Source organism: Aquabacter sp. DMC10, from assembly GCF_056314145.1.
Window position 1 is genome coordinate 1 of the sequence record NZ_JBQUYX010000007.1, and the last position, 57,671, is coordinate 57,671.

Sequence of the window (57,671 nt, forward strand, 5' to 3'; positions counted from 1 at the left end):
CGTCCCGTCGGACACCCGCCCCCGACACCACCCGTCAGGCCGCTCCGGACGCGCCCCTCCTTGGTGCCAGGTGGGACAACCATAACAGAGGCTGAAGGTAATAGGAATATGGTCTAGGATATTTTTCTTAAAAACGGAGTTCGACGGACCGGTCTCTGTCGCTGCGACCGCACGAGCGCGATAGGCCCGCAGGCAGTTTGCCAGGGGCGGGCAAGCCCCGGCGTCCGCCCCTGGCGTTTTCCCCAAATCCACCCCCGCATGCGGACGTGGATCTGGGCGGGTGCCGCCAATGGGGCCGAGCCCGCAGCGTCCTTGCCTGACATGGGCCGTACATGGGCCGTTGGGCGAGGACCCTCCATGGCGGTTCACTTTCCCCCATTTATTATACTAAACAGATAGACATTATGTAAAAATGATTGGTATGCTTTTTGCGACAATTCCAGAACGGAATCTGGAGAGCCGAAATGTTGGCATCGCAAGCTTCGGGAGGGTCCCGGTCCGCCGGTTCCGTCCTTCTGAACGGCAGCGCACCGGCCCAGGCCCTGCTGCTGACGGAAAATGCCGCTCTCACCAATGGCCCGCCGCTGCTCTTGCAGCGTCTCAGCCTCAAGGAGCGGGAGGAGGTTCTCAAAGAGGGGCAGCGCCGGGTGGTCTATCGCGGCAAGATGCTGTTCTCGCAGGGCACGCCCCATGACGGCATCTTCCTGATCGAGAGCGGGCGCATCCGCGTCTTCTATATCGCGCCTTCCGGCCGCGAGATCACGCTGGCCTATTGGCATGCGGGCAATTTCGTTGGCGGGCCGGAGCTGTTCGGGCAGGGCACCCATGTGTGGTCGGGCGTTGCCGCCGCCAATTCCGTGGTGCTGCATTTGAGCGGCAAGGCCTTGCGCGGCCTCATCACCCGCATTCCCGCTCTGTCCTTCGGGCTCATCGAGGGGCTGACCTTCAAGGGCAAGTGCTATTCCGCGCTCGCTCAGATGCTGGGCACACGCTCGGTGACGGAGCGCCTCGCGCATCTGCTGCTTCACCTGTGCGATGCCTATGGGGTGGAGGAGGGCGGCAAGGTGGTGATCGGCACCGCGCTGACCCATGCGGACCTTGCTCATATGGTGGGCGCCACGCGCCAATGGGTGACCATTTCCCTGAAGCGCCTCCAGGCCCAGGGCGTGCTCAGCGCCGAAAAATCCAAGATCGTCGTGCACGAAATCGAGGCGCTGCAAGCGCTGCGGGGCGGAAGCTGACCTGACGGCTCCGCGCGCACGGCCTGCCGCATTCAGTGGCAGGCCCCGCTTTTAGGCAACTAATCCACCATCGGGCGCCGTCTTCCTTTGAACCACTCGAAGGAGGGGACGGATGATGAAGGCAAGGCTGGAACAGCCGAGCCCGCGGGCTCCCCGCGCATGCCGCAACGCCGGCGCCCTTCCCGACGAGGTGACATGACATGATCGAACGTGCCCGTTCACCCCTTTCCCGCATGCCGTTGGCGCTGGCCGCCGGCCTCGCCGCCGGGGTCACCTTGGCGGCCGGCACCGCGCTTCCGGCTGCCGCCCAGACCGCGGTGACCATCGGCATCGGCACCCAGGACACCACCACCAATACGGTGACCACCGGCGTCGTCATCCGCGAGCTGAAGCTGCTCGAGAAGTACCTGCCCAAGGATGGCAAATACGCCAATATCAGCTTCAAGATGGACTGGCAGAACTTCACCTCCGGCCCGCCGGTCACCAACGGCATGATGGCCGACAAGCTCCAGTTCGGCGGCATGGGCGATTATCCGCTGGTGGTGAATGGCTACACCTTCCAGTCCAATCCCCAGTCCAAGAGCCAGCTCATCGCGGTTGCCGCCTACAATATCTACGGCTCCGGCAACGGCCTCGTGGTGCACAAGGATTCGCCCTATTACGAACTGTCCGACCTGAAGGGGAAGGTGGTGAGCGTGCCGTTCGGCTCCGCCGCCCACGGCATGATTCTGAAAGCCATGCAGGACAAGGGATGGCCGGCCGATTACTTCCAATTGGTCAGCCAGAGCCCGGAAGTGGGCTCCACCAACCTCCAGGAAAAGAAGATCGACGGCCACGCCGATTTCGTGCCCTTCGCCGAGCTGCTGCCCTTCCGCGGCTTTGCCCGCAAGATCTTCGACGGCGTGGAAACCAACGCCCCCACCTGGCACGGCGTGGTGGTGCGCACCGATTTCGCGGAAAAGTATCCCGAAGTGGTGGTGGCCTATATCAAGGCCGTCATCGAGGCCAATGACTGGGTCCGCAAGGATCCCAAGGGGGCGGCCGAGAAGATCGCCAAGTGGACCGGCATCGACAAGGAAGTGGTCTATATCTTCCTCGGCCCAGGCGGCATCATGACCATGGACCCCACCATCAAGCCGCAATTGGTGGAGGATGCCGCGCAGGACGCCGCCGTGCTCCAGAAGCTCGGCCGCATGAAGGAGTTCGACGTCAAGGCCTGGGTGAACGACACCTATGTGCGCAAGGCCTATGCGGAGCTCGGGCTCGACTATGAGAAGCAGTTGAAGAGTCTCGACAATTACGAGGTCTCCGGCACCGACGAGTTCTGCAAGGTGGCCATCTCCGATCCCCGCAAGGCGGGCGAGATCTGGGTCGAGGGCGAGGGCATCAAGCCCTATTCCAGCGCGGCCTGCACGCTGGGGGCTCTGGCCGAGCTGAAGGGCCAGGGCAAGAAGATCGCGGTGGCCTATCTGTTCGACACCGCCCGCGGCATCAAGCTGTTCGCCAACGAGGCCTTCTACGCCACCGCCACCAAGGACGGAAAGACGGTCATCGAGCCCTTCCTCCTGAAGAAGGACGCGGAAGCCGCCGCCGCCACCTCCGGCGGCAAGGTGCTGGGCTTCGACGAGGCCCTCAAGAGCGCCACGTCCGGCCGCGGGTGAGACCCATGCTGCACACTGCCCCCACGGCCGTGGCGCCGGTGCCGTCGAAGGACGGCGCCGGTCTCGCGGGCCCGGCCGCTCCCCTTGCCACCGTGGTGGCGCCCTCGCGCTTCCAGCGGGCCGAGCCCGCGAGCGAGGCCATCAAGCTGCGCCCGCCCCGCCCGGTGCGCGTCGCCCCGCCCCTGGACACGAGCTTCGGCGCCCGTGCCCGACGCTGGCTGCGCATGAACCGCGAGGGCATCCGCGCCACGCTGCTCGGCCTTCTGTCCATCGCGCTGTTCATTGGGCTCTGGCATGTGCTGACCGTCAACCGCATGATCGTCTATGTGCGGTTCGTGAACGTGCCCTCGCCCGAGCAGGTGTGGGAGAGCGCAGAGACCGCCTTCCGCAGCACGCGCTTCCTCGATCATATCCTCATCTCCTGTCGCCGCATCCTCATCGGCTTTGCCATCGCCACGGTCACGGCGGTGCCGCTCGGGTTGCTGATGGGGCGCTACAAGATCCTGAAAGAGTTCGTCTTTCCGGTCACCGAGGTGCTGCGGCCCATTCCCGCCATCGCCTGGGTGCCCATGGCCATCATGCTGTGGCCGTCCAATGAGGAAAGCATCGTCTTCATCACCTTCCTGGGCTCCTTCTTCCCCATCCTCATCAATACCCTGCACGGCATGGCAACGGTGGACGAGGTGCTGGTGCGCGCCGCCCGCTGCCTTGGCGCGCGGGAGACGGCGACCTTCCGGGAGGTCTATTTCCCCTCCGCCTTGCCGCAGATCTTCACCGGCCTCACGGTGGGCATGGGGGTGGCCTGGGTGTCGCTGATCGCCGCCGAGATGATCTCCGGCCAGTTCGGCATCGGCTATTTCACCTGGGAGGCCTATTCCCTGGTGCAATATGCGGACATCGCGCTGGGCATGATCTGCATCGGGGTGCTCGGCCTTGGCTCCTCGCTGGCCATTCGCGCGGTGGGGCGGCTGGTGACGCCCTGGGCCGCGCGCCGGTGAGCGCCCTTTCCCTTCGAGCGGCCGGCGCACGCGGCGGCCTTTTCAGACCAAGCTTCCAGAGGATGCCGTCATGAGCGCCACCGCACAGAAGGGCCTGATCGAGGTCTCCGACTTCTGCCTCAGCTATGACACGCTGGAGGGCTCCGTCATCGCGGTGGAGGAGGCGGACCTGGTGGTGCGGCCGGGCGAGTTCGTCTCCATCATCGGCCCGTCGGGCTGCGGCAAGTCCACCTTGCTGAACGCGGTGGCCGGCTTCCTGAAGCCCACGCGCGGTTCCGTCACCGTGGATGGCGAGGCGGTGAAGGGGCCGGGTGCCGACCGGGGCATGGTGTTCCAGCAATATTCGCTGTTTCCCTGGAAGACCGTGCGGGAAAACGTGGAATTCGGCCTGAAGATGCGCGGCATGGGCCATTCCGAGCGCCAGCGGGCGGCCCGCACGCTTCTGGGCCTCGCCGGCCTCACCCAGTTCGAGGACCAGTATCCCGATCGCCTCTCGGGCGGCATGAAGCAGCGGGTGGGCATCGTGCGCGCGCTCGCCACCGGCCCGCGCGTGCTGCTGCTGGACGAGCCGTTCGGCGCGCTGGATGCGCAGACCCGGCAGATCATGCAGCAGATCCTGACCAATCTCTGGCAGCGGCTGGAAATCTCGGTCCTGTTCGTGACCCACGACATCGACGAGGCCATCTTCCTGTCTGACCGCATCTATGTGATGACCGCCCGCCCCGGCGCCATCAAGGCGGAGGTCACCGTGCCCCTGCCGCGCCCGCGCGATGCGTCCGTGATGGTGGCGCAGGACTTCCTGGCGCTCAGGGCGGAATTGGCCGCGCTCATCCGCGAGGAGAGCCTGAAAGCCATGGGCGGGGAACTCAACGAGGACGCGCTCAAGGGCTTCGCCATCGACCTGCATGGCGGCACGCTGCCCGACATGCTGTGAGAGGTGTCTGAAGGCATCAAAGCATGCCGCCGTGGCCTTCGGGCGCGGCGGCATTCGCGTCTGATCGCCCCTGGAGGGGCAGGGGCGAGGCGCCCCGTGGGCGTGTGGGCGGACGTCCATCCAAGCCAATGGATGTCACGTATTTCGGAAGAAAGTATTTTAGAAATTAGTTGTCGCGGCTTTCATCAAGTGCCTGCGTGACGTGATCGCAGCCTTTAGCATCCAGATGAAACAAACCTTGGATGCGCTCATGGCCTATGTCGTCACCGACAATTGCATTCGCTGCAAATTCATGGATTGCGTGGCGGTCTGCCCCGTCGATTGCTTCTATGAGGGCGAGAACATGCTCGTCATCAATTCCGACGAGTGTATCGATTGCGGGGTGTGCGAGCCGGAATGCCCGGCCGAGGCCATCATCGCGGACACCGATCCCGCTGCCGAGAAGTGGCTGGCGGTGAATGCCCGCTATGCGGCGGTGTGGCCGAACATCTCGGAAAAGAAGGAGCCGCCGGAGGATGCCCAGGCCTGGATGGGCCGCGCGGACAAGTTCGAGACCGTGTTTTCCGAAGCGCCCGGCGCCGGCGACTGATCCCCTTCCAAACGGACCCCCGACCCATGAGCAACATCGCCCAGGAGACCGTGCTCGACGTCCGCCACTGGACCGACCGCCTCTTCAGCTTCACCACCACCCGCGACAGCGCCTTCCGCTTCAAGCCGGGGCAATTCACCATGATCGGCCTGGAGGTGGGCGCGAAGCCCTTGCTGCGGGCCTATTCGCTGGCCAGCGCCACCCATGAGGAGCATCTGGAATTCTTCTCCATCAAGGTGCCGGACGGCCCGCTCACCTCGCGCCTCCAGGGGGTGAAGGTGGGCGATCCCATCCTGGTGGGCCGCCGGCCCACGGGGACCCTGCTCCTGGATAATCTCAAGCCCGGCAAGCGGCTCTATCTGCTCTCCACCGGCACCGGCCTCGCGCCTTTCGTCTCCATCATCAAGGACCCGGAGACCTATGAGCGCTTCGAGACCGTCATCCTCGTCCATGGCTGCCGCGAGGTGGCGGAACTGGCCTATGGGGAGGCGGTGGTGGACGCCGTGCGCAACCACGAATTCCTGGGCGAGCTGGCGGCCGAGAAGCTGCTTTATTATCCCACCGTCACCCGCGAGCCGTTCCGCAATCGCGGCCGCCTCACGGATCTGATGGAGAACGGCACCCTGTTCGCCGATCTCGGCCTGCCGGACCTCGACGTGGAACACGACCGGGCCATGCTGTGCGGCAGCCCACACATGCTCGCCGACACCCGCGCGCTGCTGGAGGCCCGGTCCTTCGAGGAAGGGGCAGGGCATACGCCCAACCATTTCGTGGTGGAGAAGGCCTTCGCCGAGCGGTGAAAAGCCCGAGGTCAGGGCGCCATGCCGGCCACCGCCAGCACCGCATGGAGGAGCACATTGGCGCCGGCCGCGCAGTCCGCCGGCGTCGCGTCTTCCAATTCGTTGTGGCTCACCCCGTCCTTGCAGGGCACGAAGATCATGGCGGTGGGCACCATTGTGGCGAGATGGAAGGCATCATGCCCGGCGCCCGAGATCACCGGCATGTGGGAGAGGCCAAGCCCCTCGGCCGCCGTGCGCACCGCGTCCACCATGGCTGGCGCGAAATGGGTGGGGTCCTTGCGCCAGATGGTGTCCAGTTGGATCTCCACCTTCCGCCGCGCCGCGATTTCCTTGACCTTCGCCATCAGGCCCTGATGCAGTTTTTCCAGGATTTCGGCGTCGGGGGTGCGGAATTCGGCGGGGAAGGTGAGGTCGCCGGCAATCACATTCCGCGAGGGGGTGTCCACCACCACGTCGCCGATGGTGCCCACCGCGTTCGGGCCCAGCTCCAAGGCCAGCGCTTCAATGGCCAGAACGATCTCGGAAAAGGCAGCGAGCGCGTCTTTCCGCAGACGCATGGGGGTGGAGCCGGCATGGCTGGCGAAGCCGACAATGCGGCCCTCATACCAGACGATGCCTTGGCCGTGCTCCACCACGCCGATGGTCTTGCCTTCCGCCTCCAGAATGGGCCCCTGCTCGATATGCACTTCAAGGAAACCGGAGAGCTTCTGCGCGCCCACGGGCTCGGCACCGCGATAGCCGATGGCATCCAGCGCCTCGCCCACGCTCACCCCCTGCGCGTCGGTGCGGGCGAGCAGCTCCTCCACCGGCATGTCGCCGGCATAGCCGCCCGAGCCCAGCATGGCCGGGGCAAAGCGGGAGCCTTCCTCATTGGTCCAGTTGCACACGCACAAGGGTGTGTCGGTGACGATGCCGGCATCGTTCAGCGTGCGCACCACTTCCAGCGCCGCCAGCGCCCCCAGCACGCCGTCGAACTTGCCGCCGGTGGGCTGGGTGTCCAGGTGCGAGCCGATGCCCAGGGGCGCCTTGGTCGCATCGCGGCCGGGTCGCACGGCGAACATGTTGCCGAGGCCGTCCACGGTCACCGTGCAGCCGGCCTCTTCCAGGGCCGCGCGATACCAGTCACGCACCTGCCGGTCTTCCTCGGAAAGGGTGAGGCGCCGCACGCCGCCCTTGGGCGTGCCGCCGAAGCGGGCGGTGTCGATGATGTCCCGCCACAGGCGGTCGGCATTGATGGACAGATTCGGCAGGGAAGCACTCATGCGGGGACCATAGCCTTTTCTTCCGCCAGCACGCAGCGGACCATGCGGCCCGGCCCCAACTCCACCTTGGGCGGCAGGGCCTCCCGGCAGCGGGGCTGCACGAAGGCGCAGCGGGGCGCGAAGGAGCAGGCGGCGGGTTTCACGTCCAGCGAGGGCGGGGTGCCGGGGATGGTTTCCAGCCGCGCGCCGCGCTTGGCCCCATGGACGGTGGAGGCGAGGAGGCCGCGCGGATAGGGGTGCTGCGGCGTCCGCACGATCTGCGAGAGGCTGCCCGTCTCCACGATCTGGCCGGCATACATCACCGCAACCTTGTCGCAGATCTCGATGGCCACCCCGATGTCGTGGGTGACGAAGATCACCGACATGCCCAGCTCCCGCTGCAATTCGCGCAGCAGGAGGAGGATCTGGATTTGAACGGTGGCATCGAGCGCGGTGGTGGGCTCGTCCGCCAGCAGGATCTTGGGGCGGCAGGCGAGCGCCAGGGCGATCATGGCGCGCTGGCGCATGCCGCCGGACATTTCGTGGGGATAGGCGTCCAGCCGGCGCTTGGCGGAGGGAATGCGCACCAGCTCCAGCATTTCCAAAGCGCGGGCAAGGCCGGCCGCGCGGCTGACGCCCTCGTGGCGCATGACGGATTCCGCGATCTGGTGGCCGATCGTATAGACCGGATCGAGGGCCAGCGCCGGCTCCTGGAAGATCATGGACACCGTGCGGCCCCGGAAGGCGGAGAGGCGCGCCTCGTCCATGGCGAGCACGTCCTCGCCCGCCACCTGCACCTGCCCGGTGATGGTGGTCTTCTTCTTCGGCAACAGGCGCATGAGGGCGCGCATGGTCACGCTCTTGCCGGAGCCGGATTCGCCCAGGAGGCCCAGCACCTCGCCCTCCTTCAGGGAGAGGGAGACGCCGTTCACCGCATGCACGGTGCGTTCGCCGGAAAAGCGGATGGTGAGGTCGCGCACATCCACCAGGGGAGCGGTGCTGTCCGGAATGGCATTCATGCGGGCAACTCCGGCATCTCGTCGTGGAAGTCGGTCTCGCGCTGGAAGGCGCAGCCCAGGCGAATGAGCAGCGCCTCGGCGAAGGGCTTGCCCACCACCTGCATGCCGATGGGCAGGCCGGTGGATGAGAAGCCGCAGGGCAGGCTCACCGCCGGCAGGCCGAGATAATTGACCGGCCGGGTGAAGCGGGTGATGCGCTGGATCATGGCTTCCGCGCCCACCGATCCGCCCACGTCCGTCTCCGCGATGGTGGGGGCGGGGGTGGGGGTGGCCGGTGCGATCCAGGCATCGACGCCCGCCACCGCCTCCAGATGGGCGGCCAGCGCCGGCCCGCGCCAGCGCAGCGCCTCCAGGTAGGTGACGGCGGGCACGGCAAAGCCGTTCTCCAGCCGGGCGCGCGCCTGCGCCCCATAATCCTGCGGCCGCTCCCGCACCCATTGGGCATGGAAGGCGGCGGCCTCCGCATTCAGCACCAGTTGCGAGGCGGCGGACAGCCGCATCTGGTCGGGCAGGGTGATCTCGACGATGCGCGCGCCGGCGCGCTTCAAGGTGGCGATGGTGTCCTCCAGCACCCGCGCCACATCGGCGTCGAGGTCGTCCACATAGAAGGAGGCGGGCACGCCGATGGTGAGGCCGCGCAGCGAACCGTCGATCTCGGCGAGATAATCGGGCACGGGCGCGGTGGAGGTGGTGGGGTCCAGCGGATCGGCGCCCGCCATCAAGGCGAGCAGCCGGGCGCAATCCTCCACGGTGCGGGCCATGGGGCCGACCGTGTCGAGGGATTGGGAGAGCGGCATGGCGCCCGCGCGACTGACAAGGCCGGTGGTGGTCTTGATGCCCGACACCCCGCAGAAATGGGCGGGCATGCGGATGGAGCCGCCGGTATCGGAGCCGAGCGCCGCATAGGTGAGGCGCGCCGCCACCGCCGCGCCGGAGCCGGAGGACGAGCCGCCTGTCACATGGTCGGTGTTCCACGGGTTCCGAGCCGGGCCGAAATGCACGTTATGGCCGGTGGGGCCATAGGCGAATTCCACCATGTGCAGGGTGCCGAGCCGCACCGAGCCCGCATCCTTCAGGCGCTGCAAGGCGGTGGAGGTGGTGGGGGCGACAAAGTCCCGCCTTATGGCGGAGCCGCAGGTCACCACATGGCCGGTGTCGTAATACATGTCCTTGTGGGCGAGCGGCACGCCGTGGAGCGGCCCGGCCGCAACGCCCTTGGCCAGCGCCGCATCCGCCGCGTCGGCGGCGGCGAGCGCGCCCTCCGGCTCGATGGAGATGAAGGCGTTGAGCACCGGCTGGAGGCGCTCGATGCGGTCAAGGCACGCCTGCGTCACCTCGCGGGAGGACACCTCCTTGGCGGCGATGGCCTCGGCCACGGCGGAGAGCGTCATCAGCGCCGGGTCGGTGTCCTGCATGGGGGCGAGCGAGCGGGTGAGGGAGGGGTTCACTTTCCATCCTCCGCGCGGGCGGTGTTCTGCACCACCTGGAAGGTTGCGGGCTCCAAATCCAGCGGCAAGGTGCCGGCGATCGCCGAGAAGCCCTTGAAGGCCGGGGTCAGCGCGGTGGCGATGCGCGCGGCGGTGGCCTCGGTGATCTCAAGGCCGGCGGTGCGGGCGGTGGCGGCGGCGTCCTCAGCCAGAAGTCCGTCTGTCATGCGACCTCTCCCAAGGCGGGGGCGCGGCTGTGGCCGGAGCCGGGAATGACCATGTGGCAGGCGGCCATGTGCTCGCCCCCCGCCACCGGCGAAAGCGCCGGGCAGACCGCGCTGCACACGCTTTCCGCCGAGGCGCAGCGTGTATGGAACCGGCAGCCAGAGGGCGGGTCAATGGGATTGGGCGGATCGCCGGTGATGGGCGGCACCATGGTGCGCGCATCCGGGTCCATGGCCGGCATGGCGGCGAGCAGCGCCTGCGTATAGGGATGGGCAGGGCCGTCCCACACCTCGTCCACGGGCCCAAGCTCCACCACCTGGCCGAGATACATGACCAGCACCCGGTCCGAGATGTAGCGGACCACATTCAGGTCATGGCTGATGAAGAGATAGGTGAGGCCGAACTCGCGCTTCAGATCGGTGAGCAGGTTCAAGACCTGCGCCTCCACCGACTTGTCCAGCGCCGAGACCGCCTCGTCCAGGATCACGAGGCGTGGCTTCAGGGCAAGGGCGCGGGCGATATTCACCCGCTGGCGCTGGCCGCCGGAGACCTCGTGGGGATAGCGGTTGGCGAAGACCTCCGGCCGCAGGCCCACCTTGCCCATCAATTCGCGGGCAAGGGCGCGGGCCTCCTTGTCGGCGACGCCGTGCACCTTGGGGCCAAAGGCGATGGACTCCTCGATGGTCAGGCGCGGATTGAGCGAGGCATAGCTGTCCTGGAACACCATTTGCAGCCCGCGCCGGAAGTCGCGCATGGAGATCTGCTCGCCCACCAACTGGCCGTCGAACAGGATGTCGCCGCTGGTGCGGGGCATCAGGTGCATGATGAGGCGGGCGGTGGTGGACTTGCCGCACCCGCTCTCGCCCACGATGCCAACGGTCTCGCCCTTGGCGATGGAGAAGGACACCCCATCCACCGCCCGCACCGTCTTCTTGGGCTCAAACAGCCCGCCGCCGATGGGGAAGAGCTTGGCAAGGTCCGTGACGGTCAAGAGCGGCTGGGCGGCGCCGCCGAGATCGGGAATGGGCTCGATGGTGCTCAATTGCGGATGTCCATGGCGCTGCGCAGCCCGTCGCTGAGCATGTTGAAGCAGATGGAGACGGCGAAGATCATCACGCCCGGCAGCGCCGCGACGCCCGGATTGACATAGATGGCGGTGCGCAGCGTGTTGAGCATCAGGCCCCATTCCGGCTCCGGCGGCTTGGTGCCGAGGCCGAGGAAGGACAGGCCCGAGGCCAGGATCATGGAGACCGAGATCAGCCCCGTCGCATAGACGAAGATGGGTCCGAGCACGTTGCCCAGCATGTGCACGCGCATGATGGTCAGCGCATTGGCCCCCGAGGCGCGCGCCGCGTCCACGAAGTCGAGGCTGCGCACGGAGGTGGTCACGCTCTCCGCCACGCGGGTGATCTGCGGGATGAAGACCACGGTGAGCGAGACGATGGAATTGACGATGCCCGCCCCCAGCACGCCGGAAATGGCGATGGCCAGCAGCACCGAGGGGAAGGCATAGAACACGTCGATGGTGCGCATGATGACGGTGTTCACCTTGCCGCCCGCATAGCCGGCCACAAGCCCGAGCCCGGTGCCGATGCAGAAGGCCAGCAGCACCGGCAGGATGCCGATGAGCAGCGACAGGCGCCCGCCATAGATGAGGCGGGAGAGCATGTCGCGGCCGAGCTCATCGGTGCCGAGCAGGTAATTGGGCGTGCCGATGGGCTTCAGGCGCCGGATCATTGAGCCCTGATAGGGATCGGCGAGGCCCAGATAGGGGGCGAAGAGGGCGGCCAGCAGGATGGCCAGCAGGATGGCGGCGCACACCATGCTCACTTTGTCCCGCGTCAGGCGGCGGGCGACGGTCGCCCAATAGCCCCGCGCATTCTGGACCGGGGCGGCCTCGGCGGCGTCGGAAACGGCGCTCATGGCCTCAGCTCCGCTTGATGCGCGGATCGATGGACGCCTGGGCGATATCGACCACGAGGTTGAGGAAGACGAAGAACAGCGCCAGCACCAAGATGGTGCCCTGGAGCAAGGGCAGGTCGCGCTGGAAGATCGCGGAGTTCAAAAGGAAGCCGGTGCCCGGCCAGGAGAACACCGTCTCGATCAGGATCGAGCCGCCCAGCAGATAGCCGAGCTGGAGCCCCATCACCGCGATGGCGGTGGGGGCGGCATTCTTCACCACATGGCGGAACACCATGGTCTCCTTCAGCCCCTTGGAGCGCAGGGCCTCCACGAAGTCCTGGGAGAGGATGTCGCCGGTGAGCGCGCGCACCGTGCGCGTGACGATGCCCATGGGGATGACCGACATGGTCACCGCCGGCAGGATGAGGTGGCGGATATGCGCCCAGTCCCATTCCCAGCCGGCCGAGCCGCCGGGACCGGCCCCCACCGCCGGCAGCCAGTTCAGCCACACCGAGAAGATGATGACCAGCACCATGCCCAGCCAGTAATGGGGCACGGAGACGCCGGCCACCGCGATGGAGGTGGCGGCCTTGTCGATCCAGGTGTTGCGGAAATAGCCGGCGATGAGGCCGAAGAAGACGCCCAGCACGAAGCCGATGACGGAGGCGGTGCAGGCCAGGATGAAGGTGTTGGAGACGGCGCGCATCACCTCGCTGAACACCGGGCGGCCGGTGGCGATGGAGGTGCCGAGATTGCCGTGCACGGCCTTCCAGAGCCAGATGCCGAACTGGACGGGCAGCGGCTGGTCGAAGCCGTAGGCGGCGCGCAATTGCGCGGCCAGTTCCGCCGAGGCGTCGGGGGGCAGCACCGCCACCAGCGGGTCGCCGGGCGTCAGATGCACCAGCAGGAAGCACACCAGCGCGACGGAGATGACGATGGGGATCACATAGATGATCCGCCTCAGGATATAGACCAGCACGACGCGATCCTGCCTCTGGAGCCGGATCCGACGGCACGGGATCGTCTTAACATCCCGTGCCGTCGGTGAATCCGTCTCTTTTACGAGAGTGAGAGGGCGCGGGGCCGGGGACGGCTCCGCGACATCAAGGGGGGCGGAGGGCGGCCGCGCACGGCCGCCCTGGATCAGGTCACTTCTCGAAATAGACCGGGGAGAAGTCCACGAACCAGCTCTTGGGCTGCACGAAGCCCTTCAGCTTCGGGCTGAGCGCGCGCGGCCCCACGTCATGGGCCACATAGAGGAAGGCCGCATCGTCCACGGAGGCGGCATGCAGCTCGGCGAGCGCGGCGTCACGGCCGGCCGGGTCGAAGGTGGAACGGGCCTTCTTCACCAGTTCGTCGAACTTGGGATTGTTGATATAGCCCCAGTTGTTGGAGACCGGCGGGGCCATGGAGGACTGCAGGAAGCGCACCATGGCGAAGAAGGGGTCCATGGCCGCATAGGTCACGTTGATGGCGTTTGAGCCATTGGCGGACGGGTCCTTGGCGCCCTTGCGCCAGTTGGTGAACAGCGTGTTCCACTCGATCACGTCCAGCTGCACGTCGAAATAGCATTCGGCGAGCGCCTGCTGGAGATATTCGTTCATGGGCAAGGGCAGCATCTGGCCGGAGCCGGAGGCCGAGGTCTGGATCTTCACGGGCAGCTTCTTGCTGGGGCCGAAGCCGGCCTCCTGCATCAGCTTCTGGCCCGCCTTCACGTCATATTTGATCTGGAAGGTGGGGTTGCCGCGCCAGGGATGGCCGGGCTCGAAGGTGCCGGTTGCGGGCGCCATCAGGCCGCCCAGCAGGCCGTCCTTCATGCCCTCGCGGTCGATGCACAGGTTCGCCGCCTTGCGCACCCGGATGTCGTTCCAGGGCGAGCCTTCCACGCGGGAGAATTGCCAGGGCCACACATGGGGCTGCTCGTTGGCTTCGATCTTGAAGCCGCGGGACTTCAACTGGGGCAGCGCGTCCGGGGCGGGGGCCTCGATCCAGTCCACCTGGCCTGCGAGAAGGGCGGCGGTGCGGGCATTGGCCTCCGGCATGGGCAGCAGGAGCATCTTGTCGATCTTGGGCACGCGCGCCTTGTCCCAATAGGCGTCGTTCTTGGCCAACTCCAGGCGCTCGCGGGGCACGAAATTGGTCATCTTCCAAGGGCCGGTGCCCGAGGCATTCTTGGCGAACGCCGTCCAGGCGGCGGCGGACTTGGCCTTGGCGTCCGCGCCCTCGGCCGCGTCATAGAGCTTCTGCCACTGGGCCGGGCTCGCCATGAACAGATTGGTGAGGTTGTAGGGCAGGAAGGCGTCCGGCTCGGAGGTGGTCAGTTCCACCGTCAGATCGTCAATCTTCTTGGCCGAGCGCAAGGTGGGCATGCGGGAAGCGGTGACGCCCACCTGGCTGGCGTCGAACTGGGGGGCTTCCTTGTTGAGCACCTTGTCCACGTTCCACACCACGGCGTCCGCATTGAAGGGCGAGCCGTCATGGAAGGTCACGCCGGGGCGCAGCTTGAAGGTCCATTTGGTCTTGTCGGCATCATCAACCACCCATTCGGTGGCAAGGCCGGGGATCAGCACGGACGGCTTGGTGGCCGAGGACAGGTCCCAGTTGATGAGGGCGTCATACATGGTCAGGCCGGTAAACCGGTTGCCCTCGAAGCCCTGGTCGGGCTGGCCGAGCGTGCGCGGAATGTCCGCCGCCGTCATGCCGATGCGCAGCGTCGTCTGGGCGGCGGCCAGATGGGGAGCCGCAAACGTGCCGCAGGTGGCAAGCAGCAGGGCGGCAAGGGTGAGGCGGCCCCGGCCGGCGCGAGGGCTTTTCTCAAGAAGCAGCATCGTCGGATGTCCCTTTCGGTCAGACCGGTATGCTCAAGCAACTGCCATGCCATGGCGCTCCGGCGGGCCTTTGTGAGCCTGCCCAAAGGGAAGGTCCGGCACGAAACGTCGACAGTTCGTCCTTAAAAATTTCATTTGCACAAAAATAAGTCTGCTGCCGCTTTAGGCATGCATCGCGATGGCCTTTTCGCCCCGCTTCCGTTCCTATGGGCGCGTGGCCCGGGCGGGCGGCAGAACGGGGGACACCAGGTGAAGCTCCTGATTTTGAATGCGAACACGTCGCAGGATGTGACCGCGCGCATGGTGGCGGCGGCCGGCTCCCTGTGCCCAGCGAATGTTCATCTCACCGGCGCCACCGCCGCTTTCGGCGCGCCTTACGTGTCAAACCGCCCGGCCGCGACGGTGGCGGGCCATGCGGCCCTGGAGGCGGTGCGGACCGCCGTGGCGGCCGAGGCAGCGGCGGGGCGGCCGCCCTTCGACGCCTGCCTCTATGCCTGCTTCGGCGAGCCCGGCATCGAGGCGGTGCGCGCCGACAACAGCTTTCCGGTGGCCGGCATGGCGGAGGCCTCCATCCTCACCGCCCTGCAATTGGGCGAGCGCTTCTCGATCATCACGGTGGGCGCGGCCTGGCCGGGCATGCTGCGCGACCTCATGCGGCGCACGGGACTTGAGGCCCGCTGTGCCGGCTTCGGCCTGATCGCGGGCGATGCTCTGAGCCTTGCGCGCGGGGAAGGGGAGGGCGTCGCCCTGGTCAAGGTCGCGGTGGAGGAGGTGCTGGGCACGCAGGCGCCGGACGTGGTGATCGTGGGCGGGGCCTCGCTGTCCGGCTACGCCCGGGCGCTGGCCGGGCAGTTTCCCGTGCCGGTACTGGATTCGCTGGCCACCTCTCTTGAACAGGCCCTGGCCCTTGCACGGCTGCAAGCGCGGTGTGGCGCCGGCTCATGATGACGCGCAGCTTGGCTTCGCGAGGGCGCGCCCCCATATGACGAGGCGTCGGAGAGCGCGGGAAACCACGGGTTACCCTCGCCGCCGACCTCGTGTATAAGCCGCTACCCCGGCCGCAAAGACAAGAAGCTTAAGGCCCGAGCAGTGTCGGACCGCTTCCGGCCGGAGGAGACATTATGGAGAGCGTTATGACGACCCGTCCCGTTTCCGATCGCACCCCCGGCGCCGAGATGGTCTCTCGCCGCGCCGAAGGCTGGCGTCCGGATTCGTGGCGATTTTATCCGGTCGTCCAGGTGCCCTCGTATCCAGACCCCGCGCTCCTGAGCGAGGTGGAGGCCAAGATCGCCTCCTACCCGCCGCTGGTGTTCGCCGGCGAGGCGCGCCGCCTGAAGGCGCACCTGGCCAAGGTGGCGAAGGGCGAGGCGTTCCTGCTCCAGGGCGGCGACTGCGCCGAGAGCTTCGACGAGCACTCCGCCGACAACATCCGCGATTTCTTCCGCGTCTTCCTGCAGATGGCTGTTGTCCTTACCTTCTCTGGCGGTTCGCCGGTGGTGAAGGTGGGCCGCATCGCCGGCCAGTTCGCCAAGCCCCGCTCGGCGGACACGGAGACCGTCAATGGCGTGGAGCTGCCGAGCTATCGCGGCGACATCGTCAATGACATCGCCTTCACGCCGGAGGCCCGCATCCCCGATCCGCGCCGCCAGCTGGAGGCCTACCGCCAGTCGGCGGCGACCCTCAACCTGCTGCGCGCGTTTGCGTCGGGCGGCTATGCCAACCTCTCCAACGCCCACCAGTGGATGCTGGGCTTCGTGAAGGACAGCCCGCAGTCCCATCGCTACCAGGAACTGGCGAACCGCATCACCGAGGCGCTCGACTTCATGCGCGCCTGCGGGATCGACCCCCAGTCCCACCCGGAGATGCGGACCACGGACTTCTTCACCAGCCACGAGGCGCTGCTGCTGGGCTATGAGCAGGCCCTCACCCGGGTGGATTCCACCTCGGGCGACTGGTACGCCACCTCCGGCCACCTCCTGTGGATCGGCGATCGCACCCGCCAGCCGGACCATGCGCACGTGGAATATTTCCGCGGCATCCGCAATCCCATCGGCATCAAGTGCGGCCCCTCGCTGACGCCGGACGGTCTCATCCGCCTGCTGGACGTGCTCCAGCCCGACAATGAGGCTGGCCGCATCACCCTCATCTGCCGCTTCGGCGCCGAGAAGGTGGGCGACCACCTGCCGGCTCTGGTGCGCGCGGTGGAGAAGGAAGGCCGCACCGTGGTGTGGTCGTGCGACCCCATGCACGGCAACACCATCAAGGCCGGCTCCGGCTACAAGACCCGCCCGTTCGAGCGGATCCAGTCGGAGATCAAGACCTTCTTCGATGTGCACGCAGCCGAGGGCACCTATGCGGGCGGCGTGCATCTGGAAATGACCGGCAAGAACGTCACCGAATGCACCGGCGGCGCGCGGGCCATTTCCGACGAAGACCTGCGGGACCGCTACCACACCTATTGCGATCCCCGCCTCAATGCGGAGCAGGCCATCGAGCTGGCTTTCCTGGTGGCGGAACTGCTGAAGCGCGAGCGCCTCTCGCGCGGGCGGCCGGAAGTGGCGGCGGCGGAGTGATCCGCCGGCCATCGTCTGTCACAGCCTGAACAGGAAACGCCCCGGCCTCGGCCGGGGCGTTTTCGTTTGGGGGTCAGCGCACGGCGCTGGTCTGGTCCGCGCCAGCGGGCGCCAGGCCCCGCGCCGGACCGTGGACGCCATGGAAGGCGCCGGGTTCCAGCTCCGCCACCAGCAGCCGGGCCGGGTCCACGGGGCCAGGCATCACCACGCTGCCGGGAGGCACCGGCTTGAAGCCGAACCGCCGGTAATAGGGCTCGTCGCCCACCAGCAGCACCAGCTTGTGGCCGGCGGTGCGGGCGGCATCCATGGAGACGGTCATCAGCCGGCCGCCAATGCCCACGGTGCGGAAGGGCGGCTCCACGGTGAGCGGGCCGAGCAACAAGGCCGGCGTTTCGCCAATGGCGATGGGGGTCAACCGCACCGAACCCACCATCATGGTCCCCACATAGGCGGTGAAGGACAGTTTCAGATCGTGGGGCGCCTGTTCCCGCAGCCGGAAGGCGGTGCGGGCGAACCGGCCGGGGCCGAAGGTGCGCCGGTGCAGCTTGTCGATGGCATCGGCGGCGGAGGGGGATTCGTGCGTGATGGTAAGCGGAAGTTCAGTCATGGGAGCAGCCGGACGAGAGCGAGCATCCCGCCCCGGCGCAAAGCCGGTCAGGCGGGCAAGCGAAAGGGGGCGTGCGCCGCAGGGCGCGCCACGTCCGTTCGTCGTCGCAGGCTGACCGGATGCATAAGGGGTCCTTGGCCGGCCTCAAGCGCCGGAGAGCGGGCCGATAGCATGTCGGCGGCGGCAGGTCCAGCGGGAGAGAGAAGGGAAGGGTGTGAGAGGGGAAGGTCGGGGCGGGGGGGGCGCGCACCGGGAAGGGCGCCTCAAGACGCGTGGCCTCAGGGCGGGATGCGTCCAGCCCCCACGCCCACGCCCACGCCCTCGCCCGCGCGGCGGGGGCGGGTCCGGCGGACCCCCGAGGGGAACCGGCCGGACCGGCCGGCCGGCGCGGTCCTGGACGGCGACCGCGCCGCGGGCGCGTCAGATGAAGAAGTCCTGCTCCTTCGGCGTGAGATAATGGCCGTGCATCTCTTGGCTGCCCATTAGGGCATTGGCCAGGGCGAGGACATCGCTCTCCAGCGACCCATAGGTGGCGTGGTCGGCCTCGGTGGGGGCGTGCCCCAACAGCGCCTGGTAGACCGTGTCGGCGGTCAGGTCCTCGACGGACGCGGCGCCGTGGCCCACGGCTATGGCTTCGGGCGACAGCATGAAGGAGAGCGCGACCTCCCCCTGGCTCTTGCCGCCCTGATAGTCCGCCAGATGGGCCATCAGCCCGCCTTCATCGCCCTGCCGCCCGAGCACCTGGGTGTAGAGGGCGCCGATCCAGCTGAGATCGGAATTGGGGGTCAGATCGATGGTCCCGTCATCGAACTGCACATGCTCGATGTTCTTGAGAATGGCGACCGCCAGGAGCGCCCCGTCGTTGGGCAGGTTCGGCAAGATGATCGGCTTCACCTCCCAGTGCACGCCCTCCTGCTCGATGGAGAAGTCCGCCCGGTTGCCCGAGAGCACCACCGTGTCGTCGCCCGCATGCCCGTCGATGACATCCTGCCCGCCATTGCTGACCAGCCTGTCGTCGAGCGGCCCGCCCTCCAGATGGTCGTCGCCCGAGGTGCCCGTGACATTGCCGGTCTGAAGGTCGGCATCCACCACAAAGTCGAGCCCGGTGGCGGTGGGCAGGTGCGTGACCATTTCCGGGGACGTGACGAAGTGGGCGACCACATCCGCCAGGGGCACGCCGTCGGCCAGCTGGGCCTTGTGATAGGCCAGGCCGTCGGCATCCGGCTCGCGGCCGAACAGGGTGCGGTAGAGCTGCTCCACCGTCAGGTCGCCCGCGGCCGCTCCCGTGCCCTTGGCGATGGCCTCGGGGGAGGTCAGGAAGGCGAGGGCGATGTCGCCGATGGAGAGGCCCCGGTCCACCAAGCCGGCATAATATTGCAGCCCGTCCAGGTCCGCTTGGCGGCCCAGAACGTTGGCATAGAGGGCGGCGATCTCCTTGATGCCCTCGGACACGGTGAGATCCACCTTGCCGTCCGCGAAGATGAGGCTTTCCACATTGACGAGGGTATCCACGTCGGTGGGATCGGTGAGCGAACGCACCAGGGTGACGGCGCGGTCCTGGAGGATCTCATAGTCCGCCCGGTTGCCGTCGAAGCGGGCGGTGTCGGTGCCGAGGCCGCCGTGCAGCAGGTCCCGGCCGGGGCCGCCGAAGACGGTGTCGTCACCCGCCTCGCCGAAGATGCGGTCATCGCCGCCGGCGGAGCCGACGGTGTCATTGCCGCCGCCGCCGTGCAATTCGTCATTGTCGGCGCCCAGCATGATGGTCTGGGGCGCATCGTCCGCATAGACCACCTGGGCGCCCGATCCGCCGCCGAGCGTCACCGGCCCCACCACGGCGGCGAAGGCGACGTTCTCGAAGTTGATCTGGGTGCCCGGCGGCAGGGCGCTGGCATCCACCACCAGGGCGATGGGAGCCGTCCCCGCCGGCGCGGAGACGACGATGGGCGTCCCGCCGGTGTCAGACCCGGTGAGCACCAGGGTCTGGACCAGCAACGGGGTGTTCGACGGCAGATCCTCAAGGAAGTCCGTGCCGCCTGCGGTCAGCTGGGCCTGCTCGTTGGAGCCGTCCGGCGTGTGCTTCTGGATCTGGGCGATCAGCTCCAGGAGGCTCAGCTCGGAAGCCTGCGCCGTGGGCGTGCCGGTGGCGGTCAGGCCGACGCCGGTGGGAAGCGTCGCGGACAGGAGGGTGTCCGCATTGTCCTTCACCAAGGGGATGTCGGCCGGGGCGGGGGTGCCGCCATTGTCGGTCACCGCCGGAACGGTGACGGTCTGCGTGACGGTGCCGTCGGTCTCCGTCACGGTCTTGGTGGTGACGATGGCCTCGCCAATGGCGACCGTGGAGCCCAAGGGGGTGGAGACCTGGAAGGGCAGGGCGCTGGTGACGGTGCCGCCGGCGCCGTCGGAGACGGTCAGGTTCACGCGGGCCTCACCGTCCACGATGGGGGTGAAGGTGGCCGCAGCCAGCCGGGCCTGGAGGTCCGCCGCCGTGCCGGACAGCTGGATGCCCGCCGTGCCCGCGTCCCCGTCCACGAGGCCGGACAGCGTGCCGTTCACGGTCGACAAGGTCACGGTGAAGAGCGTGCTGTCCTGGTCGGTGAGGGCGAAGGCGGGCAGGGCCAGGGGCTGGCCGGCAATGGCGGCCACGGCCGTGGTCGGCAGGCCCGTCAGGACGGGGGCGTCATTGGTATCCGTGAGGGAGATGGTGAGGGTCAGCGTGCTGTCGGGCAGGCTGCCCGCGTCCTCGTCGTCCACCGTGGCCGTCAGGGTGAGGGTGGGCTTGGTCTCGAAGTCCAGCTTGGAGGCATCGTTCACGGTGACGATGCCGGTCTTGATGTCGATGGCGAAGGCGCCGTCGGCGCTGATGGCCTTGCCATCCACCGTCTTACTGGCGTCCGCGAAGCCGAAGGTCAGGCCGTCCTGGTCGCCGGAGACCTTGAGTTTGGCCACTTCGGTGCCCGCCGGGCTGTTTTCCGCCAGGGAGGCCGTCGCCGGGCCGGTGAGGACCGGGTCCACATCCGCGACGGCGATCTGGACCGGCACCGTGGTGGAGGAGGTCGTCGTGCCGTCGAAGGCCGCCAGGGTGAAGGCCCCGAGGGTCCCGGTGGTGTTGGCGGGCGGGGTCCAGGTCACCACCGAGGTGGGGGTGATGAGGGTTTGCCCGGCCACGGCGGCGGCGCCGTCCACGGTGAGCGTGCCCTCGCCCAGCGCCATCACCTTGTAGGAGACCGTGTCGCCGTCCACGTCCGACACGGCCGCGACCTTCTGAAGGTCGATATAGGTGAGGGTGGCCGTCGTGCCTTCAACGGGCGCGGACGGCGCGAAGCCCTTCTTGCCATAGATGATAAAGGCCGCGCCCGAGCCGTCGCTATTGGCATTGGGGGCGCCGACGATCAGGTCGGCAATGCCATCCCCGTTCAGGTCGCCCGCCGCAGAGACGGCGTAGCCGGCCCCGCTCAGATTTCCCGTCCCTTCCAGGGCCACCCCCTGGTCCGGCGTGAGGGCGGACAGATCCAGGGTGCCGCGCTCGCCCTTGGTTCCGAACACCACATAAGTGGTGCCGGACTCGGTGCCATTGCCGTCCGAGCCGGTGGCGCCCACCAGCAGATCGCCGATGCCATCCCCGTTCACGTCGCCGGCGCTGGAGACGGAATAGCCCGCGCCATCGCCATTGGCCGCGCCAACGATCTTGAAGCCGGTCGCCGCGGTGAGGGAGGACAGCGTGACATCCTCATGCCCGCTCTTGGTCCCGTAGATCACATAGGCCGCACCCTTGCCGCCTTCGGCCTTGTTGCTGCTCACGATGATGTCGGCGATGCCGTCGCCGTTCACGTCGCCGGCGGCCGAGACCGCGGTGCCGATCGTTGCTCGCGCCGGCACCGATGATCTTGAAGCCCTTCGTTCCCATCTCCGTGGTCATGTTGAACTTGGCGAGCCCGTCCGCATTGCCGTAGACGACAAACGCCGTGCCTGAATTGGGGCCGTTCAGATCGGAGCCGGGCGCGCCGATGACCATGTCGTCAATGCCGTCGCCGTTCACGTCGCCGATGCCGGACACGGAGGTGCCCACGGCATCATATTGCCGGGCCCCGAGGCCGAAGCCCTCGCTGTCGGTCAGCTTGGACAGATCGATGGCGCTGAGGCCGCCCGTCTTCCCGTAGACCACATAGGCGGCGCCCGAAGCGGTTGCGGTGAGTCCGATCAGCGTCCCGCCGATGATGACGTCGTTCACCCCGTCCTTGTTGATGTCGCCGGCGGAGGCAACGGAATAGCCGGCGCGGCCCAGCGCAATGCCTGCGGAAATCTTGAAACCGTCGGTGGCGGATAGGGTGGAAAGGTCGATGTTGCCGGAGCCGCCCGCCTTGCCATAGACCACATAGGCTGCGCCCGGGGCGGCCGCATTCGCATTCGCATTGGCCGGCTTGTCCACATTGGGGGCGCCAATGATGAGATCGTCGATGCCGTCGCCATTCAGATCGCCGGCGCTTGATACGGAAAATCCGGCCTGGTCCTTGGCGGTGGCGCCGGAAATCTTGAAACCGTCGGCGGGGGTGAGGTTGGCAACCGAGAAGCTGCTCAGCCCGCCCTTCTTGCCATAGATCACATAGGCGGCGCCGGGGCCAGGGCTTGCGGAGCCATCCGGCGCGCCCACGATGATGTCATCAATGCCATCGCCATTCACGTCTCCGGCGCCGGAGACGGAGGTCCCGAACCCCTCCTTGGCCGTGGCGCCGGTGAGCGAGGTCACGTCCGCCGCAGGCAACCGGCCGAGGTCGGTGATCTTGAGCACCGCCCCCGTGGCCGTGATGACCGGCGCCTCGTTCACATTCTCAAGGTTGACGGTGAGGCTGAGGGTGCTGTCGGCCGTTGTGTCCGCATCCTCGTCATCCACCGTGACGGTGAGATTGAGGGTGGGATTGGTCTCGAGGTCGAGCTTGGCAGCGTCGTTCACGGTGACGATGCCGGTCTTGAGGTCGATGGCGAAGGCGCCATCGGCGCTGATGGCCTTGCCGCCCGCCGTCTTGCTGGCGTCCGCGAAGCCAAAGGTCAGGCCGTCCTGGTCGCCCGACACTTTCATGCGCGCCACCTCGGTGCCCACCAGGCTGTTCTCCGCCAGGGTGACGGAAGACGGGCCGGTGAGCGTGGGGTCCACGTCCTTGAGGGTGACCGAGAAGGCCACGGTTTTCTCCGACTGGGCCACGCCATCGAAAGCCGCCACGCGCACGGCGGTCAGCGCGTCCTGGGGCGAGACCGTGTTGGCGGGGGGCGTCCAGACCAGGCTGGCGTTCAGGCTGAACACGTCGCCCACCTTGGCCGCCAGGCCGTCAATGGTCAGCGTGCCGGAGGGGATCTCGGTGATCTTATAGGTCAGCGCATCGCCGTCCGGGTCCGTGGCGGTGGCCAGCAAGGTGCTCGTATCGAGCGTGATGGCGGTGCCTTCCTCGCCCTGCTGCTTGCCCGGTCCGGTCGGGTCCGGGAAAGCCGGGGCATCGTTCACCGCCTTGATCGTCAGGCTCTGCTGCGCGCTGGAGCTGACATTGGCAGGGTCGGTGGCCGTGAAGGTGACCGTCCGCGCGGCCGTGGTGGGCGCGTCCGCAAGATTGGTATAGGTCACCGACGACAGCGCCGCGCGCCACTGATCGAGCGTCGCCGCGCCCTTTGCGGAGGTCAGGGTGAGGGCGCCGCTGGTGCCGTCGAAGGAGCCGGAAATATCGCCGGTCGCCTGGGAGCCGGTGAAGGCGAGGCTGTCTTCGCCGGCCACGAAGCCGGCCGTGATCGCCACCTTGGCGGAGGCGAGGGTGGTGTCGTCCGTGTCGGACAAGGTGAGGCCCGCACCCAGGGTCGTGGCCACATTCTCCGTCGCCGTGACGGCATTGGTGGACACGGCCACAGTCGGCGCCACGTCGATGATGATCTCGGCCGCCTTGGACAGGGAGCCCGTCGCGCCCGGCACGGGCACCGTCAGATCGGCCGCATTGCCCTTGGCATCCTCGATGAGGCTGCCATTCAGGGACAGGGCATCCGCGCCGGTGACCTCGAGGATCGCAGCCTTGTCGCCGGGTTGCACGACATAGGTAAAGGTGAGGACCTTGCCGCCGGACCCAGACACATAGGTGGCGGACCGGTCCGTCGTGCCTGTTTCCAGCTTGAGTTTGGGCGTCCCGGCAGTGGTGTCCACCGCCACTTCGGTATCGAACGTGACGGTGATCGTGATCGTCTCGCCCGCTCCGTGAACGCCGGCTTGCGTGGTGGTGCCGAGCTCGGTGATCTTGGGGACTGACGGAGCGGTGCCGTAGATCACATAGGCGGCGCCGGCATTGGTCCTGGATGCGGGGTCGGCTGCCTTGGCCGCGATGATGATGTCGGCGGCGCCGTCGTTGTTCAGGTCTCCGGCATAAGCGACGGCGTTGCCTGCATGGTCGTTCGATACCGCGCCGCCGATAATGAAGCCCTGGCTGCTCAATAAACTAGGAAGATCAATATCGATCAATCCGGATTTTTTGCCAAATATAATGTAAGACTTTCCGTTATCGCTCTTCCCACCGGAAGATGCACTTCTGGCTCCGACAATGATGTCGTCGATCCCATCCCCATTCACATCGCCCGCGCCGGAGACGCTGACGCCGGTCTGATCGCCTGTCGCCGCGCCGGAAATCCTGAAGCCCTGACTGCTGGTCAGGGAATTCAGATCAATGCCGGACAGTCCATTCTTGTTGCCAAAGATCACGTAAGCTGCGCCGGCATAATTTCTTCCCGAGGGGGCGGCGCCAGAGGCCCCGATGATGATGTCGGCAACACCATCCCCATTCACATCCCCTGCGCTGGAGACGCTGGCGCCAGCAGAATCCGAAGCGGCGGCGCCGGAGATCTTGATGCCCTGACTGGCCGTGAGGCTGCCCAGCTCAATATTGGCGCTTCCGCCGGCCTTGCCATAGATGATGTAGGCGGCACCGGCATTCGATCGTCCAGCCGGGTCCGCACTGCTGGCACCAATGACGATGTCATCAACACCGTCGCCGTTCACGTCGCCAATCTTCGAGACACTCGTGCCCACGCTGTCCCCGGCAGTTGCTCCGTTGATGGCGAAACCTTGCGCCGCCGTCAGAGTTCCCAGGTCGACATTGTCCAGCCCGCCGAGCTTGCCATAGATCACATAGGCGGCACCTGCGTTCGTCTTGGAGCCGGGAGAGTCCCGAAAGGCGCCGACCAGGACGTCGTCGATGCCGTCGTCATTCAGGTCGCCGGCGCTTGAAACGGAATAGCCAGAGTAGCCACCATTAAATGAGCCGTCGATCTTGAAGCCCATGGTTTTGGTAAGTGTACTCAAGTCAATATTGCTGAGCCCGCCGGACTTGCCGTAGATCACATATGTGCTTCCGGCAAAAGTGGCGGAGGGACTGGCAGAATTGGCTCCAACGATGATGTCGTCGATGCCGTCCCCGTTGACGTCTCCGCCGCTGGCGACGCTGATGCCCAAATTGTCGCCCACCTTGGCCCCGTCGATACGGAAACCCTGGGTGGCTGTCAGGGAGCTGAGGTCGATATTGGCGAGGCCGCCGGCCTTGCCATAGAGCACATAGGCGCTTCCCGCCGTGCCTTTGGATGAGGGACTTGCCTGATAGGCTCCAACGATCATGTCGTCGATGCCGTCCCCATTCACATCTCCGGCGCTGGAGATCCCGGAGCCCAGAGCATCGGCGCTCACGGCGCCGATGATCGTGAAGCCGTCTTTGCTGGTAAGGGTGGACAGATCGAAAATGGGCGCAGCGGTGTCGGTGGTCATGGTCGGTTTCCGAGCCTTAAAGCGGGCCCCGGCGGGCGTTCGCCGCTGCAGGGCAAGGTTTGTGTTTTCGGATGGCGCACCGGACGGAGGTCTGAGACGGCGGACCGGGTCGTGATGAGGCCGGCGCGACGCCCGGCAGGTCTTTCGGCGCTCGCCTGCGGCCGGCCGGCGCGCGGGCGCCGGTTTTCCCGGGGCGGCGCGATGGACGTTAAAGCTGTCGGGAGACGATCGGCCTGACGGCCTCGGACGCGTGCGGGAAGTGCGCGCTCGCGCACCGCAACCGGCGCCGGAAAAGGATCATCGTCATGCGGTAGGCCCCCACCTATCGGAAGGTTGTATCCTAGGAGGCGTGGCGCCTAAGGTAAAGCTTCGCGCTGCGTCGCATCACGCTGTGCCGCGCTGCCGCAGCGGCTCCGCCGGCGGTCGGCGGGCGATTCTTTCATCCCTTGCAAGGGGCTGGAGGGGGCCTGGTGGCTGGTGTCCACGCACCGGCTGGCAGGTCAACACCCTGTGAGCGCGCGCTCCGGCCCCGCTCCCGCTTTGCCAGCACCCGTTCGGTTTTCGCCGGCGCCGCGAGTCGGCCTGCGGGGGCTGACGCCGGCCGGCCCACCGCCGGGTGCGCCCAAACGAAAGCGGCCGGCCCCTGGGGGCCGGCCGCCGGTGCTGGGAAGCCCGGCCCCCTCGGGGGCCGGGGGCATCAGATGAAGAAGTCCATGTCCTTCTGCTGAAGGACGTGGGCCTGCATTTCCGTGCTGTCCATGAGGGCCGCGGCGAGGCTCGCCGGGTCGTTTTCCACGGCGCCGTAGGCGGCATGGTCGGCCTCGGTGGCGGCGTGCCCGAGGAGCGCCTGGTAGACCATGTCGGCGGTCAGGTCCTTGGCGGAGGTGGCGCCGTGACCGGCCGCGACCGCCTCGGGGGAGATCATGAAGGAGAGCGCGACCGCGCCCTTGCTCATGCCGCCCTGATAGTCCGCCAGATGGGCCATCAACCCGCCTTCATCGCCCTGGCGGCCCAGAACCTGGGTGTAGAGGGCGCCGATCCAGCCCAGGTCCGAGTGGGGCGTCAGGTCGATGGTCATGTCAGCGAACTGCACGTGCTCCACATTGACGAGGACCGCGGACGGTTCGGCGGCGGGCGCGGTGGCCGCCTTGATGGTCCAGTGCACCCCCTCCTGGGTGATGGCATACTCCGCGCGGTTGCCCGCGAAGACGGCGGTGTCGTCGCCGGTGCGCCCGTCGATGACGTCCGCACCGCCATTGCTGATGAGCGTGTCATCCAGCGCGCCGCCCTGGAGCGTTTCCGCCGCGGCCGTGCCGGTGACAAGGCCAGCCGTCACGTCGCCCACGGTGAAGTCGAGAGCATCGGCGGTGGGCAGGTGGGCCTGCATTTCCGGCGCATGGACGAAGTGGGCCGCCACTTCCGCCAGCGTGACGCCCGCGGCGAGCTGGGCCTTGTGATAGGCCAGGCCGTCCGCGTCCGGCTCGCGGCCGAACAGGGTGCGGTAGAGTTGCTCCACCGACAGATCGCCCGCAGCCGCTCCCGTTCCCTTGGCGATGGCCTCGGGAGAGGTGAGGAAGGCGATGGCGATGTCGCCGGCGGACACACCCCGTTCCACCAGACCGGCATAGTGCTGGATGCCGGCCAGGTCCGCCTGACGGCCCAGCACCTTGCTGTAGAGGGCCGCGATCCAGCTCACGGCGTCGGGCACGGTGAGGTCCACCTTGCCGTCCGCGAAGGAGAGGCTTTCCACATTCACCAGGGTATCCACGTCGGTGGGATCGGCGAGCGAGCGCACCACCGTGACGCCACGGTCCTGGAGGATCTCATAGTCCGCCCGGTTGCCGTCGAAGCGGGCGGTGTCGGTGCCGAGGCCGCCATGCAGCAGGTCCCGGCCGGGGCCGCCGAAGACGATGTCGTCGCCGGCCTCGCCGAAGATGCGGTCGTCGCCGCCGGCGGAGCCGACGATGTCGTTGCCGCCACCGGCATGGAGCTCGTCATTGCCGGCGCCCAGCACGATGGTCTGGGCCGCGTCGTCCGCATAGACCACCTGGGCGCCCGATCCGCCGCCGAGCGTCACCGGCCCCACCACAGCGGCGAAGGCGACGTTCTCGAAGTTGATTGGGGTGCCCGCGGGCAGGGCGCTGGCGTCCACCACCAGGGCGACGGGCGCCGTGCCAGCCGGCGCGGAGAGGACGATGGAGGCGCCGGCGGGGAAGGTGTCGATCCCGGTCAGGACCACCGTCTGGAGCACCAGTACGGCATCGGTGGGCAGGCTTTTCAGGAAGCCCGCGCCGCCGTTGGCGAGCTGAGACTGCTCGGCGGACCCGTCCGGGGTGTGCTGATTGATCTGGGCGATCAGCTCCTGGAGGCTCTGCTCGGTGGTCTGCGGGGTGGCCGCACCGGTGGCGGTGAGGCCGACGCCGGTGGGGAGCGTGGCGGACAAGAGGATGTCCGCATTGTCCTTCACCAGCGGGATGTCGGCCGGCACGTGGGTGCCGCCGGTGTCGGCCACCACCGGGACGGTGACGGTCTGCTTGAGGGTGCCGTCGGCCTGGGTCTCCGTCTTGGTGGTGACGATGGCATCACCAATGGCGACGGTGGAGCCCGACGGGGTGGAGACCAGGAAGGGCAGGGTGCCGGTGGCGATGCCGCCGGCACCGTCGGAGACGGTCAGGTCCACGCGGGCCTCGCCGTCAACCGTGGGAGTGAAGGTGGACAGGGCCAGCATGGCCTGGATGTCCGCCGCGGTGCCGAACAGCTGGATGCCCGCCGTGCCCGCGTCTGCGTCCAGGAGGCCGCCCAGCGTCCCGTTCACCGCCGACAAGGTCACGGTGAAGAGGGTGCTGTCCGGGTCCGTGACGGTGAAGGCGGGCAAGGTCAGCGCCTGGCCGGTGGTGACGGCGATGGCGGTGGCCGGGAGGCCGGAAAGCACCGGCGCCTCGTTCACGTTGGTCAGGTTGATGGCGAGATCGAGGGTGCTGTCGGGCAGGGTGTCCGCATCCTCGTCATCCACCGTGACGGTGAGCTTGAAGGAGGGGTTGGCCTCGAAGTCGAGCTTGGAGGCGTCGTGGACGGTGACGATGCCGGTCTTCATGTCGATGGCGAAGGCGCCATCGGCACTGATGACCTTGCCGTCCTCCGTCTTGGCGGCGTCCGCGAAGCCGAAGGTGAGGCCGTCCTGGTCGCCGGAGATGGCGAGCTTGGCGACCTCGGTGCCCACCCCACTGTTCTCCGCCAGGGTGAAGACGGCGGGACCGGTGAGCACCGGCTTCTCATCGGCGATGGCGACCTGGACCGGCACCGTGGTGGCGGAGGTCAGGGTGCCGTCGAAGGCCGCGAGGGTGAAGGCCCCGACGGTGCCGGTGGTGTTGGCCGGCGGGGTCCAGGTCACCACCGAGGAGGCGGTGATGAGGGTTTCCCCGGCCACGGCGTCGACGCCGTCCACGGTGAGGGTGCCGGCGTTCAGCGCCATCACCTTGTAGGTCACCGTGTCGCCGTCGGGGTCGCTGACCGCGGCGGCCTTCAGAAGGCTTTCGTAGGACAGGACGACCGCCTTGCCTTCAAAGCCATCGAGGGGGCTCGCGAGGTCCTTGATGACCGGCGCCTCGTTCACGTCGGTCAGGTTGATGGTGAGGTCGAGGGTGCTGTCGGGCAGGGTGTCCGCATCCTCGTCGTCCACCGTGACGGTGAGCTTGAAGGAGGGGTTGGCCTCGAAGTCGAGCTTGGAGGCGTCGTGGACGGTGACGATGCCGGTCTTCATGTCGATGGCGAAGGCGCCATCGGCACTGATGACCTTGCCGGTGAAGACGGGAGCGGCTGCCGCGGCCGCGACCGCGGCCGCGGCTTCCCCGCCACCTGCCAGCTGTTCCTTCACCCCGCCGACAAAGCCGTAGGTGAGGCCGTCCGTGTCACGCGTCACCGCCATCTCAGCGACGACCGTGCCGGCCGCGCTGTTCTCCGCCAGGGAGAAGGTGGTGGGACCGACGAGGCGCGGGTCCAGATCGACCACGGTGAAGCGCACCGGGATGGACGCGTCCGAGGCGAGCTTGCCGTCGAAGGCGGCCAGCGCGAAGGCCTCCATGGAGCCGGTGGTGTTGTCGGCGGGGGTCCAGACCACCGCCGACTTCTCGGTGATGATGGTCTCCCCCGCCACCGCGACGACACCGTCCACCACCAGCGTGCCGGCGCCGAGGCTGGCCACCTTGAAGGACAGCACATCCTTGTCGGGGTCGGAGACCGAGGCGAACTTCAGGAGGTCCGCATAGGTCAGGCTGATCGGCTGCCCTTCGACGCCGGTCCAGGTGGCCTCCCGGGCCTCGATGACCGGCTTCTCGTTCACGTCGGTCAGGTTGATGGCGACTTTGAGGATGCTGTCGACCGTGGTGTCGGCATCCTCATCGTCCACCGTGACATTGAGGTTGAAGACGGGGTGGGTCTCGAAGTCGAGCTTGGAGGCATCGTTGACGGTGATGACGCCGGTCTTGGTGTCGATGGCAAAGACGCCATCGGGAGTGAAGGCCTTGCCGCCTTCGACCTTGCCCGCAAAGAGGAAGCCGAAGGTGAGACCGTCCTTGTCGTCGGACACATCCATGCGCGCGACCACCGTGCCTTCAACGCTGTTCTCCGCCAGGGAGACAGCGGTGGGGCCGGTGAGAACCGGGTTCACATCCGCCACATTCACAAGCACGGGCACCGCGACATCGGAGGTGAGCTTGCCGTCGAAGGCGGCCAGCGTGAAGGCATCCAGCTTGCCCGTGGTGTTGGCGGGCGGGGTCCAGGTCACCACCGAGGAGGCGGTGATGAGGGTTTCGCCGGCCACGGCTTCGACGCCGTCCACGGTGAGGGTGCCGGCGCTCAGCGCCATCACCTTGTAGGACACCGTGTCGCCATCGGGGTCGCTGACCGCGGCGGCCTTCAGGAGGCTGTCGTAAGTCAGAGCGATGGCCTTGCCTTCAAAGCCATCGAGGGGGATCGCGAGGTCCTTGATGACCGGCGCTTCGTTCACGTCGGTCAGGTTGATGACGAGGGCGAGGGTGCTGTCGGCCGTTGTGTCCGCATCCTCGTCATCCACCGTGACGGCGAGCTTGAGAGTGGGATTGGTCTCGAAGTCGAGCTTGGAGGCGTCGTTCACGGTGACGATGCCGGTCTTGATGTCGATGGCGAAGGCGCCATCGGCGCTGATGGCCTTGCCGTCCACGATCTTGGTGGCGTCCGCGAAGCCGAAGGTCAGGCCGTCCTGGTCGCCGGACACCGCCATGCGGGCGACTTCCGTGCCCGCGGCGCTGTTTTCCGCCAGGGTGAAGGTGGTGGCGCCGGTGAGAACCGGGTCCACATCGGCCACATCCACCTTCACGACGACCTTGGCGGTGGAGGCGAGGTCGCCGTCATAGGCGGCGAGCGAGAAGGCCTCGATGACGCCGGAGGCGTTGGCGGCCGGGGTCCAGACCACCACCGAGTCCGGGGTGATGAGGGTCGTGCCCGCCACGGCGACGTCGCCGTTGACGGTGAGGGTGCCGGAGCCGAGAGCGGCCACCTGGAAGTTCACGGGGTCCAGGTCCTGGTCGGAGAGGCTGGCAAGCTTCAGCAGGTCGGCGAAGGTCAGGGCAACCTCATGGCCTTCCTGGCCCTTGAACATCACGTCATGACCCGTGATGACCGGGGCATCGTTCACATCATTGAGCTTGATGGTGAGGCTGAGGGTGCTGTCGGGCTGGCTGTCCGCATCCTCGTCATCCACCGTGACGTTGAGATTGAAGGTGGGATGGGTCTCGAAATCCAGCTTCGAGGGGTCGTTGACCGTGATCTCACCCGTGTGGATGTCGATGGCGAAGGCGCCATCGGCGCTGATGGCCTTGCCCGAGGAAGTGACGGGCGTTTCAACGACATCGGTGCTCCAGCCTTTGCTCGCAGCCTCGGCTTTCACCACCGCGGCGCCGCCGTTGCCGGTGCTGAAGCCGAAGATGAGGCCATCCTTGTCGCCGGACACCTGGACCTGGGCCACGACCGTGCCGGCCGGGGTGTTCTCGTCCAGGATGACCGCGTTGGGGCCGGTGAGCACCGGGTTCACGTCGGCCACATTGACCTTCACCGGCACCGCGCTGGTGGAGGCGAGCTTGCCGTCGTAGGCGGCGAGCGAGAAGGCCTCGATGACGCCGGTGGCATTGGCGGCCGGGGTCCAGCTGACCACCGATTCCGAGTTGATGAGGGTCGTGCCCGCCACGGCGGCGACGCCGTTGACCAGCAGCGTGCCGGAGCCGAGCGAGGCCACCTGGAAGGACAGGGCGTCCTTGTCCTGATCGGCCATTTCCGCCAGCGTGAACAGCTTGGTGCCGGACAAGGTCAGGGTCTGGCCTTCCGCCCCGGGCAGCACGGTGCCGAGGTCCTTGATGGTCGGCGCGTCGTTGGCATTGGCCAGATAGACCGTCAGGCGAATGGCGCTGTCGGCGGCGGTGTCGGCGTCCTCGTCGTCCACCGTGACACGCAGATCAAAGCTGGACTTGGTCTCGAAATCGAGCTTCGAGGCATCGTAGACGGTGACAACACCGGTCTTGATGTCGATGGCGAAGGCGCCGTCGGCGCTGATGGCCTTGCCCTCCACCACGTTGGGCGGAAGGGGTTGATCGTTCTCGTCCTTGACCTCGAAGCCGAAGGTGAGGCCGTCCGTGTCGCCGGTGGTGGTGTATTTGGCGACCACCGTGCCCTTCGGGCTGTTTTCGGTCAGGGCCATCACATTGGGCCCCTCCAGGGAGGGGTTGATGTCGGTGAGGTCGATGCGCACCGGCACAGTGGCGGTGGACACCAGCGCGCCGTCGGTGGCGGCCAGGGAGAAGGCTTCCACAACACCGATGGTGTTGGCGACGGGGGTCCAGACGAGGGTGGCGCCCGCGCCGATGAGGGTCTCGCCGGCCACCGCCGCCACGCCATCCACGGTGAGGGTGCCGGAGCCCAGCGCCATCACCTTGTAGGAGACCGGGTCGTTTTCGGCGTCGCTGACCGGAGCCACCTTCAGGAGCTCGGCATAGGTGAGGGTGAGGCTGTGGCCTTCCTGACCGGTCAGGGTGGCCGGGGCCTGGATTTCCGGTGCATCCTCAACGGCGGCGAAGGTGACGGTCTGATGCTGGTTGTCCAGCGTCTTGCCGGCCGGATCGGCCACGGCATAGGTCAGGGTCAGCTTGCCGTTGAAGTCCTTCTCGGGGGTGATGGTGAAGGAGCCGTCGCCATTGTCGGTCACGGCGCCATGGTCGGCCGTCAGGCCCTGGACCTTCAGCGTGCCTTTCTCCGGGTCGGAGAAGCCGCTCAGCAGCGAGGTGGCCCAGACCTTGTAAGGGACGTCCTCGGTGCCGGCGGCGAGGGCGGCCGTGGGCGCGCCGACGGGCGGCTCGTTGCCATCGCCGATGGACAGGCGGATGGACACCTGGCTGTCGAGGGCATTGTCGGCATCTTCGTCGTCCACGCCAACGCTGACGACGAGGGTGCTGTTGGTGAAGGTGGCAAACTTGTTGGCATCGGCGACATAGATGGTGCCGTTCGACATAACACCGAGGCCGGCATCCACCGTCTTCATGACGGGCTTGCCGTCAGCGCCCAGGACGCCGGTATCCTGACTGACGCCAATGATGCTGAAAATCAGGCCGTTGCCGTCGCCGGCGACGTTGATCGGGACGATGGTGGAGCCGCCCGCGAGCGCACCCTTGACGCTGACAGAGGTGGGAGCCGTCAAAACCGGGTCCACATCGGCGATGATCGCCCGCACCTGGCCCCAAGCCTTGGATTCGGTCTGGCCGTCGAAGGCGGCGACGCTGAAACCATCCGCCTGGCCCGTCACATTCGGCGCGGGATACCACTCGACCTTGGAGGTGGGGGTGATGATCGTGGTGCCGGCAACGGCGGTCACGCCATCCACCATCACCATGCCCGACCCGATGGACATGATCTTGAAGGAGAGCGTGTCGCCGTCCGGGTCGGTGACGGAGCAGATCTTCTGGAGATCGGCGAAGGTGATGATCTTGCTGCCGTTCTCGTTGACGCCGGGCAGGGAGTCCGTGCTCGGGATCAGGATCGGAGCGTCATTTTGCGCGATGACGTCGACGGTCAGCGACTGCTGGGCGGCAATGAAGCCCTTCTGATCGAAGAGGGTCAGGTAGACGGTGCGATCGGTCGTATTGGGCGCCGCGGTGTTGGTGTTCACATAGGCCAGCGCGTTCAGAACGATGTTCGCGTCGCCGACGGTGGCCGTCTCGTTGAACGTCACCAACAGCTGCATGCCATTGGCCCCGCCGGTGACGTTGCCGACCATCGCGCCGTCAACGAGGAGCTGGCTGTTCTGGGCTTGCACAATGTGACCATTGGTCGAGATCACCGTCAGCTGATCCTCGGCCAGGCCGCCGACGACGACGGCGCTCAACGACAGTCCATTAAAATCCGTGATCTGGGAGGTGAAGGTCGCATTCTGGGCCAGCGCCACCGGCGACGAATCCTCGGTGAAGGAGACGGGGGCCAGGGAGAGACCTTCCACCAAGGTGATTTTTGGGGATGCGCTTACCATTGGACAGCTCCATTGCGCCGCGGCGCGGCTGCGTGAGGAAGGAGAGGACGGCTTCCCGTCCCTGCAGTCGTTCGGTTGAGGCTCTGCCCGGGGCCAGCGACCCAGGGGTCTTGAAATGCGGGCGCGCGTCGTCGCTCCCGTCCCGGAGGGGGGACGGCTGAGACCGCACCGGGGCCGTCCGCGCTTCGTCCGCCACGTCCCCGAAGGGGCGCTGGATGAGGTCAGCGTGAACGGCACTTTGTGGAGGAGGCGCGTCGCAGCGTCCGGCGACCCCCCTGTCAAAGGGGGAGCCGATCAAGACGAGCGCAGGTTGATTATTCTAAGAAACGAGAACAGGTCTGCGCGGATACAGCGCTTTGCGTGAGCCCTGGCGTCGTTGGCGGGGCCCGCGGTGCGTTAAGCTGAAGTGTGTCGATGAAATCATCTTCATGCCGTAGGCCCCCCACCTAGCGGAATGGAAAACAACCTTTGTGTGCCGCGTCCCAGCGCGCCGGAGGCGATGCTGCAACGCAACAAAGAGAGCAAGCTTCGCCGAGCGCCCTCCAGACAGCTGGCGGGCGCGAGTGAAACGTTTGAAAATGCCGTGGTTCTCCCTCTCGCCGGCAGGCCGGAAAGAGGGTGTCGAAGGTGCGAGAGCACCCCTCCGCCGTTACCTATGTAGAGGGTCAATGTTGCAGCACAGTAACGCGTAAATGACGTTCCGGCATCAAGGGTGAGTATCCGGCTACCCACAACTAAAAGGGGCGGTGCACGCATGTGCACCGCCCCCTTCAGGTTGTGGATTTGAACGGTGTGGACAGGCTGTCAGAGGGGCTCCACGTCATAGACAAGGGTGAGGGTCGCCCGCACCGTGGTCTCGCCGGCCTCCAGCGGCACCGCGGCGCGGGCGTCGGACTTGAAGGCCATCATGGGGCCGGGCATGGCCCCGCCGGCTTCGGCCGGCGCGATGCGCCGCAGCCGCAGCAGGCGCACGCCGGCCGCCTGCGCCAGCTCCTGCGCCTGCGCCTGGGCATCCTTGAGGGCGGCGAGGCGCGCCTGCTTCTCCAAGGCGTCGGGATCGGACAGGGTGAAGCGCAAGCCCCCGGTCTGGTTCGCCCCCGCCTGCACCAGCTTGTCCAGCAGGCTGCCCAGTTGCGAGATGTCGCGCACCTTCACCGAAACCCCGTTGCGCACCTCATAGCCGGACACCTTGGGCGCCTCGCGGGAATTCTGCGCCGGCGGGGCATATTGGGGCTGGAGGGACAGGCCGGAGGTGGCAATGTCGCGCTCGGCGATGCCGGCCTCCTTCACCGCCGCGATCACCGCCGTCATGGAGCGGGAATTGGCGGCCAGCGCCTCGTCGGCGGTCTTGGCGGAGGACACCACGCCGGTGGTGAAGATGGCCAGGTCGGGCACGGCGCTGGCCTCGCCCTGTCCGTTGACCGCCAGCGTGGCGCGCGGCACCTCCTGGGCCTGCGCCGCAGCCAGGGGCAGGGCGGTGGCAAGGGCAAGCCCGCACAGGAGGCCCCAGGTGCGGGCCAGGGACCGCGCCGGGCCGGGCACCCGGGCGACAACTGCGGTGGCGCGGGCAGCATCGGCGGCCGGGGCGAAGCGAGGGCGGACCATGTGATGACTCCCTTGAGCGTTCTGGCTTGGTGCCGGACGGCGCGAAGCCTGGGCGACGGCGCGCCCCTCCGGCTCGGCCCCCGGCTTCCTCGAAACCGTTGGATGGCGTCTCCCCTCGCCAGGGCGCCGAGGGCGATGGCTGGCGAGCGGGTGCACCCCCTAGACCATCCGCCGATCACGGCGCCAATGGGGCGGGCGGCAACGTTGTGCACCGTCTCATCTCCCACCCGGGTTGTTCGCCGGCGCGCCTGTTGCTAGGAGCAGGAAGGGGGCCTGTAGCTCAATGGTTAGAGCTGACCGCTCATAACGGTCTGGTTGCAGGTTCGAGTCCTGCCGGGCCCACCACATTTGCTGTCCGCTCCTGTCCGGATGTGTCCACGAACATCCATGAAAATCATGCGTTTGTAAGGGTTTCAGGCGGGAAAAGTGTCCGCCGCCATCCGCTGTCATCCGCTTGCAGCCGTGAAATTTGTTGGTACATATGTTGGTATCTCTCGGTAGATGCCTTCCAGGTGCCAACAAATGGCCCTCACAGACACAGCGGTTCGCAACGCCAAGGGCAAGGAGAGCCCCTATAAGATGTCAGACGGGGGCGGGCTTTTCCTGCTCGTGCGGCCTGATGGCTCTCGCTACTGGCGGCTCGCCTATCGCTATCTCGGGAAGCAGAAAACGCTGGCGTTGGGAGTCTACCCGGCGGTCTCGCTTGCCGGTGCCAGGAAGGCGCGCGATGCTGCCAAGCAAAGCTTGGCGCAGGGGGAAGACCCGGCGGACGCCAAGAGGGTGCAGAGGCGCGAGGCGGTGGAGAATGCCGAGCGCACCTTTGAGGTCATCGCGCGGGAATGGTTCCAGATGAAGCTGCCCGGCTGGGTGGCAGCCTATTCTAATCGCCTCATGAGCCGCTTGGAGGCGGATGTCTTCCCCGCTTTGGGGCCGCGCCCCATTCAGGACATCGACGCCCCCGAGGTGCTGGAAGTGATCCGGAAAGTGGAGGCGCGGGACGCCATCGAGCTGGCGAAGCGCGAGATGCAGGTGATCGGGCAGATCTTCCGCTTCGCTATCGCCACGGGGAGGGCGAGGAGAGATCCCACTCAGGATCTGCGAGGAGCAGTGAAGTCGCCTGGGCGGCCCAAGCACCATCGCGCCATGCCGAAGGAAGATCTTCCCGGCTTTCTCCAGGCCCTCGCTGCCTATGACGGCGATCCCAGCACGCGGCTGGCGCTCAAGCTTATGGTCCTCACCTTCGTGCGCACCACGGAGCTGCGAGCGGCTCAATGGTCGGAGTTCGAGGGGTTGGACGGCGAGGAGCCTCTTTGGCGGATCCCGGCCCATCGGATGAAGATGCGTTTCGAGCATCTGGTGCCGCTGGTGCCTCAGGCCGTTGAGGTGCTGAACGACCTGCGCCCGCTTCGCGGTCGGAGCTCCCACCTGTTCCCCTCGCCGAGCAAGGAGGGGTTCATGTCGAACAACACCATGCTCTTTGCCATGTACCGGATGGGCTACCACGGGCGAGCCACGGTGCACGGCTTCCGTGGCATGGCCTCAACGTGGCTCAATGAGGCGGGCTTTCATCCCGACTGGATCGAGCGGCAGCTCGCCCATGATGAGCGCAACGAGGTGCGCGGTGCCTACAACAGTGCCCAGTACCTCGCTGGGCGGCGGCAGATGATGCGGGATTGGGCCGATTATATCGACCGGGCCGTCGTGGGGTATGGCGCCCCAGGAGTACTATCTGTCCTCTAAGTTATTATAATATAATAATATTCACTATTTGCTCTCATATATCTTTGAAGATACATAAGAACAAATAGTGAATATCTTTGTATTTCAATTAATTAAGTGGGTATCTCATCGCCTCAGGGGGGGAGGATGGGCGGCGCTCGGTATGGGATGGGAGGCCGATGGGTGGGCGCCCATATCGGCGGTCGGTGCTTCCTGATCTCAGATGCCGTGCCCCAAAATCCCAAAATCTCCGAAAATAAAAACCCTTTTATATTCAATGCTTTGCACTTAGAATTTTCGGTGCGTTGCCTGTTCCGAAAATGGCAGGAACAGTCCCCGAATTAAAATCCGGCACTCCCAGGCCCCGCTTGCCCCCTGCTTTTCGCCCGTCACTCCGCCGCCGTAAGGGCTGGGATGCCGCTCACATCCACGTCGCGCTCCGCATGCCATATGTCGTGGGCGGCTTGCATGCGCACCCATAGGCCAGCCCCGTTGCCGAACAGCTTGCCCAAGCGGACGGCCACTGCCGGCGTGACCGGCTTCTTCTCGTCGAGGATGTCATAGAGGTGCTGGCGCGAGATGCCGAGCAACCGGGCGATCTCCGCTTTGGGGCGACCGATCGAAGGAAGGATGTCCTCGCGCAACAGCGCGCCGGGATGGGTCGGGCAGCGCTTGGAAGCGCGGGAGGTGGGATGCGCGTTTGACTGGGAGGTGGCAGGCTCATCGACTTGCCTGTCGCCCCCTCGGGAGCCTCGCCTATCTTTGACTGCCCTTTCAGCGACGTCCGCTTTGCGTCCCCATCCCTGTCATTGATCGAACAACGGCCGCGGCCCCAAAAGCGGACATTGGCGACAAGAGACACTTAGATACCCCTTCTCCAAGAGCGAACTTGGCGCGCCGCCCTCGAAGCAAAACTTATAAATAGAAACTATCCTCTGGATATTGATTGTTAAGCAGCATTTACTATCTTGTGTCAGAAAAATAGAAATATTCACATATTTCAAATATTTATGGCCATGCGTATTCATTTCTGTTCTTGGGTATATCGAGCGATAACGAATTTTATATTCGGCCGCAGATTAAGAATACGCACAGAGTTAACTCGTGAGTTGCGGTAAATATATCGCTCACTAGGCGAAGCTGGTTGAGCGCGAAAGCGCCTCCCATGCGCCCATTTCGTCGCGCATGCGGTTGAGTTTCTGTTCGACCAGCCCCAGAGCGTCCTCGCCGAGGAACAGCCGCACTGGCGGGTTCTCGGCATCGACGAGAGCGAGCAACGCCCGCGCAGCCTTGCTTGGGTCACCAGGTTGGTTGCCGCTTTTGGCCTGTCGCGCGGCGCGGATGGGATCCATGACCGCGTCATAGTCGGCTAGGCTGCGTGGTGAGCGATCCATCGAGCGTCCCGCCCAATCGGTGCGGAATTGACCAGGTGCCAGCGCCGTCACTCGAATTCCGAAGCTCGACACTTCCTTGCCGAGCGCCTCGGAGATGCCTTCGAGCGCGAACTTGGTGCCACAATAGAAGCTTATCCCGGGCATGGTAATGAAGCCGCCCATGGAGGTGACGTTGACGATATGGCCGCGCCGCCGCTCGCGCATGCCCGGCAGCACCGCCTTAATCATCGCGACGGGCCCGAAGACGTTGGCGGCGAATTGGCGCTGCAAATCGTCCATGGACGATTCCTCCAGTACGCCCTCATGGCCATAACCCGCATTGTTCACCAACACGTCGATCGGACCGGCCTGCCGTTCGGCTTCGGCGATCGCCGCCGGGATGGCTTCGAAATCGGTCACATCCAGCTTGACCGGATAAGCGCGATCGGGCGCGAGCGCCGCAAAGGCCTCGGCGTCACCCTGCCGCCGCACGCTGCCGATCACACGGTGACCCCTTTCAAGCGCGCCGAGGGCAAAGGCGCGCCCGAGGCCGGAACTGACGCCAGTGATGAGAAATGTCTTGCAGGTCGATGCCATGGTATAGCTCTGAACGGTGACTGAGACTATATCATGATATAGATAAGGTGATGGCAGGAAACAAGCCCCAGGCCGTTTCGACCGCCGCGCGAGGCGAGCCGGTCCGCCAGCGCGTGTTGGATGCAGCGGAGCGACTGCTCCGCCGGGGAAAGGCCGACTTCTCGATGCGCGATCTTGCCACCGAAGCCGGGGTCAGTTTCGCGACACCGTTCAATCAGTTCGGGAACAAGGCCGCGATCATGCATGCCCTGTCGGGGCGCCGGATCGACACAATGGCCAAGCGCTTTGCCGAGATGTCGCCGCCCCCCGATGCTGCAGGCGGGGTCTTGCTGGCGATCGACACGGCGGTCCAGGTAATGCTGGAGGAACCGGAGATAAACCGAGTTGTGATGGGCTGGATCGGCACGGCCGGTCCGGCCCCCGGAAAGGTCCTGGCGCATTCCACGACCTTATGGTCGCTGGCGCTGGGGTCCGGCGAAGGCATGACTGACGCGGGCAGGGAGAGTGTGCTGCGCTGTTTGCCGGAACAGCTCGCTTTTGCCTTTCGCGGGGTTCTGTCGTTCTGGACCGCCGGCGAACTTCCTGACGAGGAGCTTGCCTCGCATGCGCGAGAAATTGCAAAGACGTTGCTCCTCGGAATCGCTGCGCGGTCGCGCTGCGATTCCTCCCCTTAAGCTGCCGTGCAGCCGCAAAGACCGACCGGCAAACCCCGATTGAACCGTCATCGGCCCCGGCGGAGCGTGCATATGGCTCCCACAGCCTCCAGCGCCGGTGAGGCGGCGTCGTTGGAACAATAAGGCCCGCAAACGGTCCCGGCCCGGCTGCGAAGGGAGGCGCCTCGCATGCCCAGCCCAGCCGCCTGGGCAGAAGTACGGGCGATCCCGTGACATTCTGCGCGAGTCTCGGCGTTGCCACGGCTCCCGCAGATACGAGGACAAGAACGGCAACACTACCTACGACCTGCGCAGGCAAGATGGAGCGGAACAGTTTTCTCATGGCTCAACCCTTTGCCGGTGATGGCGACAAGGGTTGGCGGCCCAGGTCTCGCCTCTCGAACGCGGCATGTCGATTTGCATCAGGCCGGCGGCTGGATCCGTGGCAGCGCCAGCCGTACGGCAAGCCCGCCATGGCGGCTGGTGGCGAGTTCGATGGTGCCGCCATGCCGCTCGACCAGCCGGCGGACTATGGTCAGTCCGAGGCCGGTCCCGCCACTTTCTCGGTTGCGTGAGACTTCCAGCCGGTGAAACGGTTCGAAGACGCGCTCACGCTCCTCGGGCGGGATGCCGGGGCCTTGGTCCTCTATGACCAGAACGACACGTGCGCCGTCCGCCTCGATGCCGGCGAAGGCCCGCTCGCCGTAGCGAATGGCGTTGCCGAGGAGGTTGGCGATGACGCGCCCGAGAGCCTTGTCCTCCATGGCAACCCATACAGGGCCGTCCGGCAGGTCGAGGACAATGCGCACGTCATTCTGCTCGGCCGCGTAGCGGCGCAGGGCGGCGGCGAGATCGGCGCTGGTCGGTCCTGCCAGCGCGAAGGAATTCTGCGCGAAGTCGAGCGTGTCTTCGACGAGCGCCTGCATGGCCTCGACATCGGCGATGGCACCCGCCCTATGGCGGCTCTCTGGCATCATCTCCACGCGCAGCCGCAGGCGAGTCAGATAGGTGCGCAAATCGTGCGAGATCGCGCCGAGCGTCAAGGTCCGGTTGCGCACCAGCGCCGCGATACGCTGCTGCATCGCGTTCACCGCGCGGATCAGCTTGCGCAGCTCCGGCGCTCCGCGCTCTGGTATCGCGACGGGGTCGATGCCCTCCCCCACCCGGTCGACTTCGCGGGCGAGGCTGGTGATCGGCCGCATCTCCCTCGCCACCGCCACCAGTGCGGCAAGCGCCACGACGACGCCGAACAGGCCGGCGAAGAAGCCGATGGGCACCCCAAGCAGCCGGATGGTGACGCGGTCCTCGACGTCGAGCCAGAGGTAGCTTCCGTCAGCGAGCTCGATATAGACGCTCAGCGCATCACCGCGGCCGATCTTGCTGCGCCCGTCGAGCCGCACCCAGACCTCGCGCCCCTGCACGCCACGCAGCGCCAATGCAGCGCGGATCGACCCCTCGATGCGGATCAGCCCACCGGTGCGCGTGAGGCCATCGGGTAGGGCGGAAATGATCGCTGCGGTGCGGCCGTTCTCGCTGAAGGCTTCGAGCAAAACGGGGCGAAGGCTGGCGGGCACCTCGTCGACGAGGAGCACCAAGGACGCGACTTGCCGCGGCAGCGAGGGTGAACCCTCGCCGAACGTGCGGCGCCCTTCTCCTGCGCCGAATCCGAAATAGAAGAACAGCGCCAGCAGCTGGATGGCGAAAAGCGCCACCGCGACGATGAGGATGATGCGGGCCAGCAGGCCGAGGCGCATGGCGACCGCCCTTCAGTCCTCGTGCACTTCAGCCGAAAACAGGTAGCCGACATTGCGCACGGTGGTGATCGGCTGCTCAGCCTCGCCGATGCAGTGGGACAACTTGCCCCGCAGGCGCGAGACGGTGACATCGATGGTGCGATCGAACGGGTCGCCGCCGGAGCGACCGCGCGTCCAGTCAAGCAACTGGTCGCGCGAGAGCACGCGGCCGGGTCGCTCGAGAAAGCAGCTCAGCAGGTCGAACTCCGCGGTGGTAAGATTCACGCGCAGCCCGTCCTTGTCCAACACCGTGCGCGCATCGAGGTCGGCGACCAGCCCTGCGAAACGCCGCCGCCGCCGCTCCGGAACGCCGATGGACAGGGGGCCGGCGGCACGGCGCAGCAGGGCGCGGATCCGCGCCAGCAATTCGCGTGGATTGAACGGCTTCCCCAGATAATCGTCGGCGCCGATTTCCAATCCGACGATGCGGTCGATGTCGTCATGCTTGGCCGTGAGCATCAGGATCGGAACCCGGCTCTTCGTCCTCAGCCGACGGCAGATCGAAAAGCCATCCTCGCCCGGTAGCATGATGTCGAGGATGATGAGGTCTGGCACGCCGCGCATCAGCGCCCGGTCCATCAGGGCGCCGCTGCCGACCGCCTCGACATCGTAGCCCTCGCCGCCGAGGAAATCGACGAGCAGGCTGCGAATGTCGCGGTCGTCCTCGACCAGAAGCACTCTTGCGGCTGTCATCCCGATGGCATGACAGCGACGTCGGAGCGACGCAAGGCGTACCGCAGGCGCCGATACAAACTGCAACAAAATGCCCGGGCGCCGAGACACGGCCGCAAAACGCCGCGGCAATAGTTGCCACCGTCGCCGAGCGCACCACACCCGTTCCCGGCGGCACGGCAGGCGTGAGCCTACCGCCATGGAGCCCGTCACGGTCGGCCGCCCCCCAACCGGGCGGGCTCCATGACCCTGCCCAACTCCGCCAAAGGAGCCGACATCATGGATCGTGCGTTCATCCCCCGTACTGGACTTGCGCTGGCGTGCGCCGCCCTGCTGGGCACCCCGCTTTCCGGAGCTGCATTGGCGCAGACCCTTTCGGGTGCACAGGCACAGGCTGTCCGCGCCGCCTGCGAGACGGATATCCGCACCACCTGCCCGGGCGTGCAGCCGGGCGGCGGGCGCATCCTCCAGTGCATCAAGGCAAATCCCGACAAGATCTCCCAGCCCTGCAAGGACGCTCTCGCCGCGGCCAAGACCACACCCACCCAGTGACCCGCCTCGCAATCCTTTCCCCGGATATTGTGTCATGAACCTGCGGCCCGGCGTCGACCCGTTCCTGTCGCTCGAGGCACCTCTCCCGCGTCCACGCCGTCACCGTGGGGTTCGGCTAGCCGTTCTCGCGGCGGTGGTTCTGGGGATCGGGTTGGTCGGCCTCCGTTATTTCTATCCGCATACAGTGGAGGGAGAGGTTCTGCGGCCGGACGTGCTGGAGGTGGAAATTCAGGGGGCCGGCACATTGACAGCCTTGACCGAGGCCAGTGTCGGGAGTCGCATCCAGGCCCGCATCGCCGAACTCGCCGTCGACCGGAACGATGTGGTCACCAAGGGCGACATACTGGCCCGCCTTGCCTTCGACGACCTCAGCGGGGATCTCGACGCCGCCGAGGCCAGTGCACATGCCGCCGCGCGCGCCGTGGGCGCTGCGCAAGCCGAGCGCGACCGCGCCATCGCGACGCTGGAAAAGGCACGCGCAACGCATGAAAGACAGGTCGCGTTGATGGCCAAGGGGGTCGTCAGCGAGGCAGGTCTGGAAGACGCGCTCGCGAACCGCCGTCAGGCTGAAGCCGACCTCACGCGCGCCGGCCGCGCCGTCGAACAGGCCGAGGCGGAGCGCGATGCCGCGACCGCCCGCTTTGCCGTTGCTCGCGTGAAGCTTGACGACAGCGTCCTGCGGGCGCCGATTTCCGGCGTGGTGGTGTCGCGCGCGCGCCATGCGGGCGAGGTGATGACCCCGGGCACCGAGCTCCTGCACCTTGTCGATCCGAATAGCCTTGTGCTGACCGCGCGGCTGGATGAGAGCGCCATATCCACCGTCCTGCCCGGACAGGCGGCTCAGGTGACCTTCACCCGACCTGAGCACCCGATCTCCGGACACGTCCTCAGGCTTGGTCGCGAGGTCGACCAGGAGACGAGGGAATTCGAGATCGACATTGCGCTTGATGCGCTTCCGACCAACTGGGCGCTTGGCCAGCGCGCTATGGCGCGCATCATCATCGAGAGACGCGGCCCGGTAGTGACCGTGCCAACGTCTTTCCTCGTCTGGCGTGACGGGCGGCCCGGCGTGTGGGTCGCATCTCGCGCGCGTGCGCGTTGGCGGGAGGTGACGCTCGGTGAGACCGGGGGGAAGCGCGTCGAGATCCGGCGCGGCCTCGACGCCGGCCAGGAACTCCTCAAACCCGGCGACATCTACCCCTTTATGCGCGTGCGCCTTGCCGGTCCCGCCACATGAATCTGGCGCTGAAAGATACGGTGCACGCCCCGACCCGTTTCGCGCTGACAGCGCTCGGAGTGGCCTTTCTCGTCATGGCGGTGATCGGCATGACCGGCCTCTATCGCGGCATCGTCGAGGACGCCCTCCTGATCCTCGACAGGATCGACGCCGATCTCTGGGTCGTCCAGGGCGAGCGCGCCGGCCCCTTCGCGGAAGGTTCGGCAGTGGCATCCGACATGGACCGGCGCGTCGAGGGCGTGCCGGGTGTCGCGGATGTGCGACGCTTCACCCAGTTCAGCCAGCAGTTCAGCTTCGCTGGCGCCTCGCGCCGCGCAACGGTGACCGGCGTTGACGTGCCGCGCGACGATGGACGCTGGTTGCGGCTGGTCGAGGGTCGCTGGCTCGGGGGCAGCCGCTACGAGGCCGTGGCCGATGCGAGCACCGGCCTCAAGGTCGGCGACCGGATGCAGCTCGCGCGCGACGTCTACACTATTGTCGGCCTTACGTGGCAGATGGTGGATTCGGCCGGTGACGGACTGCTGTTTGTCGGCATCAACGACGCGGCTGTCATCGCCCGACGCCGCACATCGGAGGAAATCCATCTCGCGCGCGCGGCCGGGACAGGCGCCGCCGCCGTCAGCGCCGACTCAAGCTCGGTGGCGCAGGAGAGCAAGATCTCCGCCGTGCTGGTCCGCCTCGATCCAGCCGCCGACGCCGCGCGCGTGATCGCCGCCATGGAGCGCTGGGGCGATGTCCGGGTCATGACTACCGGCGAGCAGCGTGACCTGATGCTCAATGCCCGGCTGTGGAAGTTGCGCCTCCAGATCCTGACCTTCACCGGGATGATCCTCGTCATCACTGCCATCGTGGTGTCCCTCATCGTCTACACGATGACCATCGAGAAGCGGCACGAGATCGCGCTGCTCAAGCTGATGGGCGCCCGCGAGAGCATCGTTGTCGGCCTCATCGGCCAGCAGGCCGCGCTCATCGGCATCGTCGGCTATGTGTTTGCCATTGCCCTGGCCTGGATGATCTTCCCGCTGTTCCCGCGCCGCGTGGTGATGCTGCCGTCCGATCTTGCGCAGATCGCGCTCGCCCTCACCCTGGTCTGCGCCGCTGCGGCCTGGGTGGGAATCGCGCGAGCCTCGCGCATCAGTGCGCGGGAGGTGCTGTCATGAGCGATGGGCTCGTGCTCTCGGTTCGCGATCTCTCGCGGCACTACGTCACCAGCGCAGGCGTGGTGCGCGCGCTTGACGGGGTATCGCTGGACGTCGCCGCCGGCGAGCTGGTTGGCATCTTTGGGCCCAGCGGGTCAGGCAAGAGCACGTTTCTCATGCTGGCCGGTCTGCTGGAGAACCCGACCTCCGGCGAGGTCTGGCTCGGGGGCGAGCGTGTCTCTCACGCCTTCGCCGACCTCGACGTGCTGCGCGAGACGCGGCGAAAGCGTATCGGCTTCGTGTTCCAGAAGGCGAACCTGATCCCGTTCCTTTCGGCGGTGGAGAATGTTGCGCTGAGCCTCGAACTCACCGATATTGCCCCTGCTGATGCCCGTGCCCATGGATATCGGCTGCTCGCCGCGCTTGACCTCGCACACCGCGCCGACCACCTGCCGGCGAAGCTGTCGGGTGGCGAGCAACAGCGCGTCGCGGTGGCGCGGGCGCTCGCCAATGCGCCACCCCTCATCCTCGCCGACGAACCCACGGCCGCGCTCGACAGCGTACGCGGCCGGCAGGTGATGGAAATCTTTCGACGCATCGCCGGCAAGCGGGGGACAGCCGTGCTGGTGATCACGCATGATCCGCGTTCAACCGACCTCTTCGACCGCATCATCCACTTCGAGGACGGGCGGATGTGCGCGGAGAAAGAGAAGAGGTGATGAAGCCGCGACGCATGGAGGGCGGCTCTGGGGGCCTCGAGATTCGGACCATGCACGAAGCGACCATGTCGGGCTCGTGGTCGGAGCCACACGTTCGCTCGGCTTGGGCGCCGCCGATGATTTTCTGAACGTTAGGTCGTCGCAGCCTTTGGCACCAGCAAGTGAGGACGTGGGTTTTGTTCGCCGTACCGAGGTGGAGGCAAGTTCTGGGACCGAACGCTCCAAACTCGCCTGAGGATCAGATTCGGGGGGCTGGGCACATCAGATCGCCAGAAAGCAGACGTTCGAGACGTCGGCTAGAGGGCCGTTCCGGCCTCGGACATTCGTCTGCGACGTGTCAGCTTCTTGTGTGAAATCCTCACTAGCAGACCGTCATCTTCCGGCCCCGGAGCCGTCTGTCAGCAAAGCGCCGCCATCTCAGCCGTTCGCCTGACAATTAAGACTTCTCGGAAGGCGACATTGCTTATGGAGCCGCCGAAAGGCAGTGGATTTCTCCGGAGTGTGTGTTCACCCCCCCGTGCCCTCCGCTCCAATCCCAAACTGGGGACGCCCAAGGCTTCCGCCGCCGTGTCGAAGACGAGAGGGCTCACCGGGGCGTTGTCGGCGGCGCCGACAGTGTCAGCCGATGGGCGGTTGCCGGTTGCAGGGGCTCGGCCATGACGCGGGCGAGGTCGAGCACACGTGCGGTGAGCGCGGCCACCTTGTCGGGGTAGTCCGCGGCAAGATCGGTGGTCTCGCTCGGATCCTTGGAGAGGTCGAAAAGCTCGACCTTGGGCGGCAGGTCTACCTTCCAGACGAGCTTCCAGTTGCCCTCGCGCACGGCGCCCTGGCTCGGCTCGACATTGTAGACCACCTCGTCGCGGCCTGCCTGTCCGGCCGCGAGCGTCGGCCACATGTCGATGCCGTCCAGCCTCTTGCTATGGCCAAGGCCCGCGCCGGCGAGTCCGGCCAGTGTCGGCAGCATATCCACCACATGCATCACCCCAGGGCGCGTGCCGGGTGCGATGCGGCCGGGCCAGTTGGCCAGCGCGGCCACGCGCGTGCCGCCCTCATAGAGCGTGCCCTTGCCGTCGCGCAGCGGTACGTTGCTCGCTGGCAGGTCGCCGCTCACATCTCCTTCGCCGACGAATTTCTTATTGCGCGTGCCGCCATTGTCACTGTGGAACACGATCAGCGTGTTCTCGCGCAGGCCCCGCGCTTCCAGTGCCGCCACCACCTTTCCGATCTGGTCGTCCATGGCGGTGATCATCGCCGCATAAATGCGCCGCTGGGGGTCGGCGATGCCCGCATACATGTCGACATAGGATTGCGGCGCCTGAAAGGGCGTGTGCGGGGCGGTGAATGCCAGATAGAGGAAGAGCGGTGCCTTCGGGTCATGCGCCCCGATCAGTCGCACAGCCTCGGCGCCAAGCAGTTCGGTGTCATAACCGTCCTCCACCACCATCTCATTGTCGCGGTACCAGTCCGTGATGCCATGCGCCTGGTGCTTGAAATGGTCGATCTCGCCCAAGAGCGGGCCGTAGAAGCTGTCGAAGCCGCGCTGGCGCGGCCAGTATTTCCGGTCGGCATGGCCAAGGTGCCATTTGCCCACAAGCGCGGTGCGGTAGCCAGCCTCGTTTAGTGTCTGCGGCAGCAGGAACTCGTCGGTCGCGAGGCCGTAGTCGCCGCCGGAGGGGATTACGGCGGTCTGCAGGCCGTAGCGCAGGGGGTAGCGCCCGGTCATCAGCGCCGCGCGCGTCGGCGTGCACATGGGCTGGGTATAGAAATGGCCGAGTGCCGCGCCGCTGGCGGCCAGCGCGTCGAGGTTCGGCGTTTTGATGTCCGAGCCGCGGAAGCCGACATCGGCGGAGCCGAGATCATCCGCCATGATGTAGAGAATGTGTGGGCGTGGCGCGCCACCCGTGCCTTGCGCCCAAGCGCCCGTGGCGAACAGCGGCAGGCCGGAGACGGCCGCGAGCAGGCTCGCGCTGCCGGCGAGCACCTCGCGCCGGCTCGGTTCTGCGGGGCGTTCCGGCGTTGGGTGAATTGCGGCATGGGTCACGGCGGTTCTCCGGAAGCAGAATTTTATGAGGTTGTTGAACGGCGAATGCAGCGGAAGCCGATATGCACCGAGGCGGTATCGACCGTCTGCGGTTGGCGGGCGGCGGGACGGTAGCGTCGACAATAGCTGGGCGCGCACAGGTGCGAGCCGCCCTTTAGCACCTTGCGCGGTGCCGGTCCGCCGGGCGCCAGCGGATCGAGGCTCTCCTCCCACCGAGCGCCGCGCGGGTTGCGCGGAAGGCAGCATGGCTTGGTGGACGGCGCGGTGTCGGCGTGGTTCCGCTGGAGGTGGCGCGGGGCGTACCAGTCATCGGTCCACTCCCACACATTGCCGATCATGTCGTGAAGGCCGAAGCCATTCGGCGGGAAAGCAGCGACCGGCGAGGTGCCGACATAGCCGTCTTCCGCCAGGTTCTCGTGCGGGAACGCGCCCTGCCAGGTATTGGCGAGGTGAACGCCACCCGGCGCCAGTTCCTCGCCCCAGGCGAAGTCCATGCCGTCGAGCCCGCCACGCGCAGCGAACTCCCATTCCGCCTCACTCGGCAATTCCTTGCCGCGCCAGCGCGCATAGGCGCGTGCATCGTCATGGCAGACGTGAACGACGGGATGATCCTCGCGACCGGAGAGGTCACTGCCGGGTCCTTGCGGATGGCGCCAATCGGCGCCCGGCACAAAGCGCCACCAGCGCGTTCAATCCTCCCGCCCGCCCGCCTCCCCAGGCGGCGTGAAGACGAGTGAACCCGGCACCAGAAGGTGCGGATCAGCGCCGGGATAGTCCTCGCGGCACGGCGCCCGCTCCGCCAGCGTTAAATGGCCAGTGGCGGCGACGAAATCGGAGAAGGCGCAATTGGTGACGGGGGTGCGGTCGATGAAGAAACCGTCCAAGGCCACGCGATGCGCGGGGGCTTCCTCTGGGTAGTGGCGATCCGAGCCCATGGTGAAGCTGCCGGCACGTATCCACACCATTTCGGCTTCCGTTGGCAAGCCGGGATCGGCTCCGCTTCGGATGGTGTGGCCCCCCCGCATGCGGGCTTCTCCCGTCTGCGCGCCGCGGCATTAACAAGGATTCTCGAGCCGGTGCGTACCGCATCAAATTACCGGTAAATCCATCCGGCGCAAATCCGATCTCGCCCTCGCGCCGCGCGCCGGAAGCCGCATTCCGATCCGGTGAGAAGCCGGCGCCGCGCCATTATCGTGCCGCCTCGTCTCAAGGGACTTTCGGCACGGCACAAGCTATGTGGCAGGCAGCCCAAAGCCGATATTTGTGAGGTGGCGCACGGCGGCAGATTACCTCGCTCAGAGGCTTCACTAACCGCCGAGCGAGGGCTCACCCTTTATCGAACAAAGGTCCGCTACTTGGCCTCGTCTGCTTAGAAGCCACCATTCCGCAAACGGCCCCGGAGCTGCGGTAAGCAAAGCGCCGCCATTCTGGTCGTTGATTGCGTAACGGGCGGGTTCCATGAGCGGACATCAACGCGTTGGGACGCGTCGGTACCTTCGCGCCATCACCAGACTTAAGACGCCTGTTCGAAAGACGATATTCCCACGCATCCACGCAATGAATCTATAAGCTCCGCGTCTTTGTTGAGAAGCTCCGCCCCTTTTTTGACTTCCCGCCCCTGCCAGATCGCGCCGTAGTTGATCCGAGCGGATTGGCCTTGAAGACCGCGGACTTGTCACAGATGTTGTTCTTCGACCCTAGGGACGGGGCAGACAGCCTGCTGCATCAGGGCGCGCCGTTCGAAGGCGGCGATTACAGTCACGGGGTCTACATGTTGGCCTGACGTGTCGCCCTGTCAGTGCGCAAAGGCGAGCGGCGCGGCGCCTGGCCGGCGCGGGATCACGTCCATGGCTATGCCGTAGATCATCTCCAGGGTATCGGCGGTCATGATATGGCCCGGCGTGCCGCGCGCGATGAGCTGACCGGCGCGCAGCGCGAGGATCTCGTCACAGAAGCGCGCAGCCATGTTCACGTCGTGCAGCACCACCACCACGGCGAGCCCGCGCTCCGCGGCCAGACGATGCACCAGCGAGAGCACTTCCATCTGGTGAGCTATATCGAGGGCCGAGATGGGCTCGTCGAGCAGCAGGCATTCGGCGTCCTGCGCCACCAGCATGGCGATGAAGGCACGCTGGCGTTCGCCGCCCGACAGCGTGTCGACAAGCCGGTCCGCAAACGCCTCCATTCCGGTGAGCGCAATGGCCTCGGCGACCTTCTCCCGGTCGGCGGCCGAGAACCGGCCGAGCGCCCCGTGCCAAGGATAGCGGCCGAGCGCCACCAGTTCACGCACCAGAAGTCCCTGTGCCGGTGGCGTCTGCTGCGGCAGATAGGCAACCTTGCGGGCAAAGGGACGATGCCCCCATTCGGCGAGCGCCTTGCCCGCCAACCTCAAGGCGCCGCCCGATGGCGGCTGCTGGCGGGCGAGCAGCTTCAGCAGGGTAGACTTGCCCGAACCGTTGTGCCCGATCAGGCCGACCACGCGCCGGGCGGGAATATTCAAGGTCAGGGGCTCAAGCAGCACGCGGCCGGCGACAGCGTAGGTCACGTCTTGAAGGGTGAACAGGTCGCTCGTTTCGGTCGTCATGGCGCGTTCTCCAATCCCATTCCCGGCCGGTCGGCCCGCGTGTCCTCGACGATGCGGCCTCCCGCCATGCGGACGATGCGGTCGGCCAGGTGGAAATAGCGGTCGTCATGGCTGACCACGATCAGCGTGCGGCCTTCGCGCTTCAGCTCCGGCAGAAGGTCTTCGTAAAACAGGCGGCGGAAATCCGGGTCCTGGTCGGCCGCCCATTCATCGGTGATCAGGATCGGCCGGCGCTCAAGAATCGCCTCCACCAGGGCAAGGCGCTTCCTCTGGCCCGTCGAAAGATCCGTCGTCGAAAAGCGACTGCCCTCGAGCGAGACCTTGCCGGCGAGGCCGAAGCGTTCCAGGAGCGCGCGCGCTGCGCCCTCTTCCAGGTCGCAGGCGACTTTATCGAACAGGAAGTAGTCCGAGAAGATGGGGCTGAACAATTGTCGGTAGTCGTCCCTGCGTTCCGCCGTTACTGCCACGCCGTCCCGAAGCACAGCGCCGGAGGACGGCGCATAGAGACCAAGCAGCAGCTTGACCAGCGTCGTCTTTCCCGAGCCGTTGGCGCCGACGATGAAGACCAGCTCGCCGCGCTCAAGGTGCAGGTCCAGCGGACCAAGGGCGAAGGGCGTGCCGCCTTGCGTGGGCGGGAAACGGTAGGTCATCGCCACAAGGCTGATGCTCGTGAAGGTCGCTGGCGCTTTGTCCGCCGGCCTTGCGAGCGTGAGCTCCGGCTCGCTATCGGTCAGCGTCAGGGAGAGCTGTGCGATGCGCCCCAGCGCGATACGCGCCTGGTCGAACATGGGCAGGGCGGAGCCGAGAAGCTCCATGGGGCCGCGCACATAGAGCAGGACGATCACCGCTCCGCTTAGGGCAACGCTGTCCATGCCCAGCACGCCATGCGCCGCGATCAGCAGGCCGATAAGGACAAAGACGCCCCCTGTGCCGATGGCGTCCGCCACCCAGTAGAGGGTCATGGCGCGGCTCTTGTGCGTGCAGATGAGGTCAGCGGCACCGCCCAGCCGCGCGCCGAACACCAGGGCCCGGCGTGGCTGGTGGAGCTTCAGCTCCTTGGCCCCGTCGATAATGGCGCGATATTGCCGGTGGAGGTCATCCTGCGCGTGGCGCACGGCCTCGTAATCCTTGATCCAGCGACGCTGGGCGAAACGCTTGGACGCCGCGCCGAACCCAAGGAAGACCATCGCCATCACGCATGCGGCGGGGGACAGGGCTGCCAGATAGCCGATGCTGCCCAATGTCACGGCCAGCGCGATGGCATAGCCCGACATGTTGAAGGTGAAGGCCGAGACGGTATCCACATCTGTGGTGAGGACGGCCATGAGCCGGTGGCTGCGATACTCTTCCAGCTTGGCGATGGGCGCCCTCAGGATCCGGGCGGAAATGTCCTTGCGCAACGCCGCGATGAGCTTCTGCCCCAGCATGCTGTTGAGTCCCCCCGCAAGGGCGCTCCCCCCCAGGCTCAGCACGCACAAGGCGCTGAACGCTGCGATGAAGGCGCCCCCCTCGCCCGAAGGGGCATGCAGGGCGCGATTGACCGTGGAGAGCAGCCAAGGCGTGGCGAGTCCGCCGCAGAGGCCGGCCATGGTGGCAAGAACGAGCAGCCGCCAGAGCGGCGCCAGAAGCTGGCCGGCATGCAGGAGAACGGCACGAGCCGAGAGCGGCGGGTCCGTGCTCATGGACGCGCCGCTCCCGATTTTCTTGCCAGGGCGACGAGGAGATAGGGGCAGCCGAGGCCGGCGGCGACGAGGCCGGCGGGAATTTCGTAGGGAAAGGCCAGGGTGCGGCCAAGCCAGTCCGCGGTGAGCATCACCAGGGCGCCGCACAATGCAGCGCCTGCGATCTGCGGAAACGGCGACCTTAATCCGAGCAGTCTTGCCATGTGAGGCGCCATCAGGCCGGCAAAGCTGAAAGGGCCGATGGCGAGCGTTGCCGCTGCCGTCGCGATTGCGGCGAAGATGAGCAGAATGAGCCGGCTCCCCGTCAGTGGAAGCCCAAGGCTTCTGGATGTCGCTTCGCCGAGCGGCAGGATCAGGAGCCAACGGGCCAACAGTGGGGTTGCCGCCATGACTGTGGCCGCCATCGCAAGGACGGCGAGAGCGTCTTGTGGCGTGGCGTCGATGGTGGACCCGGCCATCCAGGACAGAAGGCCGGTGAGACGCGGATCGCCGCTCGCCACGAGGGCGGTGGCGAGGGCGCCGAATGCGGTGGCGATCGCCACGCCCAGGAGCAGCATGCGCTCGGGCGCGGCGCCGGTCCGTCGCGCAAAGGCGAGCAGCAGTAGCAGCGCAAGCGCCGCGCCCAATGCCGCAGCGAGAAAGCGGTCGCCGGCGTCGGGGGCAGGAATGAGCAGCGTCGCGGCGATCATGCCGAGGCCGGCGGCCGGCGCGACCCCCAGCACCTCGGGGCTCGCCAATGGGTTGCCTGTGAGCCGCTGGAGCGCCACTCCCGCCACGGCCAGCAGAAAACCGGCCCCGCTGGCCGCCATCAGGCGCGGCCATCGCCAGGGCAGCAGGGCGTCGAGCGCCGCCCCGGTATCAAAAGTCCAACCCGCCGGGCCGCGTCCGAAATGCACGGCAACGGACGCCGCCACCACCACGGCCACCGCAAGCCCGGCGACGCGGGCGGTCGGGCGCGCGGCCCGCGGGCCGTCCGCGTCCAGGCTGGGGGTGTTGCCGCTGGGAGCAGGCCGCCGCCGCATCATCCACAGCAGGACGGGAGCGCCGATCAGCGCCGTGAGGGTGCCTGTGGGAAGGGACGGCAGCCAGGGAGAAAGGGCCAGCACGCTTTGGTCCGCCGCGAGCAGAAGGCCAGCGCCGAGCACGGGAGCAAGCCAGATCCGGACGGAGAGGCGGCGCCCGCCCGCATGGCGCGCCAGAGCGGGAGCGGCGAGGCCGACGAAGCCGATCACCCCCACCGCGCTCACGACGCACGCGGCAAGGGCAGCGGCGATGGCGAGCACAAGAAGGCGGCTTGCGGCCACAGGGATGCCGAGACCGCGCGCGGTCGCTTCGTCGAGGGCCAGAAGGGCCATGGGCCGGATCAGTGCCCAGGCGGCGACGGCCAGGAACGGAAGCCGCTCCGCCAGGAAGAGCGCCGGGCCCCAGCCATTTTGCGCCATCACGCCCGTGCTCCAGATCGCCACGGACACGAGGTAGTCATGGTTGAGAATATCGAGGATCGCCTCGGCCGCCCCCGCGAACAGGGATACGATCAGGCCCGCCAATATGACCGTGACGGACGAGAAGCCCCGGCCCAGTCCGAGCAGCAGGACCACACACAGGCAAGCCGTGCTGCCCGCGAGGCACACCCATTCCCGGCCAATGGAAAGCAGCCCAGGCGCATACAGCGTCGCCAGGGCCAGGGCGAGTTGGGCCCCGGCCGAAACGCCCAGGGTGGTTGGTTCCGCCAGGGGATTGAGCAGGACCTCCTGGAACAGGACCCCCGACAAAGCGAGCATCGCCCCGGCCAGCAGCGCAACGGTGATGCGCGGCAGATCCACATAGAGAAAAAGGGCGGCCGTCATGTCGCCCCGCCCCGCCGCCGCGATGACGTGGCCGAATGTGCTCGGGGAGAGGTTCTGTCCGAGCCGCGCGGCCGAAACCGCCAGCACCATGGCGACCAGCAGGAGCACGGTGCCGGCTGCCACACCGGCGCCGGCCCACCCGGGCGAAGTCTTCCGTATGACGGGGACGTCAACCATTTACGCCCCTTTCCAGCCCCGCTGCGAGCGCCTCGGCGAAGCGGGTGGCGCTGGGCAGGGCTCCGAAGCCCCACACGCCCCTGATCCGGACCACACGCCCCGCTCGGACCGCCGGCAGCAGCCCGAAGAGTTCGCCGGCAAGCAGGCCGCGGGCGGCGGGCGCACCGGCGGGATCGATCAGCACCAGGCGCGCCTCAGGATCATCGGCAAGCCGTTCGATGCCGACCCGCGTGCCACCCCACAGCAAATTGGGAGCGCCCCGCCACGCATTCTTGAGCCCGAGACGCGAAAGCACCGCCTGAAACAGACTGCCCGTCGAGAACAGGCTGATGATGTTTCCGTCGAGGATTTGGGCGAGATAAAGCGGCCGTCCGTCATAGCTGGCGAGCCGCGTCCGGGCGTCTTCGATCTTTCGATCGCAGGCGGCGATAAGGCCTTCGGCCCGATCGGCACATGAGAGGAGGCCGCCAATGTGCCGCGTGGCGGCCCCGGCATTGGCATAGGCGTCGTCCTTGCCGGTAAAAATGGTGACGCTGTCGACCCGAGCGGCCCGTTCAAGGCCCCTGCGCAGGTGCTGTTGCCAGGCCTGGATCAGGATCAGGTCTGGCTCCAGCGCCACCAGCGCCTCCATGCTCGGTGCGCCCTGGAGCCCAACGTCGGCGCAACCTTTCGGCGTCGCCGGCTGCGTGATCAAGGCATTGTAGCCCGGGATCTCGGCCGCCCCGACCGGGCGGATGCCCATGGCGTAAAGCGTCTCGGCGACGCCCCAGTTGAGCGCCACCACCGGCCGGTCGAGCCAGGCTTCGGCGCGGGCTGCGCGTGGCATCAGCAGGCCGCCGCCCATCGCCATCAGCGCTTGGCGGCGGTCCATCATTCCCGCGCGAGGCGGGGGAACGGGTGCCGGATCGGACCGTCTCGCGCGCATGGGGTGGACTCACCACCTGTAGGTGATGGAGCCGACGACCGTCCGCCTGAGGCCGTAATAGCAGAAATAGACGCTGTCACAGGTGGCGACATAGGTGGTGTCGAGCAGGTTCTTGGCGTTCAGCGCGAACCGCCAATTGTCCCTGTCGTAATGGATGGCGGCGTCCCACAGCAGGTTCGCGGGCAAGGCGAGCGTATTGGCATTGTCGCCGAAACGTTCGCCCACATAGCGGAAGCCAGCGCCGGCGCCGAGGCCCCGGAAATCACCGTCCTGGAGGGTCTTGTCGAGCCAAAGGCTCGCCATGTTGGCGGGCACGTCCTTCGGCACGTTGCCGACATTGCCAAGGCCGTCGGCGGTGATCTCCGCGTCGTTGTAGGTATAGGCGGCGACCAGCTTCAGCCCCGCGCCAAGATTGCCCACCGCCGAGGCCTCGATGCCCCGGATGCGCACCGCGCCGATCTGCGCGACATTGTAGGGATTGCTCGGGGTCGGAGACAAAGTCGTCAAGTTGTTCTGTTCAAGGTTGAAGGCAGCCAGCGTCAGGAAGATCTGCGAGCCCGGCGGCTGATACTTCACACCGACCTCGTACTGGGTGCCGGTGGTCGGCACCAACGGAGTGCCGTTTGAATCGACGCCGATGACCGGCTGGAACGAGGTCGAATAGCTGACATAAGGCGCGATGCCATTGTCGAACTCGTAGACAAGGCCGGCGCGCCAGGTGAAGGCGGAATCGTCCTGGCGAAGCGTGGTGGCGGCCAGCATGTCGGTGGTGTCGGTCTGCGCCCAGTCCTGCCGTCCGCCCACCGTCAGGGTCCAGCGGTTCCACTTGATCTGGTCCTGGGCATAGAGGCCGGTCTGGTTCAGCGTGTCGCTGGTGGCGAAATCCACCGCCGGCAAGGTGTAGGGCTGACCATAGACCGGGAACAACACATTGAGCGGCGAGGCGGAGCCGTCCTGCTCGACCCAGGTGTCGTGGGAGTGGAAGTAGTCGAGACCCACCAGCAATTTGTGAGCAAGGCCAAAGGTCTGGAACTCGGCCTGCGCCTGGTTGTCCACGGCGAAATTCTGCTGGTCGGCGTTGGCGGCCAGGGTCCAGCGGTTGAGCTCCAGCGGATTGCCGGCCACATAGCCCGCAGTGCCGATCTGCTGCACCTGTACGCTCGCATCGGAGTAACGCAGGTTCTGTCGCACGGTCCAGATGTCGTTGAAGCGGTGCTCGAAATTGTAGCCGATGGAATAGCTGCTGCGCTCGATCTTGTTCAAATCGGGCTCGCCGGTGAAAAGGCTCGTCGAAATCTTGCCGAACGAAGCGGGATAGAGCGTTCCGAGGGCCGGCAGGTTCTGAGCGAGCACGCCGTCGTTGGAATGGCCGACATTGGCGAGAATGGTGAGCGTGGTGTTGTCGTCCGGGGCGAACGTCACGGACGGGGCGAAGAAGTAGCGTTCGGAGTTGACCTGGTCGACCTGCGTCTCGCTGTTGCGATAAAGGCCGGTGAAACGGTAAAGCACCGTCCCGTCCTTGTTGGCCGGGCCGCCGAAGTCGGCCGCCACCTGTCCGCCCGCCGGCCACAGGCCGTCCACCTCGATTTCGCCGAAGGCGGTTTCGGTGGGGCGCTTCGATACCGCGGCCACGATGCCGCCGGGAATGTTTTGTCCGTAAAGCACCGACGAGGGGCCGCGCAGCACTTCGATGCGCTCAAGGGAATAGGGATCGACGTAAGGGGAAAGCAGCGTGTAGCGGCTGATGGTCGGCAGGCCGTCGAGGAAGGGCATGCTGCCCTGGAAGCCGCGGATCATGAAGCGGTCGAACCTGAGGTCGGTGCCGCCATATTCTTCGGCAAGGACGCCGGGCGTATACCGCAGCGCTTCGCCGACGGTCTGTGTCGCCTGGCTCTTCATCTGGTCCTGCGTGACCACAGAGATCGACTGCGGGATCTCGATCAGCGGCGTGTCGGTCTTGGAACCCGTGAGGGTCTGCGTGGCGAG

At 66.6% G+C, this 57,671-nt stretch carries 36 protein-coding genes, 1 tRNA gene and 2 pseudogenes (1 of these 39 running past the window's edge); 15 read left to right on the forward strand and 24 right to left on the reverse strand.

Features of this window, described 5'->3' with window-relative positions; genetic code table 11:
- Window positions 1-464: 464 nt before the first annotated feature.
- The 6 genes from ACT54L_RS18035 (at window position 465) to ACT54L_RS18060 (ending at window position 6,223) form a co-directional block, all read left to right on the forward strand.
- A complete protein-coding gene (locus ACT54L_RS18035; protein WP_476087014.1) occupies window positions 465-1,241 on the forward strand; it encodes a Crp/Fnr family transcriptional regulator in 777 nt (258 codons plus the stop codon).
- Between the two features lie 233 nt (window positions 1,242-1,474).
- The gene (locus ACT54L_RS18040; protein ID WP_476087289.1) at window positions 1,475-2,902 is read left to right on the forward strand and encodes an ABC transporter substrate-binding protein; all 1,428 of its coding nucleotides are present in this window, start codon (window positions 1,475-1,477) and stop codon (window positions 2,900-2,902) included.
- A gap of 92 nt (window positions 2,903-2,994) precedes the next feature.
- Complete coding sequence (locus ACT54L_RS18045) at window positions 2,995-3,900, forward strand: ABC transporter permease (RefSeq protein ID WP_476087290.1); 906 nt, start codon at window positions 2,995-2,997, stop codon at window positions 3,898-3,900.
- Window positions 3,901-3,970: 70 nt separating this feature from the next.
- Entirely contained in the window at window positions 3,971-4,834 is an 864-nt protein-coding gene (locus tag ACT54L_RS18050; protein ID WP_476087015.1) for an ABC transporter ATP-binding protein, read from the forward strand.
- Window positions 4,835-5,084: 250 nt separating this feature from the next.
- A complete protein-coding gene (fdxA, locus tag ACT54L_RS18055; RefSeq protein WP_476087016.1) occupies window positions 5,085-5,423 on the forward strand; it encodes a ferredoxin FdxA in 339 nt (112 codons plus the stop codon).
- 26 nt (window positions 5,424-5,449) lie between these two features.
- Complete coding sequence (locus tag ACT54L_RS18060; protein ID WP_476087017.1) at window positions 5,450-6,223, forward strand: ferredoxin--NADP reductase; 774 nt, start codon at window positions 5,450-5,452, stop codon at window positions 6,221-6,223.
- A gap of 11 nt (window positions 6,224-6,234) precedes the next feature.
- Here the strand turns inward: ACT54L_RS18060 and ACT54L_RS18065 are convergent, their stop codons facing one another.
- The 8 genes from ACT54L_RS18065 to ACT54L_RS18100 all read right to left on the reverse strand — a co-directional run bounded on the left by ACT54L_RS18065 (window position 6,235) and on the right by ACT54L_RS18100 (window position 14,865).
- Complete coding sequence (locus ACT54L_RS18065; protein ID WP_476087018.1) at window positions 6,235-7,485, reverse strand: allantoate amidohydrolase; 1,251 nt, start codon at window positions 7,483-7,485, stop codon at window positions 6,235-6,237.
- The gene (locus tag ACT54L_RS18070) at window positions 7,482-8,483 is read right to left on the reverse strand and encodes an ABC transporter ATP-binding protein (protein ID WP_476087019.1); all 1,002 of its coding nucleotides are present in this window, start codon (window positions 8,481-8,483) and stop codon (window positions 7,482-7,484) included. Before ACT54L_RS18070 ends, ACT54L_RS18065 begins: the two co-directional genes overlap by 4 nt.
- Window positions 8,480-9,898: an amidase gene (locus ACT54L_RS18075; protein WP_476087291.1), complete on the reverse strand. Its 1,419-nt coding sequence runs from the start codon at window positions 9,896-9,898 to the stop codon at window positions 8,480-8,482. Before ACT54L_RS18075 ends, ACT54L_RS18070 begins: the two co-directional genes overlap by 4 nt.
- Before the next feature lie 29 nt (window positions 9,899-9,927).
- Window positions 9,928-10,137, reverse strand: a complete 210-nt coding sequence (locus ACT54L_RS18080; RefSeq protein WP_476087020.1) for a hypothetical protein — start codon at window positions 10,135-10,137, stop codon at window positions 9,928-9,930.
- The gene (locus ACT54L_RS18085) at window positions 10,134-11,177 is read right to left on the reverse strand and encodes an ABC transporter ATP-binding protein (protein ID WP_476087022.1); all 1,044 of its coding nucleotides are present in this window, start codon (window positions 11,175-11,177) and stop codon (window positions 10,134-10,136) included. Before ACT54L_RS18085 ends, ACT54L_RS18080 begins: the two co-directional genes overlap by 4 nt.
- Window positions 11,174-12,058: an ABC transporter permease gene (locus ACT54L_RS18090; protein WP_476087023.1), complete on the reverse strand. Its 885-nt coding sequence runs from the start codon at window positions 12,056-12,058 to the stop codon at window positions 11,174-11,176. The genes ACT54L_RS18085 and ACT54L_RS18090 overlap by 4 nt, the downstream gene beginning before the upstream one ends.
- Before the next feature lie 4 nt (window positions 12,059-12,062).
- A complete protein-coding gene (locus ACT54L_RS18095) occupies window positions 12,063-13,016 on the reverse strand; it encodes an ABC transporter permease (protein ID WP_476087024.1) in 954 nt (317 codons plus the stop codon).
- Between the two features lie 169 nt (window positions 13,017-13,185).
- Entirely contained in the window at window positions 13,186-14,865 is a 1,680-nt protein-coding gene (locus tag ACT54L_RS18100; RefSeq protein WP_476087025.1) for an ABC transporter substrate-binding protein, read from the reverse strand.
- A 249-nt stretch (window positions 14,866-15,114) separates the two neighbouring features.
- On the opposite strand from ACT54L_RS18100, the gene ACT54L_RS18105 reads away from it, so the two are divergent.
- Window positions 15,115-15,810 (forward strand): aspartate/glutamate racemase family protein, encoded by a 696-nt coding sequence (locus tag ACT54L_RS18105; RefSeq protein ID WP_476087026.1) that lies wholly within the window; start codon window positions 15,115-15,117, stop codon window positions 15,808-15,810.
- Window positions 15,811-16,040: 230 nt separating this feature from the next.
- Window positions 16,041-17,438 (forward strand): class II 3-deoxy-7-phosphoheptulonate synthase, encoded by a 1,398-nt coding sequence (locus ACT54L_RS18110; RefSeq protein ID WP_476087292.1) that lies wholly within the window; start codon window positions 16,041-16,043, stop codon window positions 17,436-17,438.
- 73 nt (window positions 17,439-17,511) lie between these two features.
- Here the strand turns inward: ACT54L_RS18110 and ACT54L_RS18115 are convergent, their stop codons facing one another.
- The 5 genes from ACT54L_RS18115 to ACT54L_RS18135 form a co-directional block, all read right to left on the reverse strand.
- Window positions 17,512-18,045 carry a GNAT family N-acetyltransferase gene (locus ACT54L_RS18115; protein ID WP_476087027.1) on the reverse strand — a complete coding sequence of 178 codons (534 nt, stop codon included), beginning with the start codon at window positions 18,043-18,045 and terminating at the stop codon, window positions 17,512-17,514.
- A 420-nt stretch (window positions 18,046-18,465) separates the two neighbouring features.
- The gene (locus ACT54L_RS18120; protein WP_476087293.1) at window positions 18,466-21,873 is read right to left on the reverse strand and encodes a DUF4214 domain-containing protein; all 3,408 of its coding nucleotides are present in this window, start codon (window positions 21,871-21,873) and stop codon (window positions 18,466-18,468) included.
- Window positions 21,773-25,825 (reverse strand): beta strand repeat-containing protein, encoded by a 4,053-nt coding sequence (locus tag ACT54L_RS18125; RefSeq protein WP_476087028.1) that lies wholly within the window; start codon window positions 25,823-25,825, stop codon window positions 21,773-21,775. Before ACT54L_RS18125 ends, ACT54L_RS18120 begins: the two co-directional genes overlap by 101 nt.
- 697 nt (window positions 25,826-26,522) lie before the next feature.
- Window positions 26,523-34,370 carry a cadherin-like domain-containing protein gene (locus tag ACT54L_RS18130; RefSeq protein ID WP_476087029.1) on the reverse strand — a complete coding sequence of 2,616 codons (7,848 nt, stop codon included), beginning with the start codon at window positions 34,368-34,370 and terminating at the stop codon, window positions 26,523-26,525.
- Between the two features lie 804 nt (window positions 34,371-35,174).
- The gene (locus tag ACT54L_RS18135; RefSeq protein WP_476087030.1) at window positions 35,175-35,975 is read right to left on the reverse strand and encodes an SIMPL domain-containing protein; all 801 of its coding nucleotides are present in this window, start codon (window positions 35,973-35,975) and stop codon (window positions 35,175-35,177) included.
- A 269-nt stretch (window positions 35,976-36,244) separates the two neighbouring features.
- Between ACT54L_RS18135 and ACT54L_RS18140 the strand changes: the two genes are divergently transcribed.
- Together ACT54L_RS18140 and ACT54L_RS18145 are read left to right on the forward strand one after the other, a co-directional pair.
- Window positions 36,245-36,320, forward strand: a tRNA-Ile gene (locus ACT54L_RS18140).
- A gap of 177 nt (window positions 36,321-36,497) precedes the next feature.
- Window positions 36,498-37,715 (forward strand): tyrosine-type recombinase/integrase, encoded by a 1,218-nt coding sequence (locus tag ACT54L_RS18145; RefSeq protein WP_476087031.1) that lies wholly within the window; start codon window positions 36,498-36,500, stop codon window positions 37,713-37,715.
- A gap of 368 nt (window positions 37,716-38,083) precedes the next feature.
- On the opposite strand, the pseudogene ACT54L_RS18150 reads toward ACT54L_RS18145, so the two are convergent.
- Together ACT54L_RS18150 and ACT54L_RS18155 are read right to left on the reverse strand one after the other, a co-directional pair.
- Window positions 38,084-38,371, reverse strand: a pseudogene (locus ACT54L_RS18150) (HigA family addiction module antitoxin); the annotation flags it as partial.
- 453 nt (window positions 38,372-38,824) lie between these two features.
- Window positions 38,825-39,664, reverse strand: a complete 840-nt coding sequence (locus ACT54L_RS18155; protein WP_476087032.1) for an oxidoreductase — start codon at window positions 39,662-39,664, stop codon at window positions 38,825-38,827.
- Window positions 39,665-39,714: 50 nt separating this feature from the next.
- Here ACT54L_RS18155 and ACT54L_RS18160 point away from each other — a divergent pair, with 50 nt between their 5' ends.
- A complete protein-coding gene (locus ACT54L_RS18160) occupies window positions 39,715-40,338 on the forward strand; it encodes a TetR/AcrR family transcriptional regulator (RefSeq protein ID WP_476087033.1) in 624 nt (207 codons plus the stop codon).
- Window positions 40,339-40,739: 401 nt separating this feature from the next.
- On the opposite strand, the gene ACT54L_RS18165 is transcribed toward ACT54L_RS18160, so the two are convergent.
- Window positions 40,740-42,071, reverse strand: coding sequence for an ATP-binding protein (locus ACT54L_RS18165; RefSeq protein WP_476087034.1), 1,332 nt, complete (start codon window positions 42,069-42,071; stop codon window positions 40,740-40,742).
- A gap of 12 nt (window positions 42,072-42,083) precedes the next feature.
- Entirely contained in the window at window positions 42,084-42,803 is a 720-nt protein-coding gene (locus tag ACT54L_RS18170) for a response regulator (protein WP_476087035.1), read from the reverse strand.
- Between the two features lie 258 nt (window positions 42,804-43,061).
- On the opposite strand from ACT54L_RS18170, the gene ACT54L_RS18175 reads away from it, so the two are divergent.
- From ACT54L_RS18175 to ACT54L_RS18190, 4 genes are read left to right on the forward strand one after another with little or no spacing between them, the layout of a single operon-like run.
- Entirely contained in the window at window positions 43,062-43,334 is a 273-nt protein-coding gene (locus ACT54L_RS18175) for a cysteine rich repeat-containing protein (protein WP_476087036.1), read from the forward strand.
- A 34-nt stretch (window positions 43,335-43,368) separates the two neighbouring features.
- Window positions 43,369-44,571, forward strand: coding sequence for an efflux RND transporter periplasmic adaptor subunit (locus ACT54L_RS18180; RefSeq protein WP_476087037.1), 1,203 nt, complete (start codon window positions 43,369-43,371; stop codon window positions 44,569-44,571).
- Complete coding sequence (locus ACT54L_RS18185) at window positions 44,568-45,731, forward strand: ABC transporter permease (RefSeq protein ID WP_476087038.1); 1,164 nt, start codon at window positions 44,568-44,570, stop codon at window positions 45,729-45,731. The genes ACT54L_RS18180 and ACT54L_RS18185 overlap by 4 nt, the downstream gene beginning before the upstream one ends.
- Entirely contained in the window at window positions 45,728-46,429 is a 702-nt protein-coding gene (locus tag ACT54L_RS18190) for an ABC transporter ATP-binding protein (protein ID WP_476087039.1), read from the forward strand. Before ACT54L_RS18185 ends, ACT54L_RS18190 begins: the two co-directional genes overlap by 4 nt.
- A 586-nt stretch (window positions 46,430-47,015) precedes the next feature.
- On the opposite strand, the gene ACT54L_RS18195 is transcribed toward ACT54L_RS18190, so the two are convergent.
- The 7 genes and pseudogenes from ACT54L_RS18195 to ACT54L_RS18225 form a co-directional block, all read right to left on the reverse strand.
- Window positions 47,016-48,470 carry an arylsulfatase B gene (locus tag ACT54L_RS18195; protein ID WP_476087040.1) on the reverse strand — a complete coding sequence of 485 codons (1,455 nt, stop codon included), beginning with the start codon at window positions 48,468-48,470 and terminating at the stop codon, window positions 47,016-47,018.
- A 23-nt stretch (window positions 48,471-48,493) separates the two neighbouring features.
- Window positions 48,494-49,495 (reverse strand): annotated as a pseudogene (locus ACT54L_RS18200) (formylglycine-generating enzyme family protein).
- A gap of 770 nt (window positions 49,496-50,265) precedes the next feature.
- A complete protein-coding gene (locus tag ACT54L_RS18205; protein WP_476087041.1) occupies window positions 50,266-51,054 on the reverse strand; it encodes an ATP-binding cassette domain-containing protein in 789 nt (262 codons plus the stop codon).
- Complete coding sequence (locus ACT54L_RS18210) at window positions 51,051-52,736, reverse strand: cyclic peptide export ABC transporter (protein ID WP_476087042.1); 1,686 nt, start codon at window positions 52,734-52,736, stop codon at window positions 51,051-51,053. The genes ACT54L_RS18205 and ACT54L_RS18210 overlap by 4 nt, the downstream gene beginning before the upstream one ends.
- Complete coding sequence (gene fhuB, locus ACT54L_RS18215; RefSeq protein ID WP_476087043.1) at window positions 52,733-54,706, reverse strand: Fe(3+)-hydroxamate ABC transporter permease FhuB; 1,974 nt, start codon at window positions 54,704-54,706, stop codon at window positions 52,733-52,735. The genes ACT54L_RS18210 and fhuB overlap by 4 nt, the downstream gene beginning before the upstream one ends.
- Window positions 54,707-54,752: 46 nt before the next feature.
- Window positions 54,753-55,634 carry an ABC transporter substrate-binding protein gene (locus ACT54L_RS18220; RefSeq protein ID WP_476087044.1) on the reverse strand — a complete coding sequence of 294 codons (882 nt, stop codon included), beginning with the start codon at window positions 55,632-55,634 and terminating at the stop codon, window positions 54,753-54,755.
- A 60-nt stretch (window positions 55,635-55,694) separates the two neighbouring features.
- On the reverse strand, window positions 55,695-57,671 hold the 3' portion of the coding sequence (locus tag ACT54L_RS18225) for a TonB-dependent siderophore receptor (RefSeq protein ID WP_476087045.1). Its footprint extends 330 nt past the window's final position; the window shows 1,977 of its 2,307 coding nt (coding positions 331-2,307); the start codon falls outside the window, past its right edge; its stop codon occupies window positions 55,695-55,697.

Coding starts and splice junctions, on each gene's coding strand:
- ACT54L_RS18035 (WP_476087014.1), top strand. CDS start 465: ATGTTGGCATCGCAAGCTTCGGGAGGGTCCCGGTCCGCCGGTTCCGTC.
- ACT54L_RS18040 (WP_476087289.1), top strand. CDS start 1,475: ATGCCGTTGGCGCTGGCCGCCGGCCTCGCCGCCGGGGTCACCTTGGCG.
- ACT54L_RS18050 (WP_476087015.1), top strand. CDS start 3,971: ATGAGCGCCACCGCACAGAAGGGCCTGATCGAGGTCTCCGACTTCTGC.
- fdxA (WP_476087016.1), top strand. CDS start 5,085: ATGGCCTATGTCGTCACCGACAATTGCATTCGCTGCAAATTCATGGAT.
- ACT54L_RS18060 (WP_476087017.1), top strand. CDS start 5,450: ATGAGCAACATCGCCCAGGAGACCGTGCTCGACGTCCGCCACTGGACC.
- ACT54L_RS18065 (WP_476087018.1), bottom strand. CDS start 7,485: ATGAGTGCTTCCCTGCCGAATCTGTCCATCAATGCCGACCGCCTGTGG.
- ACT54L_RS18070 (WP_476087019.1), bottom strand. CDS start 8,483: ATGAATGCCATTCCGGACAGCACCGCTCCCCTGGTGGATGTGCGCGAC.
- ACT54L_RS18075 (WP_476087291.1), bottom strand. CDS start 9,898: ATGCAGGACACCGACCCGGCGCTGATGACGCTCTCCGCCGTGGCCGAG.
- ACT54L_RS18080 (WP_476087020.1), bottom strand. CDS start 10,137: ATGACAGACGGACTTCTGGCTGAGGACGCCGCCGCCACCGCCCGCACC.
- ACT54L_RS18090 (WP_476087023.1), bottom strand. CDS start 12,058: ATGAGCGCCGTTTCCGACGCCGCCGAGGCCGCCCCGGTCCAGAATGCG.
- ACT54L_RS18100 (WP_476087025.1), bottom strand. CDS start 14,865: ATGCTGCTTCTTGAGAAAAGCCCTCGCGCCGGCCGGGGCCGCCTCACC.
- ACT54L_RS18110 (WP_476087292.1), top strand. CDS start 16,041: ATGGTCTCTCGCCGCGCCGAAGGCTGGCGTCCGGATTCGTGGCGATTT.
- ACT54L_RS18115 (WP_476087027.1), bottom strand. CDS start 18,045: ATGACTGAACTTCCGCTTACCATCACGCACGAATCCCCCTCCGCCGCC.
- ACT54L_RS18125 (WP_476087028.1), bottom strand. CDS start 25,825: ATGACCACCGACACCGCTGCGCCCATTTTCGATCTGTCCACCCTTACC.
- ACT54L_RS18130 (WP_476087029.1), bottom strand. CDS start 34,370: ATGGTAAGCGCATCCCCAAAAATCACCTTGGTGGAAGGTCTCTCCCTG.
- ACT54L_RS18135 (WP_476087030.1), bottom strand. CDS start 35,975: ATGGTCCGCCCTCGCTTCGCCCCGGCCGCCGATGCTGCCCGCGCCACC.
- ACT54L_RS18145 (WP_476087031.1), top strand. CDS start 36,498: ATGGCCCTCACAGACACAGCGGTTCGCAACGCCAAGGGCAAGGAGAGC.
- ACT54L_RS18155 (WP_476087032.1), bottom strand. CDS start 39,664: ATGGCATCGACCTGCAAGACATTTCTCATCACTGGCGTCAGTTCCGGC.
- ACT54L_RS18160 (WP_476087033.1), top strand. CDS start 39,715: ATGGCAGGAAACAAGCCCCAGGCCGTTTCGACCGCCGCGCGAGGCGAG.
- ACT54L_RS18165 (WP_476087034.1), bottom strand. CDS start 42,071: ATGCGCCTCGGCCTGCTGGCCCGCATCATCCTCATCGTCGCGGTGGCG.
- ACT54L_RS18170 (WP_476087035.1), bottom strand. CDS start 42,803: ATGACAGCCGCAAGAGTGCTTCTGGTCGAGGACGACCGCGACATTCGC.
- ACT54L_RS18175 (WP_476087036.1), top strand. CDS start 43,062: ATGGATCGTGCGTTCATCCCCCGTACTGGACTTGCGCTGGCGTGCGCC.
- ACT54L_RS18180 (WP_476087037.1), top strand. CDS start 43,369: ATGAACCTGCGGCCCGGCGTCGACCCGTTCCTGTCGCTCGAGGCACCT.
- ACT54L_RS18185 (WP_476087038.1), top strand. CDS start 44,568: ATGAATCTGGCGCTGAAAGATACGGTGCACGCCCCGACCCGTTTCGCG.
- ACT54L_RS18190 (WP_476087039.1), top strand. CDS start 45,728: ATGAGCGATGGGCTCGTGCTCTCGGTTCGCGATCTCTCGCGGCACTAC.
- ACT54L_RS18205 (WP_476087041.1), bottom strand. CDS start 51,054: ATGACGACCGAAACGAGCGACCTGTTCACCCTTCAAGACGTGACCTAC.
- ACT54L_RS18210 (WP_476087042.1), bottom strand. CDS start 52,736: ATGAGCACGGACCCGCCGCTCTCGGCTCGTGCCGTTCTCCTGCATGCC.
- ACT54L_RS18220 (WP_476087044.1), bottom strand. CDS start 55,634: ATGATGGACCGCCGCCAAGCGCTGATGGCGATGGGCGGCGGCCTGCTG.